This is a genomic window from Xenorhabdus entomophaga (assembly GCF_037996725.1).
Taxonomy (GTDB): Bacteria; Pseudomonadota; Gammaproteobacteria; order Enterobacterales; family Enterobacteriaceae; genus Xenorhabdus; species Xenorhabdus khoisanae.
The window spans coordinates 1-46841 of sequence record NZ_JBBMXH010000025.1 but is presented as its reverse complement, the minus strand read 5'-3'; the positions used below and the strand labels follow the sequence as shown (position 1 = coordinate 46841).

40 protein-coding genes, 2 tRNA genes and 1 pseudogene are annotated in these 46841 nt (G+C 41.8%); 16 read left to right on the top strand and 27 right to left on the bottom strand.

Annotation, left to right across the window (positions count from 1 at the left end; all coding sequences use genetic code 11):
* Positions 1-90 precede the first annotated feature (90 nt).
* Complete coding sequence (locus AAC854_RS07515; protein ID WP_422824062.1) at positions 91-423, bottom strand: hypothetical protein; 333 nt, start codon at positions 421-423, stop codon at positions 91-93.
* A 184-nt stretch (positions 424-607) separates the two neighbouring features.
* Between AAC854_RS07515 and AAC854_RS07510 the strand changes: the two genes are divergently transcribed.
* Both AAC854_RS07510 and AAC854_RS07505 read left to right on the top strand, forming a co-directional pair.
* Positions 608-1087, top strand: coding sequence for a C40 family peptidase (locus AAC854_RS07510; protein WP_340616552.1), 480 nt, complete (start codon positions 608-610; stop codon positions 1085-1087).
* Positions 1088-1162: 75 nt separating this feature from the next.
* On the top strand, positions 1163-2179 hold the full coding sequence (locus tag AAC854_RS07505; RefSeq protein WP_340616551.1) for a lipoate--protein ligase: 1017 nt from the start codon (positions 1163-1165) through the stop codon (positions 2177-2179).
* Between the two features lie 80 nt (positions 2180-2259).
* Here the strand turns inward: AAC854_RS07505 and AAC854_RS07500 are convergent, their stop codons facing one another.
* From AAC854_RS07500 to ppsR, 8 genes are all read right to left on the bottom strand, one after another.
* Entirely contained in the window at positions 2260-2625 is a 366-nt protein-coding gene (locus tag AAC854_RS07500; protein ID WP_340616550.1) for a helix-turn-helix domain-containing protein, read from the bottom strand.
* Positions 2626-2856: 231 nt separating this feature from the next.
* The gene (locus AAC854_RS07495) at positions 2857-3651 is read right to left on the bottom strand and encodes a heme ABC transporter ATP-binding protein (RefSeq protein WP_340616549.1); all 795 of its coding nucleotides are present in this window, start codon (positions 3649-3651) and stop codon (positions 2857-2859) included.
* Positions 3651-4652, bottom strand: coding sequence for a FecCD family ABC transporter permease (locus tag AAC854_RS07490; RefSeq protein ID WP_340616548.1), 1002 nt, complete (start codon positions 4650-4652; stop codon positions 3651-3653). The genes AAC854_RS07495 and AAC854_RS07490 overlap by 1 nt, the downstream gene beginning before the upstream one ends.
* On the bottom strand, positions 4649-5467 hold the full coding sequence (locus AAC854_RS07485; protein WP_099115311.1) for a heme/hemin ABC transporter substrate-binding protein: 819 nt from the start codon (positions 5465-5467) through the stop codon (positions 4649-4651). Before AAC854_RS07485 ends, AAC854_RS07490 begins: the two co-directional genes overlap by 4 nt.
* Positions 5464-6537 carry a hemin-degrading factor gene (locus tag AAC854_RS07480; protein WP_340616547.1) on the bottom strand — a complete coding sequence of 358 codons (1074 nt, stop codon included), beginning with the start codon at positions 6535-6537 and terminating at the stop codon, positions 5464-5466. Before AAC854_RS07480 ends, AAC854_RS07485 begins: the two co-directional genes overlap by 4 nt.
* 74 nt (positions 6538-6611) lie before the next feature.
* Positions 6612-8666, bottom strand: coding sequence for a TonB-dependent hemoglobin/transferrin/lactoferrin family receptor (locus AAC854_RS07475; protein ID WP_340616546.1), 2055 nt, complete (start codon positions 8664-8666; stop codon positions 6612-6614).
* A 476-nt stretch (positions 8667-9142) separates the two neighbouring features.
* On the bottom strand, positions 9143-10189 hold the full coding sequence (locus AAC854_RS07470; protein ID WP_340616545.1) for a 3-deoxy-7-phosphoheptulonate synthase: 1047 nt from the start codon (positions 10187-10189) through the stop codon (positions 9143-9145).
* A gap of 150 nt (positions 10190-10339) precedes the next feature.
* The gene (ppsR, locus tag AAC854_RS07465) at positions 10340-11203 is read right to left on the bottom strand and encodes a posphoenolpyruvate synthetase regulatory kinase/phosphorylase PpsR (RefSeq protein ID WP_340616544.1); all 864 of its coding nucleotides are present in this window, start codon (positions 11201-11203) and stop codon (positions 10340-10342) included.
* Between the two features lie 256 nt (positions 11204-11459).
* On the opposite strand from ppsR, the gene ppsA reads away from it, so the two are divergent.
* On the top strand, positions 11460-13838 hold the full coding sequence (ppsA, locus tag AAC854_RS07460; RefSeq protein WP_340616543.1) for a phosphoenolpyruvate synthase: 2379 nt from the start codon (positions 11460-11462) through the stop codon (positions 13836-13838).
* 469 nt (positions 13839-14307) lie between these two features.
* Here ppsA and ydiK read toward each other — a convergent pair whose 3' ends face one another.
* Positions 14308-15417 carry an AI-2E family transporter YdiK gene (ydiK, locus tag AAC854_RS07455; protein WP_340616542.1) on the bottom strand — a complete coding sequence of 370 codons (1110 nt, stop codon included), beginning with the start codon at positions 15415-15417 and terminating at the stop codon, positions 14308-14310.
* A 215-nt stretch (positions 15418-15632) separates the two neighbouring features.
* Between ydiK and ydiJ the strand changes: the two genes are divergently transcribed.
* The 3 genes from ydiJ to AAC854_RS07440 all read left to right on the top strand — a co-directional run bounded on the left by ydiJ (position 15633) and on the right by AAC854_RS07440 (position 20337).
* On the top strand, positions 15633-18704 hold the full coding sequence (gene ydiJ, locus AAC854_RS07450; RefSeq protein ID WP_340616541.1) for a D-2-hydroxyglutarate dehydrogenase YdiJ: 3072 nt from the start codon (positions 15633-15635) through the stop codon (positions 18702-18704).
* Positions 18701-19114 carry a hotdog fold thioesterase gene (locus AAC854_RS07445; RefSeq protein ID WP_340616540.1) on the top strand — a complete coding sequence of 138 codons (414 nt, stop codon included), beginning with the start codon at positions 18701-18703 and terminating at the stop codon, positions 19112-19114. The genes ydiJ and AAC854_RS07445 overlap by 4 nt, the downstream gene beginning before the upstream one ends.
* A gap of 158 nt (positions 19115-19272) precedes the next feature.
* Positions 19273-20337 carry a L,D-transpeptidase family protein gene (locus AAC854_RS07440; protein ID WP_340616539.1) on the top strand — a complete coding sequence of 355 codons (1065 nt, stop codon included), beginning with the start codon at positions 19273-19275 and terminating at the stop codon, positions 20335-20337.
* Positions 20338-20445: 108 nt separating this feature from the next.
* On the opposite strand, the gene AAC854_RS07435 is transcribed toward AAC854_RS07440, so the two are convergent.
* The 5 genes from AAC854_RS07435 to AAC854_RS07415 form a co-directional block, all read right to left on the bottom strand.
* On the bottom strand, positions 20446-20682 hold the full coding sequence (locus AAC854_RS07435) for a major outer membrane lipoprotein (protein WP_047964342.1): 237 nt from the start codon (positions 20680-20682) through the stop codon (positions 20446-20448).
* 614 nt (positions 20683-21296) lie between these two features.
* Positions 21297-22706 carry a pyruvate kinase PykF gene (gene pykF / locus AAC854_RS07430; RefSeq protein WP_340616538.1) on the bottom strand — a complete coding sequence of 470 codons (1410 nt, stop codon included), beginning with the start codon at positions 22704-22706 and terminating at the stop codon, positions 21297-21299.
* A 494-nt stretch (positions 22707-23200) separates the two neighbouring features.
* Positions 23201-23277: transfer RNA gene (locus AAC854_RS07425), tRNA-Val, on the bottom strand.
* Between the two features lie 33 nt (positions 23278-23310).
* Positions 23311-23387, bottom strand: a tRNA-Val gene (locus AAC854_RS07420).
* Between the two features lie 158 nt (positions 23388-23545).
* Positions 23546-24919 carry an MATE family efflux transporter gene (locus AAC854_RS07415; RefSeq protein WP_340616537.1) on the bottom strand — a complete coding sequence of 458 codons (1374 nt, stop codon included), beginning with the start codon at positions 24917-24919 and terminating at the stop codon, positions 23546-23548.
* 260 nt (positions 24920-25179) lie between these two features.
* On the opposite strand from AAC854_RS07415, the gene AAC854_RS07410 reads away from it, so the two are divergent.
* The gene (locus AAC854_RS07410; RefSeq protein WP_340616536.1) at positions 25180-25824 is read left to right on the top strand and encodes a riboflavin synthase subunit alpha; all 645 of its coding nucleotides are present in this window, start codon (positions 25180-25182) and stop codon (positions 25822-25824) included.
* A 110-nt stretch (positions 25825-25934) separates the two neighbouring features.
* On the opposite strand, the gene cfa is transcribed toward AAC854_RS07410, so the two are convergent.
* The gene (cfa, locus tag AAC854_RS07405; RefSeq protein WP_340616535.1) at positions 25935-27086 is read right to left on the bottom strand and encodes a cyclopropane fatty acyl phospholipid synthase; all 1152 of its coding nucleotides are present in this window, start codon (positions 27084-27086) and stop codon (positions 25935-25937) included.
* A gap of 313 nt (positions 27087-27399) precedes the next feature.
* Complete coding sequence (punC, locus tag AAC854_RS07400) at positions 27400-28581, bottom strand: purine nucleoside transporter PunC (protein ID WP_340616534.1); 1182 nt, start codon at positions 28579-28581, stop codon at positions 27400-27402.
* A gap of 162 nt (positions 28582-28743) precedes the next feature.
* On the opposite strand from punC, the gene punR reads away from it, so the two are divergent.
* Positions 28744-29652 (top strand): DNA-binding transcriptional activator PunR, encoded by a 909-nt coding sequence (gene punR, locus AAC854_RS07395; protein ID WP_340616533.1) that lies wholly within the window; start codon positions 28744-28746, stop codon positions 29650-29652.
* A gap of 3 nt (positions 29653-29655) precedes the next feature.
* Here punR and purR read toward each other — a convergent pair whose 3' ends face one another.
* Positions 29656-30681 carry an HTH-type transcriptional repressor PurR gene (gene purR / locus AAC854_RS07390; protein WP_340616532.1) on the bottom strand — a complete coding sequence of 342 codons (1026 nt, stop codon included), beginning with the start codon at positions 30679-30681 and terminating at the stop codon, positions 29656-29658.
* Positions 30682-31237: 556 nt separating this feature from the next.
* Positions 31238-31816 (bottom strand): superoxide dismutase [Fe], encoded by a 579-nt coding sequence (gene sodB / locus AAC854_RS07385; protein WP_340616531.1) that lies wholly within the window; start codon positions 31814-31816, stop codon positions 31238-31240.
* A gap of 360 nt (positions 31817-32176) precedes the next feature.
* On the opposite strand from sodB, the gene AAC854_RS07380 reads away from it, so the two are divergent.
* Positions 32177-32563 carry a Grx4 family monothiol glutaredoxin gene (locus AAC854_RS07380; protein WP_340616530.1) on the top strand — a complete coding sequence of 129 codons (387 nt, stop codon included), beginning with the start codon at positions 32177-32179 and terminating at the stop codon, positions 32561-32563.
* 89 nt (positions 32564-32652) lie between these two features.
* On the opposite strand, the gene rnt is transcribed toward AAC854_RS07380, so the two are convergent.
* The 6 genes from rnt to AAC854_RS07350 all read right to left on the bottom strand — a co-directional run bounded on the left by rnt (position 32653) and on the right by AAC854_RS07350 (position 37442).
* The gene (gene rnt, locus AAC854_RS07375; protein WP_340616529.1) at positions 32653-33312 is read right to left on the bottom strand and encodes a ribonuclease T; all 660 of its coding nucleotides are present in this window, start codon (positions 33310-33312) and stop codon (positions 32653-32655) included.
* Positions 33313-33544: 232 nt separating this feature from the next.
* Positions 33545-33952 carry a lactoylglutathione lyase gene (gloA, locus tag AAC854_RS07370; protein WP_340616528.1) on the bottom strand — a complete coding sequence of 136 codons (408 nt, stop codon included), beginning with the start codon at positions 33950-33952 and terminating at the stop codon, positions 33545-33547.
* A gap of 368 nt (positions 33953-34320) precedes the next feature.
* Positions 34321-35166: an S-formylglutathione hydrolase gene (gene fghA, locus AAC854_RS07365; RefSeq protein WP_340616527.1), complete on the bottom strand. Its 846-nt coding sequence runs from the start codon at positions 35164-35166 to the stop codon at positions 34321-34323.
* Positions 35167-35277: 111 nt separating this feature from the next.
* Positions 35278-36387 carry an S-(hydroxymethyl)glutathione dehydrogenase/class III alcohol dehydrogenase gene (locus AAC854_RS07360; RefSeq protein WP_340616526.1) on the bottom strand — a complete coding sequence of 370 codons (1110 nt, stop codon included), beginning with the start codon at positions 36385-36387 and terminating at the stop codon, positions 35278-35280.
* 345 nt (positions 36388-36732) lie between these two features.
* On the bottom strand, positions 36733-37128 hold the full coding sequence (locus AAC854_RS07355) for a structural protein (RefSeq protein WP_340616525.1): 396 nt from the start codon (positions 37126-37128) through the stop codon (positions 36733-36735).
* On the bottom strand, positions 37128-37442 hold the full coding sequence (locus AAC854_RS07350) for a phage holin, lambda family (protein ID WP_047964327.1): 315 nt from the start codon (positions 37440-37442) through the stop codon (positions 37128-37130). Before AAC854_RS07350 ends, AAC854_RS07355 begins: the two co-directional genes overlap by 1 nt.
* Before the next feature lie 928 nt (positions 37443-38370).
* Between AAC854_RS07350 and adiA the strand changes: the two genes are divergently transcribed.
* The 5 genes and pseudogenes from adiA (at position 38371) to AAC854_RS07325 (ending at position 43534) form a co-directional block, all read left to right on the top strand.
* A complete protein-coding gene (adiA, locus tag AAC854_RS07345; RefSeq protein WP_340616524.1) occupies positions 38371-40644 on the top strand; it encodes an arginine decarboxylase in 2274 nt (757 codons plus the stop codon).
* Positions 40645-40661: 17 nt separating this feature from the next.
* Positions 40662-41990 (top strand): arginine/agmatine antiporter, encoded by a 1329-nt coding sequence (adiC, locus tag AAC854_RS07340; protein ID WP_340616523.1) that lies wholly within the window; start codon positions 40662-40664, stop codon positions 41988-41990.
* Between the two features lie 181 nt (positions 41991-42171).
* Positions 42172-42408, top strand: a pseudogene (locus AAC854_RS07335) (IS1 family transposase); the annotation flags it as partial.
* 152 nt (positions 42409-42560) lie between these two features.
* Positions 42561-42989 carry a universal stress protein gene (locus AAC854_RS07330; RefSeq protein WP_340616522.1) on the top strand — a complete coding sequence of 143 codons (429 nt, stop codon included), beginning with the start codon at positions 42561-42563 and terminating at the stop codon, positions 42987-42989.
* A gap of 107 nt (positions 42990-43096) precedes the next feature.
* Positions 43097-43534 carry a universal stress protein gene (locus AAC854_RS07325; RefSeq protein WP_047964322.1) on the top strand — a complete coding sequence of 146 codons (438 nt, stop codon included), beginning with the start codon at positions 43097-43099 and terminating at the stop codon, positions 43532-43534.
* A 91-nt stretch (positions 43535-43625) separates the two neighbouring features.
* Here AAC854_RS07325 and AAC854_RS07320 read toward each other — a convergent pair whose 3' ends face one another.
* The gene (locus tag AAC854_RS07320) at positions 43626-43808 is read right to left on the bottom strand and encodes a hypothetical protein (RefSeq protein WP_047964321.1); all 183 of its coding nucleotides are present in this window, start codon (positions 43806-43808) and stop codon (positions 43626-43628) included.
* Positions 43809-44083: 275 nt separating this feature from the next.
* Between AAC854_RS07320 and AAC854_RS07315 the strand changes: the two genes are divergently transcribed.
* Both AAC854_RS07315 and phoH read left to right on the top strand, forming a co-directional pair.
* The gene (locus tag AAC854_RS07315; RefSeq protein WP_340616521.1) at positions 44084-45088 is read left to right on the top strand and encodes an endonuclease; all 1005 of its coding nucleotides are present in this window, start codon (positions 44084-44086) and stop codon (positions 45086-45088) included.
* A gap of 426 nt (positions 45089-45514) precedes the next feature.
* The gene (gene phoH, locus AAC854_RS07310) at positions 45515-46306 is read left to right on the top strand and encodes a phosphate starvation-inducible protein PhoH (RefSeq protein WP_340616520.1); all 792 of its coding nucleotides are present in this window, start codon (positions 45515-45517) and stop codon (positions 46304-46306) included.
* A 121-nt stretch (positions 46307-46427) separates the two neighbouring features.
* Here the strand turns inward: phoH and AAC854_RS07305 are convergent, their stop codons facing one another.
* Complete coding sequence (locus AAC854_RS07305) at positions 46428-46640, bottom strand: DUF7661 family protein (RefSeq protein ID WP_422824063.1); 213 nt, start codon at positions 46638-46640, stop codon at positions 46428-46430.
* Positions 46641-46841: the final 201 nt, after the last annotated feature.

The window sequence follows — 46841 nt, the reverse complement described above, 5'->3', positions numbered from 1 at the left end:
ATTGCGGTGCACCCAGCCAAAGAAATAAGCTTAAAAAAGCGAGTTGGTGTGATGATTATCGGGCAAGAGTTTTCTTTGGGTGAAAATTAATCAGAGTATGCTCGCGCCCTGATTGGAAGCATGACCCAATGTGTTTAATACAGATTTTTTCGTTCTCCCTGTTTTTCCTCCAAAGCTTGGATCATTGATATATCTGGATAGTAAGTCACCAACTGTTAATTCATCTACATCACCATGTGTTGGAATCCCATTTTGTTCAAGTTCTACTACTCTTTTGGCACCCCATGTCTTAGCATGGGAGTGTTTTATAAATGTACGGTTCTCTCGATATATATACTTACCTCCAGACTTAACTCCAACAGTACATCGGTAACGCAAAGTGCCGTCCGCACGGGGGCGTTTTTCTATACTATAGTAAGCCATAATTGATATTCTCCTGCTTAGTCTCTCAATAGTATGGGGATATCATATAAGGTGTTCTTGGGGGTGCTATCAGGGGTGCTGATAATAGAAAAATAGCGTAAAATAACCTTAATTGCACGAAAATAAGCAAAACTGAAAGCATATTAAATTCACTATGATAGTAAGAGATAGCAGGTGTTTGACAATGAAATTGAGATATTTGTTTTTGCTATTTAGCCTATTTCTTGTTGGCTGTACTAATCCTGCTTCCAAATCTACCCCCCCTCCGTTAAGAGTTGCCCTTTCTGATCCGATAATGGTCATAGCCCAGCTAAGAGATCAACTTGAACAATGGCATAGTACGCCATACCGTTACGGTGGTATGGATAGACGTGGTGTTGATTGTTCTGGTTTTGTCTATCGTACTTTTTATGATCGTTTTAATATCCGGCTTCCCCGCACAACGAGTGAACAAACCAGATTAGGCACAAAGATTAGCAAAGATGATTTGATGCCGGGAGACTTGGTCTTTTTCAAGACGGGCAGTGGTGAGAGTGGTTTGCATGTCGGTATTTATGATACTAACAATGAATTTATTCACGCATCTACCAGCAAGGGGGTAATCCGTTCCTCGCTTGATAATGTGTATTGGCGCCGTGTTTTCTGGCAGGCTCGCAGGATGTGATCCCACTTTCATCCCATTTTCCCGGCAACGCTTTATGATATCTTAATGTTCTGTTTTCCTTTGCCGGAGCCAAAAATGTCCACATTACGTTTGTTGCTGTCAGACTCTCACGATCCTTGGTTTAATCTTGCTGTTGAAGAGTGTATTTTTCGACAGATGCCACCAAATCAGCGTGTTCTTTTCTTATGGCGTAATGATAATACTGTCGTAGTTGGGCGTGCACAAAATCCTTGGAAAGAGTGTAATACCCGAAGAATGGAACAAGATGACATTAAACTGGCTCGACGTAGCAGTGGCGGAGGGGCGGTTTTTCACGATTTAGGTAATACGTGCTTCACTTTTATGGCAGGTAAACCTGAATATAACAAAACTGTTTCCACGCAAATCATCCTTGAAGGGCTGAAAAAATCAGGGATTCATGCGACAGCTTCTGGCCGCAATGATCTGGTTTTATTTTCCCCTGAAGGAGAACGTAAAATCTCTGGTTCTGCGTATCGGGAAACTAAAGATCGGGGATTTCATCACGGAACTTTATTGATTAACGCAGATTTGAATCGTCTGGCCGATTACCTTAATCCTGATCCTAAAAAATTACAGGCGAAAGGTATTACGTCGGTTCGTTCCAGAGTAACAAACTTATCTGAATTATTGCCCGATATTACACATGAAAAGATTTGTCAGGGCATTATTGAGGCATTTTTTGACCATTTTGGCGAAACAGTTAAGGCGGAAATTATTTCACCGCAGGTTTTACCTGATTTGCCGGGTTTTAGTGATATTTTTGCTAAGCAGAGTAGTTGGGAATGGAATTTTGGTCAGGCTCCAGCGTTCAGTCATACGTTAGATACACGATTCCGTTGGGGGGGAATTGAGCTGCATGTTGATGTTGAACATGGTGTGATCAGCCGTTGCCAGATGTTTACCGACAGTCTTGAACCTGCACCGTTTGAATTACTGGCTGAAAAGTTAATTGGGGTATTGTACCAGCCAGAGGCAGTTGGACGGATCATTCAGCAAATTAGTGAGTTATATCCTTCTTTGGATACAGAGCTACAGCAATCGTATCACTGGCTCATCAATGAATTGAAATAACCTGAAAATTTAGCAAAGTGTGAAAAAAATGGTCAACTACAGGAAAGTTGACCATAAAGGGTGACACTTATTAAAAATTTTTATTCTTCACAATGTAAAAAAGTCTTTAATTCAGGTAGTTGCCCGTTTTCTCTGAATTTAGCCGGCGTAGTGTTAAAATGTTTTTTAAATATCCGGGTAAATGTAGCCTGAGAACTAAAACCATATTGCAGAGCAATATCAAGAATCGGCAAATTATCTTCATGCAAAGATCTGGCTGCTTCATGAAGACGGCGTCGGCGTACGTATTGGCCTAGTGTACAACCTTTTAATTCCTTAAAAATTCGTTGTAAATGCCATTTTGAATAGCCACTCTTATGAGCAATAGCATCTATCTTTATGCCTTCTGTTTGTTGCAGTTGGCTTTCTAGCCATCTGACTATATCGTTGATAACATTTTCTAACATGTTTACCTCCCACGTGAGTGGGGTTTTTGCTAAAAAGATACCGATATATAAATAATTATTTACGTTATTGCGCGTGCCATTTTAAGAATTTCCTTTTTGTCGTATACGCAAAACGTGCGATTTAGGGTTAAGAACCGTTATATGTTATTTGTTTCTTTTTATCCGAACAATAGATTTGAAACTGTAGCTAATCAGCTAAGATCCGAAAGGTGAAGAGAATAATCACTCTTTTTACTGCCTGAGATAGATTTGTGGTTGATGAGTTTCAGGATGTTGGGTGACACCTAAATCAGCTTGATACCATTGTTTGAGAATATCGTCCCGCAGTACATCGTATGGAGTGCCTGATGCGACTAATTTTCCTTTGTGCAAAAGGATAATTTTGTCAGCATAAAGGGCAGCCAAGTTTAAATCATGCAGCACACAGCAGACAGCAATAGGTTGCTGACGTGTCAGGCGATGAACGAGTCGTAGTGTATGTTGTTGATGATAAAGATCCAGCGCTGAGGTGGGTTCATCCAAAAAGAGACAAGATTCTGTAGGCTCCGGATGCCAAAGTTGGGCTAAAACCCTCGCTAACTGAACCCGCTGTTGTTCTCCACCTGAAAGTTGTTGGTAATTTCTTTTTCTCAGTTCTTCGCACTCAGTTAATGCAATAGCTTCATCAATAGCGATTTTGTTGTGGGCATTTTCATGGGGAACACGACCCATTGCAATGACTTCTTCCACACTAAAAGGAAAAGAAAGGGCGCTATATTGCCGCATTACCGCACGAATACGAGCGAGTTGCTGAGTCGGCCAGCGGGAAATGGGAACGCCTTTTAACAGGCATGTTCCTGAGTTTGGCGGAATATAGCCAGTTAATAATCGTAACAGTGTTGATTTTCCCGCCCCATTTGGGCCAATAATCGCGACAACTTCCCCAGAACGAATGGAAAGTGAAACATCTCTGATTATCTGGTGTTGGCCGACGAAATAATTTAAATTTTTAGCTTCAAGCAAGTTATCTGACACGACCCGTTCCATTATAAACGGCCTCCTGATGACTTAAGGATCAGCCATAAGAAATAGGGAGCACCAATCAAACCCGTTATCAATCCTACTGGCATTTCGGCGGGAGAAACCAATGTCCTGGCTAGTGTATCAGCGGTTAACAAAAGGCATGCTCCGCCCAAAGCTGATATTGGTAGCAACCAAGTATGATCGCCACCAAACCGCATTCTGGCAAGATGTGGAATAACCAAACCGATAAAACCAATGACACCAGACAGTGCAACTGCACATCCGATCAACAACGCACTCAGTAATAATAATTGATATTTAGTACGCTGGACATTGATGCCTAAATAATGTGCTTCTTCATCACCCAATTGAAGCAAATTTAACTTTCGTGACTGGCTGAATGACAGTATACAAACGGGAATAATGAGGGATGCGGCAATTATCAGCGTTGGCCATTGAATTTGGCTTAACGACCCCATCATCCAAATGGAAAACTGGCGCAATTGTTGATCGTTACTGATATAACTTAATACACCAATAAATGCCATGCACAGTGCATTAATTGCGATACCTGCCAGTAGCAGCTTTGATAGGTTACCGTGGCTATATTTATTAAGAGAGAATATCAGGGAGGATACCAATAAGCTGCCGGCAAAAGCCGCAATAATATGGCCGTATAGCGCAATACTGGCTGGTAAAGTGAAAGGCAGGACGATAGCCATTGCTACTGTAAGTGCTGCTCCACTACTGATCCCTAATAACCCGGGATCGGCCAGGGGGTTGCGGAATAACCCCTGCATCACGGCACCAGACACAGCCAATGCACATCCGACAAGAATTGCCAATAGAATACGTGGCAACCGAATATTTAACCAAATTTGCCACTGTGGATCCTCCAAAGAGGATTCCCACAGGGTTTTAAAAGAAAGTGGCAATGCCCCCATGTTGGCTGAGCTGATTGCTAGAAAGAATAACAACAAACCCAGTATTATCAGACCGATACTGGGGGATTGAGAACGACTCATTGCACTTTCTCCGCGGCTTCACGGACTTGTTTCATAACGGCAGGCGTTTGCAGCCCAAATCCAAGCAGACCCATTTCATCAACAACAACGATCTGTTTTTTCTTGCCTGCGGGAGTGAAATTTAATCCGGGAAGTTGCCAAACTTTATCCATACCGCCTAAAGTCTTCAATCCTTCTGTACTGATCAGTAACAAATCTGGCTTGCTGGCGATAACTCCTTCTTGAGACAGAGGGCGGTATCCTTGAATTCCCTGCATTGCATTCTTTGCACCAATCGCACGAATAATCTGATCTGCGGCTGTTTTTTGACCGGCAGACATTGGCATAATGCCACCGTGGCTCATGACAAAAATGACCTTAGTGGGAATATCTGATGTGGCGATATTTGCTAATTGTTGCCGGTATTGGGCAATCAATGCTTCACCGTGTTTTTCCTGATTGACCGCCTTGGCGACGGTCATGATTTTTTCAGGAACGGCTTCTAACGAGGTTTCGCTGGTCACTTTAATAACTTTTACACCGGAATCTTCGACTTGCTTGAGTGCCAGAGAAGGTTGAGCCGATTCACTGGCGATCACCAATGATGGGCGCATAGACAAAATCCCTTCTGAATTCAGCATCCTCATATACCCTACATCGGGTAGAGAGAGTAATGCTTTGGGATTTTGGCTGGTACTGTCCCTTGCGACAACATGCTTTCCTTCGCCAAGTGCAAAAACAATTTCAGACACATCGCCACCAATTGTAACAATGCGCTCAGCAGAGAACACATTGAAGGAGATGGCAAGCATAAATGTTAGAAGCCACTTTTTCATGCTATATAAGTTTCCTGTTCTGGTTGCAGTTTAGGCAGAGCGGCTATTTGTTCACGCCATTTAGCTTGCTCTGGAGTACCTTCGGTGCGTTGACCGTATAACTGTGCGATTTGATTTCCATTGGCATCAAATAACTCGAGGCTGGTGACAAAACCATTATCTGTTGGTTTACGGGTAACCCAGCTTTCAGCAATGGCACTTTCAATCAGGTGCAGAGTGAAATTATGGTTGAAAATATTGAGCCATTTCTGAGAGGAATTTTCTTCCTGATAAGGCATCAAACGCTCCAGTTTGCCGGTAAAAATCTGAACGCAGCCACGGTTTCCGACAAAGACCATGATTTCGTTCTGATCGTTATAGGCAGTTTCAACTATCTGGTTTACTGCTGAATTATCAACACGATATGCCAAATCATCACTGACAGCATTGAAAATTTGCTGGCGGTTCAGATTATGGCGTTTCATCATGATGAAGAATTGATGTACATCAGTCATCGCTCGCCATTCTTCATCTAACTGTGCACGTAATTGCTCAGTGACTTCTGCATGTTCAGGTGCTTTTTCTGGCTGAATCTCCAGCGCCGGATTTTCATTGGACTGATATTTTTCGATCAAAGCATCCCACGCAGCCATATCCGTATTACTGGTGGTATAGACCTTATGCAGTGCGTCACCTTGGCGATCAAAGAATTGAATGCTGTGACGCATACCATTCTTGGCAGGCTCAACCAAAGAGAAAATACTATTCCAGTGTTCGAAGAACAAACGCAGGTCAAGTTCACGTGGGTTGAGGATCAAACCAACGTGTGGGCTGAATTTGGTATTTTCGTAACGGCCAATATGCTCGTGAACAGCGAAATCATTGCGGGTAATTGCCTTGGTTTCGCCAACTGTCGCCAGTTCCTGAAGTAAGGTTGGAGCATCAATATTCAAACGTTTTGCGTCAATACCGACACGGCTCTGCAATAACTCTCCTTCGCTGACATTGAGATAAGCCGCGAGGTCACGTGCATATTTAGCTTTGTTATCTGCTTTGGCTTGTTGGTAACGTTCATAAAGTGATTGATTCACAGTTGCTGACTCCTTAAAAAATGGCGTTAAAAATACATTTCATTTTAAAAATTAATGGCATGGTCTATTACTATTTACCATTGGTAACTGACGAACAGTTTGGCGTTGCGACCCGTTTGTGGTGCACCCAAAGATGAGTAATAAGCTTTATCGAAAGCATTACCCAGTACGACAGAGGTCGTCAGCCCTTTTAATGTTCCATCGCCGTGATAGCTGACATAGAAATCATTGACGGCATAACCTGAATATTGTTGGATTTTCTGCCCTCGTTCGTTTTTATCACCATTTACACCCCTAAGATTGGTATGTTGGGTAAACTTACCGATCCAACCAATGGAGAAACCTGTAGTAGATAATGGAATGTCCAATGTACTGGTCAGGGTATCTGGGCTGAGAGCTTCGATAGATGCGTCCGTTTCTTCGTTCTTACCAGTTGTACGGTTGTAAGCGAGATCCCAAGAGAACCAATCAGAGTCATATGTCATAGAAACATCCCAACCCCAAATTTTAGCCTTTGGAATATTCAATGACGTCGTAAATCTCCTATCAGAGGTAACAATAGAAGATATGTAATCTTTCGCTTTAGTATCAAAATAGCTGGCCTTAAGTTTCAAACCGTCATTGCGGGCTAACAAATCATCAAAACGCAGCCCGAAACCATATTCTTGTGTCTCATTGTTCTCAGGGCGTAAATTTGGATTTGGTTTCCAATAGTTTGTAAATCCTGGGCGTCCCCTCATTGGAGGCATATCAAAATGTTTCGAATCGTTATACATTTCGCCCATACTTGGCGCCCGGAATGCCTGAGAATAGGAAGCAAACATCATCAGCCAATCGGCTGGAGTAACGCTAATGGCGCCTTTTGATGACCATTTGTCAGCACTGATATCGTCATATTTGTTATTTGAAGACTTATAATTGTCATAACGCGTACCCGCAATAAACGAAACAGGCAACTCCCGTAAAGTCATTTCGTCCTGAATCCAGCCGGATGCAAAACGAATATCGGCATTGGGAAAACCTACAACAATATCACTGCTTGGCTTTTGTCTTTGCTTATAGATTTCGCCGCCATAGGTAAATTGATGCGCTGCAAAAGCAGTGTTTGGCAAATGGGAGCGGTTTTCAAGTTTTATACCGTAAGTTGCTTGTTTACGGCCTTCAAAACTTTTGTCTTTATTTTTTGTATTAATATTTACATCGGAATAATAAATATCCGCTCTGGTGTTTAACCAGTTGTAGTCTGATGGATTCAGTTGATAAGTCAGATGTACATCACGTTGTGCTGTGGTGCGGTCTACCTTTTGGTTTCTACTATTATCGTTAGGTTCTTGTGGATTTTTGGGTTCATGTGCTTCATTGCGGTAATAGCGTAAGTCACCGCTGAGCGTCTGGCTGTCAGTTATTTTCCAGGAGCCTTTTGCCAGAATATTACCAATGGTTTCATCATTACGACCTTGCGTGCCATCTCCGTAGCGGATATTACCTACATCGCGGGTACCAAATGCCAATAATCCATCAAGTTGTTCTGTTTTACCGAATGCGGTACCACCAAATCCCAGACTGTGATCCCCTGTGCCTGCGCGGTTAAAAACGCGAAAACCAGTGTTTTTACCTTTTTCCAATAAATCAGCTGCATCTACTGTTTGGTAGGCAATAACACCACCGAGAGCACCACTACCATATAACAGAGCCGATGGGCCACGAACAATTTCGACTTGCTTAATCAGTGCAGGATCAAGGAATACGCCATTAAGATGCCCGGTATCGGTTCCTTGCCGAATGCCGTCCACAAGGGTGAGAACACCCTTCTGAGAGTAACCTCTCATATTGATATCTTGCCCATTGGCGCGTCCGGAGCCAGCAATTTCAATTCCCGGGATTTTGTTCAGTAAATCACTTGCATTGCCTGCAACTTTGTTACTGGCTGAATTACCATTAATGACCGTAACCATCATCGGAGCCTCAAAACTATCACGCTGATTACCCGTGGCGTAAACAGTTAAAGTGTCTTTGGATGATTTGTCCTTTTCAGAAATTGCTGTCGCTGCATTCGCTGAAGATAAACTTGCAAAGATAGCTACGGTTAATGCAGACAATCTTAGGCTGGGCGATTTAATTAGGGTCATGCAGGTCAATCTCCGTGCTTAAATAGTGTTTTATAAATTAAAACGAAAGAGCAACACCTTGCTGATGCTTAAAAGGTGAGCTTGCTAAAAATTTTGCTATGTCAGAATAAATTTGCTGCATTTTGTCGAATACGTTGAGGGAATCTGCTTTTTTTACACATTTTTATGACATACAATTTTGTTGATGGTGATTGGTCATCAATACAATTGTGCTTTACAGAATCGTTGGATAGATCAGGAAGAATCTGCTGTTGCAGGAGGTTAGTGTAGCAATGTTGACGATACGCTAATTTTTCCATAACCAAATTGAACAATAATTATTCTAATATTGAGAATAATTATCGTTTCAATAGAGGTTAACTTCAAGTTATTTTTTTTATACCTATGTTAAATGATCAATTGATTGATTTTTATGGTTTTTTATGGATTTATCTGGCTCCGACAATAACACACAGGAGCCAGAATAGGGAAAGGATTCAGGAACAATTTTCAACAGCATTGGCAAGGATACTGATAAATTGTTCGGTATCCTGCCAGCCAAGGCATGGGTCGGTAATGGATTGTCCGTAGGTCAAAGGTTCTCCCTGAACCACTTTTTGAGTACCTTCCACCAAAAAGCTTTCAGCCATGACGCCGGCAATGGCAGTTGAACCAGCTTGAATCTGTTCTCCCAGATTTTTTGCGACATCTAATTGACGGCGATGGATTTTCTGACAATTAGCGTGGCTGCAATCCACAATCAAGCGTTCGGGTAAGTTAAACTCACGTAATTTATGGCAGGTTGCTGCAATCTCTTCCGCACCGTAATTCGGTTTTTTTCCGCCCCGCATAATAATATGCCCATAGGGATTTCCACTGGTTTGATAAATAGTCATTTGACCATTTTTGTCAGAAGACAGGAACGTATGTCTGGCCCGTGCTGCACGAATGGCATCAATGGCAATAAGTGTATTGCCATCTGTCCCATTTTTAAAACCAACTGGACATGACAGAGCAGAAGCCATTTCTCTGTGGATTTGGCTTTCTGTGGTTCTGGCCCCAATCGCTCCCCAACTAATTAAATCGGAGATGTATTGACCCGTCACCATGTCCAAAAATTCTGTGGCGGTGGGAACACCTAATTCATTGATATCAATTAATAGTTTACGGGCAAGTGAGATCCCTTCATTGACCTGACAGGAACCATCTAGCAGAGGATCTGAAATTAAACCTTTCCAACCAATAACTGTTCTCGGTTTTTCGAAATAGGTTCGCATTACAATTTCCAGACTGTGCTGGTATTTTTCACGCAATGTGCGTAAGCGGGAGGCATAATCAAGAGCTGCATCAACATCATGGATGGAGCAGGGGCCAATGATGACCAGTAAACGTTGATCATCGCCTGTCAGAATGGACTCGATACGTTTTCGTGACGATGTCACGTTTTGCAACGTCTTTTCTGATATAGGGTATCGTTCGGCAAGCACTTTAGGTGTGATAAGGCTGTCAATACGGTGGGTTCTTAACTCATCTGTTTTGTACATATACTTTCTCGAATTTTCCTTCATATTGAGACAGTGTCTGGAATGACAGAGATCACAATAACTCAACTTTCAGCAAATTCAACAGACAATAATGCTATTTGAGCGAGAAAGTGCCGTGAATAAATATTGTGAAACGCGCGGGTATCAGAATCAGAACATACGGCGTTTCAATCCCATACTATCAATAATCTTGGTTGAAATTTCTTCGATGGAATAATTAGTGGTATTCAAATAATTAATCTTGTTTTTACGAAATAGTGCTTCAACTTCAGCAATTTCTACGCGGCATTGGCGTAATGAAGCATAACGGCTATTTTCTCTTCGTTCCTCTCTAATGGCTGCAAGCCTTTCCGGACTGATAGTCAGGCCGAATAATTTATGCTGAAAGGGCTTTAAATCAGGGGGTAATTGTAGGTTATCCATATCATCGGCAGTGAAAGGATAGTTCGCAGCCTGAATACCAAACTGCATGGCAAGATAGAGGCTGGTCGGTGTTTTTCCGCAACGTGATACGCCGAGAATAATCACTTGGGCTTGATCAAGGTTGCGTAATGAAACGCCATCATCATGAGCAAGAGCATAATCAACCGCTGCAATACGAGCATCATATTGACTCAGATTTTTTTTGGATAATCCATGGGTCCGATGTAATTCTGGTTTTGGAGCCATACCTATTTCTTGTTGTAATGGCGCAACCAGTGCCTGGACAATATCCTGACAAAACCCATCGCTGCGGGTAATAATGCTTTTTACTTCATCTGAAATGATGGAATAAAAGACCAATGGCCTGATTTGCGTTTGCTGATATATCGCATTTATTTGATCTCTGATTTCTTCAGCCCGAGTTTTGCTGGTCACGAACGGTAGGGTATAGGAGGTAGTAGCAATCGGAAATTGAGATAAGACGGCATGACCTAATACTTCTGCGGTAATTGCTGTCCCATCGGAAATAAAAAATACGCTGCGTTCCGATTTTTCATTTTCTGCTGTTTGGGGGAGGTAAGTTTCTATCATTGTTTGTTTCTTTTATTGTTAGATTGCTATTGTTAGTTATCAAACTTTATAAAGTTGTTTGGCTGAATCGTTTTTATCAAGGATTATCAATACAACCATGTTTTCCGATTATACCTGTAAAAAAATAATATTGTTGGGTTGATCGATTCACCTTTCCATATATGACAAAACAATGTGCTAGGCTATTTCCTGCTGTGAAGAGCAGCCTTAATTTTTCCGATTTGTACTTCGAGAATGTAAAAAAGGATAGTTGCTAATGTCCAATAGTGGCCTCACCCCAAGCAATGTACTCTGGTATAACCAATTAGGCATGAATGATGTTAATCGGGTCGGTGGTAAAAACGCCTCTCTTGGCGAGATGATTACCAATCTGGCAGAACTTGGCGTATCAGTTCCTAATGGTTTTGCAACGACTGCACAGGCATTTAATGATTTTCTGGAACAAAGTGGTGTGAACCAGCGCATTTATCAATTGCTGGATGAAACCAATGTTGATGATGTTAATCAACTGGCCAAGACTGGCGCACAGATTCGTCAATGGGTGATTGATACGCCATTTACGGCTCAACTTGAAAAAGATATCCGTGATGCTTATCTGCAATTGTCTGAAGGCGAACCTGATGCTTCTTTCGCTGTGCGTTCTTCCGCAACCGCTGAAGATATGCCGGATGCTTCTTTTGCTGGACAGCAAGAAACTTTCTTGAACGTGCAAGGCATTGATGCTGTGATGGTTGCCATCAAACATGTTTTTGCATCACTTTTCAATGATCGTGCTATCTCTTATCGTGTCCATCAGGGATATGATCACCGTGGTGTTGCGCTCTCTGCGGGCGTACAGCGGATGGTACGCTCTGATCTGGCATCATCTGGCGTGATGTTCACAATTGATACAGAATCAGGTTTTGATCAGGTTGTGTTCATTACATCAGCTTATGGTCTCGGTGAAATGGTTGTACAGGGTGCAGTGAATCCTGATGAGTTTTATGTCCACAAACCTACTCTGAAAAATAACCGTCCTGCAATAGTACGCCGTAATCTTGGCTCTAAAAAAATCCGCATGGTTTATGCCGATAGTAAAGAGCATGGAAAACAGGTACGTACGGAAGATGTAGCAGACGAACTAAGCAATCGCTTCTCTTTGTCTGATAGTGAAGTAGAAGCGCTGGCAAGACAGGCACTATTGATTGAAAAACATTATGGACGCCCGATGGATATTGAATGGGCAAAAGATGGGCACAACGGTAAGTTATATATTGTGCAGGCCCGTCCTGAAACTGTTCGTTCAAATCAACAGGTGATGGAACGTTACCAGCTCAATGAACAGGGTAACGTGCTGGTGGAAGGCAGGGCTATTGGTCACCGTATTGGTGTCGGCACTGTTAAGGTTATTCATAATCTTGGTGAAATGGACCGGATTCAAGCGGGGGATGTGCTGGTAACGGACATGACCGATCCAGATTGGGAACCCATTATGAAAAAAGCGGCGGCCATTGTCACCAATCGTGGCGGGCGTACTTGCCATGCTGCCATTATTGCCCGTGAGTTGGGGATACCCGCCGTGGTTGGTTGCGGAGATGCGACCGAACGTCTGAAAGAAGGCCAGCAAGTAACGGTTTCTTGTTCGGAAGGTGATACGGGTTTTGTTTATCAGAATAAATTGGATTTCAGTGTTCAGAGTTCTCAGGTTGATGAACTGCCGGAATTAGATGTTAAGATCATGATGAATGTCGGCAACCCTGATCGTGCATTTGATTTCGCTTGTTTGCCGAATGAAGGGGTTGGTCTGGCGCGTTTGGAATTTATCATCAACCGGATGATTGGCGTACATCCTCGCGCGTTACTTGAATTCTCTCGGCAGTCACCTGAATTGCAAGAGCAGATTAAAGCGTTAATGCTGGGATATGATGATCCAGTTGAATTTTATGTGGGACGATTAACTGAAGGCATTGCAACATTAGCAGCAGCATTTTGGCCGAAACGTGTGATTGTTCGTTTGTCAGATTTCAAATCCAATGAATACGCGAATCTGGTCGGTGGAGATACGTATGAGCCGCACGAAGAAAACCCGATGTTGGGTTTCCGTGGCGCTGGCCGTTATATTTCTGACAACTTCCGCCAATGCTTCGCTCTGGAATGTGAAGCGGTCAAGCGGGTGCGCAATATTATGGGGCTGACTAACGTTGAAGTCATGATCCCATTTGTACGTACAGTGACTCAGGCTGAAGCTGTGGTGGCTGAATTGGCATCTCAAGGTCTGAAGCGTGGTGAAAATGGTTTGAAAATCATTATGATGTGTGAAATTCCATCAAATGCGTTATTGGCAGACAAATTCCTTGAGTATTTTGACGGTTTTTCAATTGGTTCAAATGACATGACTCAGTTGGCCCTGGGGTTAGATCGCGACTCTGGTGTAGTATCTGAATTATTCGATGAGCGTAATGATGCCGTAAAACAATTACTTTCCATGGCAATTCAAGCAGCGAAGCGTCAGGGAAAATATGTCGGTATATGTGGTCAAGGCCCTTCAGATCATGAAGATTTTGCAGCATGGTTAATGCAAGAGGGAATTGACAGTTTATCGCTTAATCCAGATACGGTAGTGAAAACTTGGATTTCTTTGGCTAAAAGTAACTAGCTGAATATAGTTCAGGCCTGAATTTAAAAGCCTGTCAGAATATTCGCAGGCTTTTATATTCTATGCAGCATGATCTTTTTTAGTATTATTGATTAATTAATAGAAGAAAAACTGAAAAAATGCCAAAAAAAAGCCTATCATGGGCTGACAGGCAAAGACTACACACAGCAATATATATTACTTCGTTCATCCCAGCCTATGGCGTTTATAGGCTGAGGTAGCAATTCACTGGGAAACATTTGTTTCGATGTAAAGAATACTAATTTAATAAATGAGTTTATTCATTAAGAATCCTCTTAATAAATAGAGTCTGGAAAAGAAACTTTGAAAAAATAACTTTTCTGTAACAATTTCCCGGTGATTTTTATTTCTTTTGAAAAGTGAATTTATTTTTTGGATATGACTTGGAAGGTATATTCATCGCAATGATAATTGCGTGAGAAAATAATATTCTCACGCAGTTATTTGATTATTTAACGTGCTTCTTGCTGAAATGTTTTTCTGTATCTGCCTTATTACTTTCAGGTTTAGGGACTTCATTCATCCATGCCAACAGGAGGCTGTAAGAAATTGCCAGCACAACAGGGCCAATAAATAACCCGATTACACCCAAAGAAAGTATGCCACCGATTACACCAGTAAGAATTAAAACCATCGGTAAGTCAGCACCAAGGCGAATAAGGAAGGGGCGAAGCACACCATCCATTGTCGTCAGAATCAGGCTCCAGATAACTAAAAGGGTTCCCCATGTTGTTTCTCCTGTCCAATAAAGCCATGCAATAGATGGAATGAGGACGAGCAGAGGCCCAAGCTGGGCAACACAACATACAAACATCAGCACTGTTAAAATCATTGGATAGGGAATGCCGGCAATGGCTAGCCCAATTCCACCCGCGATGGCTTGAACCAATGCTGTGACAACCACACCAAGGGCAACGGCACGAATGGATTGCGCTGCCAGTAATACTACTGCATCACCACGTTTATCTGCCAGCCGGATAGCGAAATGGCGAATACTGAGCATAACCTGTTCACCTTTCCAATACAGTAATACGCTGAACATTACCATCAGTGCCAGATGGAAAAGGAAGCGGCCTGCATTAGCGGCTTGAGTAAAAAACCATGTTGCTGCTTTACCGATATAAGGCGGGATTTTATTGAGAAGCAGGTTACTGCCATCAGCAATGAGAGCTTGCCATTTAAGATATAAATCATCGCCAACAACAGGTATGCGGCTGAGCCACTCCAATTGTGGCAGGTGAAAAGCAGAAGGGGATTTTGCCCATGCAATCAATGGCGCACTGTTTTCCACCAAGCTGCTGACCAGTAATGCGATCGGAATAACGAACAATAAGACTAATAGTAACGTCATTATGGAAACGGCGATCCAGCGCTTTCCCCATAATCGTTGTTGTAGTTTTTCCAACAAGGGCCAAGTTGCGATAACGACCATTCCTGACCAAATGAATCCCAAAATGAAAGGGCTTAAGACCCAAAAACTGGTTGTAATGAGCAATAAAATGAAAAATAGAGCGAATAACAGTTTGGGCAAATCTTGGTATGATTGCGATTTTTCCATGAAATAATTTCTCTTGGCAATTGAAAGTACTGTTGGCAGTAACAATGGTAATTAAATATAACGTTATTTCACTGGTTGCTCAAAATAGATAAATATTGTGATATTGTTAAAAGCCTGCCTCTCAGGCAAGTGTCTGAGTTACGCTACCCTGGATAGTATATAAATAGAACGCAATGTTGATACTAAATGCTAATGAGAAAAGGGGCAACTAGCCAATGATCCCACGTATATCACAAGCCCCCCATGTCAGTGATCTGGCACAGGACTATTTGACTGCATTGAAAGAAGCTGGCTTTACTGGAGACACAACCAGTAGTTACGCCGATAGACTGACTATGGCGACAGATAACAGTATTTACCAATTGTTGCCGCAAGCTGTTGTATTCCCACGCTCCAGTGCCGATGTTGTATTATTGACAAGGATAGCAGGTGAGGAACGTTTTCAAACTCTGACGTTTACCCCACGAGGTGGGGGAACTGGAACGAATGGACAATCACTTAACAATGGTATTGTGGTGGATATGTCCCGGTACATGAACCGTATTCTGGAAATTAATCCAGAACAGGGATGGGTCAAAGTCGAAGCCGGTGTTATCAAAGATCAACTCAATCAATATCTGAAACCATTTGGTTACTTTTTTTCTCCTGAACTCTCAACCAGTAATCGCGCCACTTTGGGCGGCATGATCAATACAGATGCTTCCGGCCAGGGATCGTTGGTTTATGGCAAAACCTCTGATCATGTTCTGGGTGTGCGTGCTGTTTTATTGGGGGGGGGAATGTTTGATACCCGACCTATGAATACGGCATTGGCGGAATCGATTGCTCAGGAAGAGACGCTCATCGGGGGGATTTATAAAACGGTATTGGAGCGTTGTCGTGAGCAAAGGAAGTTAATTCTTGAGAAGTTTCCTAAGCTCAATCGGTTCCTGACAGGATACGATTTACGCCATGTGTTCAGCGATGATATGCAGACGTTTGACCTTACCCGTATTTTGACCGGCTCTGAAGGCACACTGGCCTTTATTACAGAGGCTACGTTGGATATTACGCCGCTGCCAAAAGTCAGGCGGTTGGTGAATGTTAAATATGACTCTTTCGATTCTGCCCTGCGTAATGCTCCTTTTATGGTAGAAGCGAAAGCACTTTCAGTCGAAACTGTTGACTCTAAAGTGCTCAATCTGGCGCGTGAAGATATCATCTGGCATTCAGTGAAAGAATTAATCGCTGATGTGCCTGATAAGGATATGCAGGGGTTGAATATTGTTGAATTCAGTGGTGATGACGAACAGCAAATTGACCAATTGGTTCACGATCTTTGTCTGCGCCTTGATGAGTTGATGGCAAAAAATCAAGCGGGCATCATTGGCTATCAAACGTGTCATGACTTAATGGATATTGAACGCATTTATGCTATGCGGAAAAAATCCGTTGGATTACTTGGTAACAGTAAAGGCGCTGCCAAACCAATTCCATTTGTCGAAGATACTTGTGTTCCACCGCAACACCTTGCTGATTATATTGTCGAGTTTCGTCAGTTGCTGGATAGTCACAAACTGAATTATGGCATGTTTGGACATGTGGACGCAGGCGTTTTGCATGTGCGCCCTGCGCTGGATATGTGTGATCCTCAACAAGAAGTCTTGATGAAGCAGATTTCTGATGAAATTGTTCATTTGACAGCAAAATATGGTGGTTTGTTATGGGGTGAGCATGGTAAAGGATTCCGTGCGGAATACAGCCCGGCTTTTTTTGGCGAAACTTTGTATGATGAATTGCGTCGGATTAAAGCGGCATTTGATCCATTTAATCGCCTGAATCCGGGGAAAATTTGCCCACCAATTGGCATTGATTCCCCAATGATGAAAGTTGATGCCGCCAAGCGAGGAACTTATGACCGTACAATCCCTGTCAATGTGAGAACGGCATTTCGTGGAGCGATGGAATGTAATGGCAATGGCTTGTGCTTCAATTTTGATGTCAAAAGCCCCATGTGCCCTTCAATGAAAATTAGCCAGCATCGCATACACTCTCCCAAAGGGAGGGCAACCCTTGTCAGGGAGTGGTTGCGGCTTTTGACGGAGCAGGGTGTTAAGCCTGATTTATTGGAGCAGGGATTTGACCAGACGCGCCCCAGTTTACGAGAGTTGATTGAAAAAACGCGCCATAGCTGGAAAGCATGGCGAGGAGAATATGATTTTTCACATGAAGTGAAAGAAGCAATGTCAGGTTGTTTAGCCTGTAAGGCTTGTTCAACACAATGCCCGATCAAGATTGATGTCCCTTCGTTCCGTTCGCGTTTTTTGGAACTTTATCACGGTCGTTACCTGCGTCCACTGCGTGATCATATTGTTGCGAATGTTGAGCACAGTACGCCATTGATGGCAAAAGTACCTCAGATGTTTAATTTTTTCCTGAGACAGCCATGGGTGCAGAAAATCAGCCAAAACACTATTGGTATGGTTGATCTACCGCTACTTTCCTATCCGACATTGCAACAACGGCTTGCAGGTCATTATGCCGCCGGGACGACGTTGGAACAATTAGAAATCCTGTCGCCAACTGAACGTGCTCAGCATGTGTTGATTGTTCAGGATCCTTTTACGAGTTATCACGATGCGAAAGTGGTGACTGATTTTGTGCAATTGGTGGAAAAATTGGGATATAAACCTGTATTGCTGCCATTTTCACCGAACGGGAAAGCTCAGCATGTCAAAGGGTTTTTGAACCGGTTTGCCAAAACGGCAGAAAAAACGGCTGATTTTCTTAATCGAGTGGCGCGCCTGAATATTTCTATGGTGGGGGTCGACCCCGCTTTAGTATTGTGTTATCGGGATGAATATCAAGATATTCTTGGTGAGCGACGGGGTAATTTTCAGGTTCAATTAGTTCATGAGTGGCTAATCAATAACCTGCCGGAAAAAATGTCACTAGAGAAGTGTGATAGCTTAATATCCAGCCAGGATTGGTATTTACTGGGGCATTGTACAGAAGTGACGGCATTGCCGAATAGCGGTAAACAATGGGGAGATATTTTCCGTTATTTTGGTCATCAATTGAATAATGTCAGTGTAGGGTGCTGTGGTATGGCAGGTACATACGGACATGAAAAGAAAAATTTGGATAACTCGATTGGTATCTACAAACTTTCATGGGCTCCGGCACTGAAAAATCTCTCTTTAGAGCACTGTCTGAGTACAGGGTATTCATGCCGCAGTCAGGTGAAACGTCTGGAAGGAAAGCAACTTAAACATCCATTACAAGCCTTATTGGAGATAATAACGTGATTTGGAAACGTAATATAGATGTGAATATGCTGAATCAATTTATTGATGAGAGCATGGTAAGACATGTAGGAATCGAGTTTACCCAGATTGGCGATGATTTTATTGAAGGAATAATGCCTGTTGATCAACGGACTAAACAGCCGTTTGGTATTCTGCATGGCGGGGCCTCGGTAGTATTGGCTGAAACACTTGGTTCGTTCGCGGGGTATCTTTGCTCAGAAGGTGAACAGAAAGTGGTAGGGGTAGAAATCAATGCCAACCATCTTAAATCTGTTCGTGAAGGCGTAGTTAAAGGCGTCTGTAAACCTATCCATCTGGGGCGTTCACATCAGGTTTGGCAGATTGATATTTATAATGATAAACAACAGTTGTGTTGTACCTCTCGCCTGACTACAGCGGTTTTGTCTTAGCATTATTATTTCAACCGATGATTGCGTTTTTGTTCCTGTCAGTACTTGGCTGACGGGAACAACCCGATATATTTTTGCCGTGAATGGGATAGAATAGTTTCGCAATGTAGTCTATTAATTAACCAATAACATTCAAGTATCAGTTCAGGGAGCATGTTATGAAACGACTTTTAACTTTTATCAGCATCTTCTTGGTTGCCATGTTATCGTTAGGAGGATTGGTTAATATCGCCTATGCTCTCGAATACCCATTGCCTCCTGCCAATAGTCGTTTGATTGGTAAAAACTCGACTTATGTTGTGCCCGATGATGGGCTTCCACTGGAATCCATTGCAACTAAATACGAAATCGGCTTACTGGCAATGTTGGAAGCTAACCCTGGTGTCGATCCGTATTTACCGAAAGCTGGTACGGAACTCATTATTCCATCACAGATGCTGCTTCCCGATACACCTCGTCAGGGGGTTATCATCAATCTGGCTGAATTGAGGCTCTATTATTTCCCCAGTGGAGCAAACCATGTCATCGTATATCCTATCGGTATCGGCCAGCTTGGGCGTAATACACCAACTATGACGACGTCAGTCAGCCAATTGATCAAACATCCAACATGGACACCAACTGCCAATATCCGCAAGGATTATGCAAGCCGGGGGATCATTTTACCTACGGTGATACCTGCGGGCCCGGATAATCCAATGGGTGATTTTGCTTTACGTTTAGCGGCTGGACGTGGTGAATATCTAATCCACGGTACAAATGCGAATTTTGGTATTGGCATGCGTGTCAGTTCGGGATGTATTCGCTTAAGGCCCGACGATATTGAACATTTGTTCCGCATTATTCCACGGGGAACGCGTGTTCAGATCATTAATGAACCCATTAAATACGCTGTAGAACCGAATGGTAAGCGCTATGTGGAAGTTCACCAGCCACTTTCTAAACAAGAAACAGATGATCCACAGATATTGCCAATCCCGCGTTCTGAAGGATTGATGGAATTCATTGCTGATAGTAAAACAAACGAAATTCTTGTTGATCAAGCTATGATCCGCCGTTCAGGAATGCCGGTAGAGGTGAATATAGGGCAGGTTTCAATGAGTCAAAAAGAGCCGGAAATTTTAGGGCCGATTGAAAATGGTGAAGTAACCATTTCTGATACTAAACCCGCTAAAATCCCTCGATTACGTCAGCCAGGACCAATTTATCAACCTGAAACCTGAATCTTTGCTGATATGGGGAAAAGGGGAGCCATTTTTGTTTAATAAATGGGAACTGGAAAAGAGAAATGGCGTACACTGTATACGCCATTTTTGTTATTTGCTACAAGCTTATTTCTTGTATGAACGAACTTGGTTATTAAGGCGTTGATTCGCTCGAGCTGCTTCGTCTTTGGCTGATTGTACATCAGAACGAATAGAACTAAGGTCATTGCTCAGCTGGTCAACTTTAGAACCGAGAGTTTGAACCTGCGAAGCAAGTTGCTCGACTTTAGTCGCGCTTGAACAACCTGCTAACAGAGTAGAAGCCAGAATTACTGCACCAAGTACAACTTTAGTACGATTCATTACAATACCCTCTAGATTAAGTTAATCTCCAAGTAGCCATCTAAGTATTACACAAACTATTTTAGAAAGAGAATAAATTTTTTCTACGAAGAAAAATTCTACCTTTCTTTATCTCAAAATAAGCCAATAATTTTTGGGCATCGGCAATAAAATGGTAGTCGAATAGATGATTTAACCAGAATCGTCTTAATTGTTGCGTGATGTGCATACCATTTTTACAGTTTTGACATAATAAATGAGAGTACAAATTGTCTATTTGGTTATTTTAATGGTAGAGAAGTAATTGAACTAAATATCAATAAAGTAATGCAACTTATTATGTGAATCCAAGATGCAATTGTATATATACCTGTCGTCTTTCAAGTTGCAGCTTTGTTGGCTGCGCTCATTCACCCCAGTCACATAGTTACCTATGCTCCTGGGGATTCACTCCCTTGCCGTCGCGCTGCATCTTGAAATCTATTAGGTATAGATTGTAAAGTACACCAAGATAATGGTACGCCTTGGAAATATAAAAAGCCCAATTCAGTTTAATACCAATATGGGCTTTAAGTATGATTGATTGTGCTGCCTGAGGCTAGGCAGCACAATGTCCATGATTAAAAAGTACAGTCTTAAAGCATATGAACAGAAGATGTGTTTGTTGTGCCACTTGGTACCAATGCGCCAGATACCATGACAACGATATCGCCTTTATTTGCCATACCACTCGCCAAAGCAGCTTCTTTACCAATGCGGTAGAAATCATCAGTAGAAGCGATTTCTTTTACAATCTGCGTGGAAACACCCTTGACCAATAGTAATTGGCGAGCAGTGATTTCATTGGTGGTTAAAGCAAGAATCTGCGCGTTAGGGAAATATTTGCGAATAGATCTTGCAGACTTACCACCATAGGTTGCTACAACGATTAACGGTGCTTCCAGTTTCTCTGCAATTTCAACAGCACCACGGCTGACTGCCTCAGTAACGCGCAGTTTCTGAATTCTGGTATTTTCAATGCGGCTGTTCATGACGCGATCTGTACGTTCACAGATAGTTGCCATGATGGAAACCGCTTCAACAGGATATTTTCCTTTAGCGCTTTCACCGGAAAGCATGACTGCATCAGTGCCATCTAAAATAGCGTTGGCAACGTCACCTGCTTCAGCACGGGTAGGGCGCGGGTTTTTGATCATGGAATCCAGCATTTGAGTTGCGGTGATGACAACTTTACGAGCTGCATTACATTTTTCGATCATCATCTTTTGAGCGAAGATAACTTCTTCAACTGGGATTTCAACGCCTAAATCACCGCGAGCAACCATGATACCGTCTGAGGCTTCAAGAATTTCATCAAAGTTATTCAAGCCTTCCTGGTTTTCAATTTTAGAAATAATTTGGATATGTTCGCCAGCGTGAGCTTTCAGGTGCTCACGAATTTCCAGAACATCGGAGCGCTTACGGATGAAAGATGCAGCGATGAAATCTACACCTTGCTCACAACCGAATACCAGATCTTGTTTGTCTTTCTCTGCCAATGCAGGCAGGTTGATGGAAACATTCGGCAGGTTAACGCCTTTATTTTCGCCTAGGTCACCATTGTTCAATACTTCACAGATAACCTCAGTTTCAGTGACATTTTTGACTGTCATAGCGATCAAACCGTCATCAACCAATATGGTATTACCTGATACCAAATCTGCCGGCAGCCCCGCATAAGTCACTGCAACGCGGTCTTGATTGCCGATGATGGATTTATCTGTCGTAAAGGTAAAAATCTGGCCTGCGGTGAGAGAGACATCTTTGCCTCCTTCCAGCTTCATGGTACGTATTTCAGGGCCTTTGGTATCCAGTAGGATTGCTGCTTTTTTGCCAGTTTTCGCTGTGACTGCGCGAATATTTTTAATGCGTTGACCATGCTCTTCGTAATCACCGTGAGAAAAATTCAAACGCATTACATTCATGCCAGCATTGAGCAGTTCAGTCAATTTTTCTTCGGATTCTGTTTTTGGCCCGATAGTACAAACAATTTTGGTTTTTTTCATGACAATCTATCTACAGGTTTTAATGGATTAAAAGAGTGAATCGCCAGCCATTGACATTTATGCCAACATCATCTGGAGTTGTAAGTTGCGCAACATAATGGAAAACGGATAGCAGAAAGCGTCAAATGGTTTTTTAGCATGAAGTCAAGCATGTGCAGACATGCGGACTTGGTTCGATTAATCATCTGTAATTTTTTCTGAATTCGGTAAATTAACTAGCTGAAACCATTCAACTCATGACAGGAGCGTATTATAGAGACTAATTTCTGTGAAATGAATCAAAAAAACGGTTCTTGAAAAGATTTATATACGGAAAAGCAGAAATACTCTGGTTCATGTTAAAAAAATCAGTAAGTTGTTGCGCAAATAGGGTGTGGTTGAATTTTTGGCGTTCAGAATAAGTTAGGGAACAATTGGTTCAATTTAGGGAACGAAGAACGACAATAAGCGAATAGATAAAATGGAATTACTTTTGGGGGTAGTGAGATAAGATTTGGTGCGTCCGAGTGGACTCGAACCACCGACCCCCACCATGTCAAGGTGGTGCTCTAACCAACTGAGCTACGGACGCACATAAAACTGTTTTCTATGTCAACCTGATATTTGGTGCGTCCGAGTGGACTCGAACCACCGACCCCCACCATGTCAAGGTGGTGCTCTAACCAACTGAGCTACGGACGCAATCTAAATTACCGTTGCTGACAACGGGGACGAATATTAACGGGCACTGGGCTTTCTGGCAAGGGAAAAAATGCAAATTCTTGTTCAACTGCTCGTATTTACATCTTTTAGTTTGAATTTACAGCTTTTCCCTTGGATTAATAACGTAATATGCTGAATTAACGAGAGGATCGTATCAAAACAGAGTGATCAGATTGTTTTTGTGTCCACAGAATTCGGTAACCCATCATAAACGCTGCTGCCGTCAAGCCGATAATGAAACCGATCCAGAAACCTTGTGGCCCCATCGGTTCAGTAACATAATCAGTCAACGCCAGAACATATCCGCTAGGTAACCCTAACAGCCAGTAAGCAATGAAAGTAATAAAGAAGATCGAACGTGTATCTTTATATCCACGCAATACGCCTGAGCCAATGACCTGAACGGCATCAGAAAGTTGATAAATGGCCGCAAACAGCATCAAGTGGGAGGCCAGAATGACAACTTCAGGATTGTCGTTATACATAAATGCAATTCGTTCGCGGAACAATATCGTGAACGTTGCCGTCATAACAGCAAGAATTAAGCCAACACCAAGACTGGTGTAAGCAGATATTTTCGCACCTTCTGTTGATTTCTGACCAAGGTTATGACCAACCCGAATAGTTGCAGCGATCCCTAATGACAGCGGGAACATAAACATCATAGAGCTGAAATTGAGCGATATCTGGTGTCCGGCAACCGCGACGACGCCAAGCGGGGAAACCAGCAATGAAACAACTGCAAAAAGTGTTACTTCAAAGAACATGGCCAGTGCGATAGGCAAACCGAGCAGTGCAATTCGTTTTTGGGTATGCCATTTAGGGCCTGAAAAATTACTAAATGTTTGAATATCTTTTTGAGCAGGTGAGTGCTTTACATATGCAAGCAACAGAAGGAACATAACCCAGTAGACCGTTGCTGTTGCAACACCACAACCAACACCGCCCAATTCTGGTGCACCAAATTTGCCGTAAATGAAAATATAATTGACGGGGATATTAACCAGTAAGCCAGCAATACCGATTAACATTGCGGGTTTGGTTTTCGACAACCCTTCACATTGGCCGCGCAATACCTGATAAAACAAGTAACCCGGCGCACCCCACATAATGGCATGGATAAAATCTGTAGCTTTTTGCGCCAATACAGGGTCGACGTTATGTTGTGCTTCTATGATAAAGCGACTGTTATACAATACCGCGATAATTAAGATAGAAAGGAAAGCTGCAAGCCAGAATCCTTGTTGGATCTGAGAAGCAACATTTTTTCTGTGGCCAGAGCCATTCATGTGTGCCACGATTGGTGTTAAGGCAAGCAATAGACCTTGACCAAACAGGATAGTTGGCAGCCAAATTGATGTGCCAACGGCAACTGCTGACATCTCAACAGCCCCGGCTTTACCAGCCATGACTGTATCGACAAAACCCATTGCAGTTTGTGAAAATTGGGCGATGATTACGGGAATTCCCAGAGCGAGCAAACTACGCGCTTCATTTAAATACTTCTGCACGTACTACACCTTTTTTTGATTAAAAATTAAGTAGAAAAACAAAGAATATTTCTGCGAGCAAACGATGTTAGTGGAAAATGTATCGCTTATAAGCTTTCCTATTGTATAGGACTCATTTTATTAAGCCAATCATTGCACGATGTTTGTACTCAATAAATTAAACTATATTCAACTAAAACTACACTCAACCAAACTAGTGTTTAAAAGTGATGAGTGGGTTAAACTAACTTTTGCAATGTAAAATGATTAAAGAGGTTCCCATGTTTACAGGTATCGTTCAGGGAAAAGCGCCGATAGTTGTCATTGATGAAAAAATGCACTTTCGGACCCATGTTGTTAAGTTTCCGGCTGAATTATTACCCGGAATTGAAACGGGAGCTTCTGTTTCCCATAACGGCTGTTGTTTAACTGTAACCAAGATCGATGGTGATTTAATTAGCTTTGATTTAATGAAAGAAACCCTGCGCTTGACCAACCTTGGTGAACTTAACGTCGGGGATTTAATCAATCTGGAGAGGGCGGCCAAATTTGGCGATGAAATTGGCGGGCATTTGATGTCTGGTCATGTTATTACGACAGCAGAAATTGCCAAGATCTTCACTTCAGAAAATAATCATGAAGTTTGGTTTCGGATCCACGATAAACAATTGATGAAATATATCCTGCACAAAGGTTTTATTGGCATTGATGGAATTAGTCTGACAATAGGAGACGTTGTGAATAACCGTTTCTGTGTTCACTTGATCCCAGAAACTTTGGAGCGTACGACACTAGGTAAAAAACGCCTTGGTCAAAAGGTCAACATTGAGATTGATCCACAAACTCAAGCGATTGTGGATACCGTTGAACGAGTGATGGCACAGAAAGAACAGGAAAAATTGTTGTCACAACCTGAAGAACAATAAATATTATCAAGTTGTGGTAAATGTTTTTGTGGCGAAGCCCTGAATTGAACATGAAAGCTACAGAAATATAATTTCTGTAGCTTCTCGGACCTGAGCGATGAAGTAAATTTCTATCTGGGTACTCTCAATCCTTTTTCAATACCTTGCGGGCTAAATACGATTTGCCAGAGTTGAATATCCCTCGCACGGAATGCACCTGCACAGGCATTCAAATAATAGCTGAACATCCGTTTGAAACGCGGGCTGTAGTTATGTTCTATTTCGTGCCAGCTTGCAGTAAAGCGCTTATACCATTCCATAAGAGTCAGGTCATAATCTGCGCCAAAATTGTGCCAATCTTCCATGACAAACTTCCTATTAGTCGCTTTGGCTATTTTTGAAATCGATGGTAAGCAACCGTTGGGGAAAATATATTTGGTGATCCACGCATCGGTACCAGATTTATTGATATTAGAACCAATGGTATGGAGAAGAAAAAGACCATCAGGTTTCAGGTTCTGTTTCACTATCTGGAAATAATTGTCATAGTTTTTGGGACCAACGTGCTCAAACATGCCAACAGAAACAATGCGATCAAATTGAAGGTTAAGGTTTCGGTAATCTTCAAGGATAATTTTTACATCTAGATCCTTGCAGCGCTCCTGAGCATATTTTTGTTGCTCAGCTGAAATTGTTACACCAGTAACAGATACTCCATAATTTTCTGCAGCATAGGCAGCTAAACCACCCCATCCACAACCGATATCTAATAAAGTCATGCCCGGAGCTAGTTGTAGTTTCTCACAAATAAGACGGAGTTTATTGGATTGGGCTTCTTCCAGAGTATTGGCATCTTTCCAGTAACCACAGGAATATTGCATATAAGGATCAAGAATTCGGGTAAACAAGTCATTACCTAAATTATAGTGTTCCTTACCGACAATCCAGGCTCGTTTTGGAGATTGTAAATTAAATATACGAGAGATAATTATCTGCAAAATATCTTTAGTATTTTTGGGGATACGACGCTCCAAACCAGCCCGTAATATTTTATGAAAGAAAATATCAAGGCGATCACATTCCCACCAGCCATCCATATAACTTTCACCCAGTCCCAAAGAGCCTTCTTTCAATACTCGCTTATAAAAATCAGGATTTTTAATGCGTATATCGAAGGGGCGTTTGCCATTGATATCAATATCAGCTTCTTGAAGCAATTCATGGGCGATTCTATGCCAGGAATCCGTTATTGTTTTTTTATCTTCAACGAAAGATGAACTCATATACTCTCCAACATTTGTGCGATGGAATTTTGAGGTATCGTTTTGTAGCTGACTTTTATTATGTTCAAGCCATAATGGATTGTTAGAAATAATATAGATATTAAACTAAAAAAATTGCCTATCTACCTTGAAATTTAAGAAGAGCTTCAATGCCCTACAAAACCTCAAATTCCGAGTTTTTAGAATAAAGAATAGGTATGAGTATATGAGTGAAATGGTATTTAAACAATCATCTAAAGGTCACATAATGCTGTAACCTTTAGATAATAATGTTCTTAATTATTATTTTTTTGAGAAATTGTTTAATTTATGTTTAGTGGTTTTCTTCCGCATTTTTCTTTTGGAGCCAATAACCTATTGCCATTGGAACAACAGTAAGAGCCATAACTGTTGTTGTAGACAAGAGAGGATATTTCATAAATACAGACACAAATGAACTCGCAACAAAACAAAGACCCAATTGAAGGGCATTTTGCAATGCAGCAGCTTTACCGCTGTTCTTAGGATAGACCGAAAGAGCTTTTGCCACGGCAATAGGGTAGGAAGCTCCATTCATTGCGGCCATAAAGCAAAAAGGAGCAAGAATAGCCATAAATGAAGGTTCACTTAATATGGAAATCAAATAAATAATGATCATGCTGACAGCATAACCCACCAATAGAAACGGGAATACTGTTTCGCTTTTCACTTTTTCCAGCAAGATACGGCAACCATAACCACCAATCATAAATGCCAGGGTCTGGGGAATATAACTTAGGCCAATATTGGTAGGATCATAACCCATATTACTCAAAATGATAGGTGAGCCAGTCAGCCAGGCAAAAAAACCAGCACTGCAAGAAGCATAAATCAATACGTTTCCACTAAAAACAGGGGATTTTAGTAACGTAAGGAAAGAAACTGTCTTCTTATCCGTGGTTACTTCGACGTTATTGAACTTATTGGTCAGGCAAAGTGTTGGTATTAATAGTAAGAGAGTTACTATCATTAAAACAAAGAAAATGATTCTCCAACCATCATGGATCAATAGCCATGCACCTAATAAAGGTGCGAGGGCAGGAGAAAGGGCAACCAGAGGCATGATCATAGCAAAGACGCGTTTAGCGTGCTCTGTATCATATCTATCGACGACCAGAGCCTGCCAGGAAACCGCAGCAGAACAGACGCCAACTGCTTGAATAAATCTCAGTACCAGCAATTGTGTGGCATCCGTTACCCAGAGCATACCTAAACAGCTAATGGAAAACAGAGATAATCCGATAATAAGAACAGGTTTTCTGCCTAAGCGATCAGATAATTGTCCCCATAAAAGCTGTGCAAAGGCAAAGCCGGCAAGAAAAATGCTGAGACTCGCACTAATGGCGTTTTCTGAGGTACCTAATTCTGCTTTCATTGCATCAAAAGCAGGCAGATACATATCGATAGCCAAATAGCCGAGCATACTCAGGCCGGCGAGATAAAACATGAATGAAGTTGAGTTTTTATTTGTTGCCATAATATTAATAAATGGTGTTAATAAGTGATGTTAATAAATAGTGTTAATAACTTGACGTGGTAATTGATAAGGAGATACCCGACTTATTTTATATGGCATGATTTTTACTTGTGAAACGGTAATATTTGCACCATATTGTGAAAAAAATTGAAAGGAATATATATGTGGTCTGAATACTCTCTGGAAGTTGTTGATGCTGTTGCCAGAACAGGAAGTTTTAGCGCTGCTGCATCAGAGCTTCATCGTGTACCTTCCGCTATCAGCTATACGGTAAAACAACTTGAAGAATGGCTGGCAGTACCTTTATTTGAACGGCGTCATCGTGATGTGGATTTAACTGAGGCTGGAATTATTTTTGTCAAGGAGGCGAGATCAGTTATCAAAAAAATGAAACACACCCGACACCAGTGCCAGCAAGTAGCCAATGGATGGCGGGGACAATTCAGTATTGCGGTTGATCAAGTTGTAAAGCCGGAGCGGACACTTCAGTTGATTTTGGATTTTTACCGCCATTTTCCAGATATTGAATTGTTTATCTATCCTGAAGTTTTTAATGGTGTATGGGATGCTCTTGTAGATGAGAGGGTGGATGTTGCCATTGGGGCGACACGTGCCTCTCCTGTCGGTGAGCGATATAGCTTTAGGGATATGGGATTCATGCCCTGGTTGTGTGTCGCCAGCCCTGAACATGAACTGGCTGAGATATCGGGAAAACTGAACGATGATCAAATCCGTCGTTATTCCAGTTTGTGTCTTGAAGACACTTCTCGCAGCTTACCTAAACGCGATACATGGGCTTTGGATAACCAACGGCGATTGATTGTACCTGATTGGGATGCTGGATTGAGTTGCCTGATGGATGGATTGTGTGTCGGGATGGTGCCCAAGCATCGTGCACTGCCGTTGATCCGTAAAGGAAAGCTGATTGCACTGGAACTTGAACAACCACTGCCTGACAGCCCATGTTGCTTAACATGGTCAGAAGAATGTCATTCACCAGCATTAAGTTGGTTACTTAGTTATCTTGGAGATAGTGAAACACTTAATGCTGAGTGGTTGCAGGAAAATTAACTATTAACGGCGATAATCGATAAAAGGTCCATCCGCCACGGAGCGACGCTCAACGAGACGCGGATGGACTTCAATAGTTTGTGCATCTTCACGCTTATTAATGATCCTATCCAATAGCGTTGAGAAGGCCATTTGCCCCAAACGTTCTTTGGGCTGGTGGATGGTTGTTAATGCCGGTGTAAAATAGCGGGCATTACGAATATTGTCATAACCGATGATAGAAATGTCTTGTGGAACGCGTAATCCCAATTCATCGGCTGCACAAATTGCCCCCATTGCCATAACATCACCACCGCAAAAAACAGCCGTTGGGCGATGCTTTTGGTTCAGGATCTTACACATGGCCTGATAACCGGATTCAGGTTCAAAATCACCTTGTACAATCCACTCGTCCCGAATAGTGATATTGGCTTCTTTCAGTGCTTTGAGAAAACCTTGGTGACGCCCGCCCCCGGTATTTCTTGCCAACGGTCCCGGAATAGATGCAATATCACGATGGCCGCGTTCAATAAGGTAACGACCCGCCAAGTAACCACCATGAAAAGCGTTATCAATAATTGCATCAGTAAAATCCCCTCTGGATTCTCCCCAATCCATAACTACCATGGGAATATTACGATAATCTTCCAACATACCTAAAAGCTGTTCAGGATATTCTGAACACATTACCAGCAAACCATCTACGCGTTTTTGTGCCAACATTGCGAGATAAGCTTTCTGCTTATCAAGATTGTTATGAGAATTACATAAAATCAGCGTGTAACCTTTGCTATAGCAGCTATTTTCAACAGATTCTATGATTTCAGCAAAATAAGGGGCTTCGCTTGATGTTGCCAATAATCCGATGGATTTGGTGTGGTTAACTTTCAAGCTGCGAGCAACGGCGCTGGGAGAATAATTCAGCTCCTTAATTGCAGCCCAAACTGCAGCCTTTGTATCTTCGGCGACGAAGCGGGTTTTATTGATAACATGGGATACAGTTGTGGTCGAAACACCAGCGCGTTTAGCCACATCTTTAATCGTTGCCATGATAAAAAGGACTCCTGACCTTATGGTCTAAATTTATATACCCTTCATTTTTCAGGCTGCCACATAGTTGATTGCTCTAGCTAGTGTCACTTTGCAACCTGAAATCTATTGGATATAGATATTTGTTAAGCGTTTGCCAATATATTTATATATAGAGTGGTCGTTGGCAATAATTTAGCGATGAACCTTGAATTTTGTCTGATCTAGCTCAAAAGTGAAAGTAATAATCGATGTTATAAAGAGTATGGTTCAAGAATTACAGTCTAGTTTTTTAGATAATGCGATAAATAACCATCTAAAACTTATGGTATTGAGATATCTTAATTTTCACGTTGAGGATAGTCTATGGACACAGATCTGAAGTTGGGATTATTGGCTGCCAGCAGTGCATTAATCATGATTGTTTTTCTGGGAAGCCTTTGCCTTATCTGATCGAGTTCGAGAAAAAGAATTGAGGTATAACATCACTTGTTTAAGGGTAGGTGCACCTGTTCATAATGTGGTGAATAGGTGCACTTGCCCTTGTTATTTCAAACTGGGACGAGAATTAATCTTATTAAGCCAGATTTTCTTCAACAAATTTCCAGCTGACTAAGGCCCAGAAGTGCTCCAGGTATTGAGGACGCGCATTGCGGTAATCGATGTAATATGCGTGTTCCCAAACGTCAACTGTCAAAACTGGCTTATCTTCGCCTGTCAGTGGGGTTGCTGCGTTAGAAGTATTAACGATAGCGAGGCTGCCGTCAGTTTTCTTGACCAGCCATGTCCAGCCAGAACCAAAGTTTTTCAGGGCAGCGTCAGTAAATTGCTGTTTGAACTCAGCAAAAGAACCGAAAGCACTGTTGATAGCATCGGCCACTTTTCCGGTTGGTTCACCACCACCATTTGGTGACAGGCTATGCCAGTAGAAAGTATGGTTCCAGATTTGTGCTGCGTTATTGAAAATGCCACCTTCAGATGTTTTGATGATTTCTTCCAGGGATTTTCCGGCAAACTCGGTCTCTTTAATCAGATTATTCAGATTCACAACATAAGCGTTGTGATGTTTGCCGTAATGATATTCCAGAGTTTCTGCAGAAATGTGTGGTTCCAGGGCATCTTTGGCATAAGGTAATGCTGGTAATTCAAAAGACATTGCATGCTCCTTTTTAATATCGGGTTTTTGGCTCTGTAAACCATGACTTAGATACTGAATCATGGGCAGAGCAAATCTAAGCTTATTATCATGTTGCTGTTTTGATAATTATCTTAACAACTTTTTTGCTAAATAACAGAAGAAAAGATGCTACTTAGCTGCGAACTGGCGCAGAACTGAACTATAACATGAACTTAATATGGCTAATTGGGATAAAAATACCTGATGAATACTTGTTGTAAATCATGGCAAAAATTTGCCATGGAAAGTTCGCGGTAGAAAAATCAGAGTAGAAAGTGGTATTCTGAATCAAACTTTTCTGATGCTGATGAATGGCACTTGCAGTTTAAGGAAGCAAAAATGACGACTATGAATACAAATACCAATACCAACACAGTTACTAATACAACAACTGAAGAAACCATTGAAAAAATCAAACGCCAAATTAGTGAGAATCCAATCCTGCTGTACATGAAAGGTTCTCCTAAATTGCCGAGCTGTGGATTCTCTGCACAGGCAATTCAGGCGTTATCTGCCTGCGGCGAGCGTTTTGCTTATGTGGATATTCTGCAAAACCCAGATATTCGTGCTGAATTGCCTAAATATGCGCATTGGCCAACGTTTCCTCAGTTGTGGATTGATGGTGAACTGGTTGGCGGTTGTGACATTCTTGTTGAGATGTACCAGCGCGGTGAGTTACAGGCTTTAATCAAAGAAACTGCTGACAAATACCGTGAACAAGAATAAATAAGTGAATAATTTGTCGGAATGATAAATTATTTCTGTAGCCCCACTCCCATAATAGGAGTGGGGCTTAATGTATCTGAATTAATATATTAAGACTCGCTGTCAGCAGTACCTGCGGAAGGTAATGGCCAGCCACCAAGCCGTTTCCAGCGATTAACGAGCTCACAGAATAGCAGGGCAGTTCGATCGGTATCATAAAGCGCGCTGTGTGCTTGATTACTGTCAAACGGTATTTCCGCAGTGATGCAAGCTTTGGCAAGGATCGTCTGACCAAGAACCAACCCACTGAGGGCCGCAGTATCAAATGTCGCGAATGGATGGAATGGATTGCGCTTTAACCCGGAACGCTCCGCGGCTGCCATAACAAAATTATGATCAAAACTGGCGTTATGGGCGACCATGATTGCACGGTTACAATTAGTGTTTTTCATACCCTTGCGAACCATTTTGAAAATAGCATGCAATGCAGTGTATTCGCTGACTGCTCCTCTCAAGGGATTTGTGGGGTCAATGCCTGTGAATGCCAGAGCAGCAGGATCAAGGTTAGCACCTTCAAAAGGGTCAACATGGAAATGCAGTGCATCAGCGGGCATCAGCCAGCCTTCCTCATCCATTTTTAAAGTGACTGCAGCAATTTCAAGTAAAGCGTCTGTACGCGCATTAAAACCACCAGTTTCGACATCAATGACAACAGGATAGTAGCCGCGAAATCGCCCGCTTAGCATGTTTTGATCGTTTTTATTAGGCATCTGATTTTTAGTTCTTAACTTCAGGATTCTGTTTTTAAATCTGGAATAGGGCGTATTATGACAAAATTTGCTATGTCTTGCAGAAGTAATATTTATCCAATGGAAAGGATCTACTTAATAGATTTCAAAATGCAGAGTGATTATGAAAGAAGGAATCACTGAGAGTATAGTGAACTATGTGGCTGGAGTGAGAGCAGCCAACAAGGCTGCAACTCAAAACTTATCGTGTTAATTAGTTGCCTAATGCACTACTCGCGCTTGTGTTTTCAATAAGTTCGATCTTATAGCCATCGGGATCTTCAACAAAAGCAATAACAGTTGCACCGCCTTTGACAGGCCCTGCTTCGCGGATTACATTCCCGCCAGCGAGCTTAATACGCTCACAGGTTGCCGCAACGTCATCAACACCTAACGCAATGTGTCCAAACGCAGTTCCCATTTCGTAGTTTTCAACTCCCCAATTGTAGGTTAGCTCAATAACTGCGCCTTGGCTCTCATCGGTATAACCAACAAATGCAAGGGAATATTTGTACTCTGGATTTTCACTAGTGCGAAGTAAACGCATGCCCATTACTTGAGTATAGAAATCAATCGAGCGCTGCATGTCACCAACACGGATCATAGTATGGAGTAAACGCATGATTACCTCTTGATATTTATAGTTTTATTTCGAAGCATAGCTTTATCGAAAAACTTTGCTCACTTAATTGGATATGTCTGGTTAACTATAACTAGATTTTAATGCATTATAAATCAAATAATTGCTTGATTGAGGCGTGCTATTGGGATGCCATATTGACAGCACCCGGCGGCTATATTATTCACACCGACTGCTTTCTGACCAGACTGCAAATATGCCACCACCATCACTACAATCTAAGGCGGACTAAGGCAGATTCAGAATAATAAAACCCCCTTATAAGTAGATAACATTAAGGAGGCAGCCATTTAGTTATATGATAAAAAATATATCTGGCCTTATGGATCGCTGAATTACATATTTAAAATTTACTTTTTCCCGACGCACTTTTGCATTGCTTTGGCATGGTAGATAATATGATTCTCAATGAAGCTGGCAATAAAGTAGTAACTGTGATCATACCCTGCATGAAAGTTAATGGTCACTGGATAACGGATTTCATCGCAAACAGCCTGTAGTAATTCAGGGCGTAACTGTTCCTCAAGGAAATCATCATTGAGCCCTTGATCAATCAAGATTGGGAGCTGTTTTTTTGCGTTTTTAATCAATTCTACAGAGTCATATTGTTTCCATTCAGACTCGTTTTCACCAAGATAGTTGGAGAATGCTTTTATACCCCATGGAATTTGACTGGGAGCAACAATAGGTGAAAATGCTGATACGCTGCAATAACGGTCAGGGTTTTTCAGGGCAATTACCATTGCGCCGTGGCCTCCCATAGAATGACCGCTGATTGACCGTATATCCGTCACCTCAAAGTTTGCCTCAATCAGTTCAGGCAGTTCTGAAACAACATAATCGTACATACGATAATGTGAAGACCAGGGTTGTTTTAAGGCATTGAGATAAAACCCGGCACCTTTTCCAAGATCATAAGCAGGGTCATCAGCGACATCGTCACCTCGTGGACTGGTATCTGGAGCAATAATAACCATACCATGCTTCGCCGCGTAACGTTGAGCGCCCGCTTTTGTGATGAAGTTTTGTTCGTTGCAAGTCAATCCAGAAAGCCAGTACAGTACAGGCAATTTTCTTTCTTTAATCTGGGGAGGAAAGAAAACTGAAAAACGCATCTGGCAACCCAAAACCTTTGATTCGTGTTGATAGACATCCTGCCATCCACCAAAACAGGCGTGATGTTCGATTCTTTCCATTACCTTTCTCTCTAAGATTAATCGTTGTGGTAATTCTTTGGTTTTGTCAGATACCGTGTTGTCAGCCAACACGGTTTTCTGTTTATGGTAACTATTTAAAATCAATAAAAATCAGTAGTGAATAACCGTGCGGATCGACTTACCTTCATGCATCAGGTCGAAAGCCTCATTAATGTCTTCCAGAGGCATTGTGTGGGTAACGAAAGGTGCAAGCTCGATTTCACCTTTCATGGCGTCTTCTACTATTCCTGGTAATTGGCTGCGTCCTTTCACCCCACCGAAAGCAGTGCCTTTCCATGTACGTCCCGTAACAAGCTGAAACGGACGAGTAGAAATTTCCTGCCCAGCGCCGGCTACACCAATTATTACGGATTGTCCCCACCCACGGTGTGCACTTTCGAGTGCGGCACGCATTACGTTGATGTTACCAATACATTCGAAAGTATGATCAACACCCCACTTTGTCATATCCAGAATGACTTGTTGAATGGGTTTGTCATAATCATTTGGATTGATGCATTCTGTGGCACCAAACTGTTTGGCCAGTTCGAATTTGGCCGGATTGGTGTCAATGGCAATAATGCGCCCGGCCTTTGCTTGACGAGCACCTTGGATGACGGCAAGTCCAATGCCACCAAGTCCGAAAACGGCGACAGAATCTCCGGGCTGCACTTTGGCTGTGTTATGTACCGCACCGATTCCGGTAGTAACACCACAGCCTAACAGACAAACATGTTCATGATTTGCTGCTGGATTGATTTTTGCCAGTGAGACTTCAGCTACGACAGTATATTCACTGAATGTGGAACATCCCATGTAATGATAGATAGGTTGTCCATTGTAAGAAAAACGTGTGGTGCCATCCGGCATGAGACCTTTACCCTGAGTATCACGCACTGAAATACAAAGGTTAGTTTTACCAGACTGGCAGAATTCACATTCACCACACTCCGCTGTATATAATGGAATAACATGGTCGCCCGGTTTTACACTTGTAACGCCTTTACCCACTTCGACAACGATACCCGCCCCTTCATGGCCCAGAACAACAGGAAATATACCTTCAGGATCACTGCCTGAGAGAGTAAAAGCGTCAGTATGGCAAACACCTGTATGGCTGACTTTTATCATTACTTCACCCGCTTTCGGGGGAGCAACATCAATTTCGATAATTTCGAGTGGTTTGTTTGGTCCAAAGGCAACGGCAGCACGTGATTTCATATTTCCCTCTTTTTTGGTGGTATTTTTTCTGTTAACAACATTATAGGTAATTGCAATATAGATAATTGCAATCTTCCAAAAGATAAGAAGATATTTATCTTCTTTATCAGGAATGTAACGAAGAGTCTATCCCTGTAGTTTTCTGATACTGCTATTTGTTCATTTTCTTGGGTGACGATTGATTTTGTAGTTGTATCACAAAATGAATAACGGGTGATTAGGCAAATTTCATGGGAAATAGAGGATGGGTTTTTTCATCAAAACGATCATTGGAATTAAGCAAAAAAAATTTTTTAGGGAAAATCACCACCAAGGATTTGGTGGTGACTATATGTTGACTGAATTTTATAGCAATTCAAATGCCCGTGTAATAACAGCATCGGAATAGGGTTGCTGACCATTTTCCATCTGAATGATAGCCTTAACCAGTTTGCTCATTGTGTTGACGTTTTCTACATCTATCACAACACTGCTGGGCACGCCGACCATTTTACATACATAGGCGATGTAAGCTTCGGTATTATTTTCATTCGTTGGTGCCCAACGGGAAATAATCTGGCGGATAGTATTCAACCCATATTTGCGATCGTAATTACGCAGAATTTTCAGCATCGCCCGGATACCGTATTCAGGTGCCACAAATTGGCAAAATGATTTATCTGTCTGTATATCGCGTAAACCCTGCCATTTATCACCGTGGCGAATATTACCTGGGTTATGGTTACGGATCCCTCTTGTCATTATTTATCTCCTAAACGTTTATTGATGGCCCGGTTAGCAAATTCTCGTATTTTTTCCACGCCAATAAAGCCGACAGCACCGCCGAGAGCGGGTGAAACACTGCTTGGAATACCAAATAGTTCTAATCCACTGGAAAACCCCCACGACAGCGCTCCGCATAGTAGCGGTTCGACCCAGCGATTTTTCCGCTCCACACCGTCATAAATCAGTCGGCCATAGCAAATCATGATGGCCAAAATAGAGCCTGATATTTGCGGCCATGCGTTCTTCAGACCGTTTAGTAAGTCGGCCCATAAATCAGGATGTTCTTTCATTCTTAGTCCTATAATTTAATGATGGGGGTCACATCAGCAGGCGCTTTTAACCAATTCAATCCAGAAAAAATAAGGTGCAATAATCCTCAATCGGGATTGGTTTTTAGTGCCTGTTTAATGACGCTCCGTACTCTTCCATAGTAACGTCAGTAAAGGGAATCCACATTGTTATGCTATTGTGCTCTGGCTCTTACTAAACCAACGCTATAATTGAGTGAGCGGTATGGGTAGGAGTTGTCTCTTACTATAAGAGCCAGAGTGAATAAGTATCTAAAATGCAAAGTAGGGTTATTTCATTGATATGGAGATGTTCAATGAAATAATTAAAATATAATAAATTTAAAATGAAAATGCTTATCAGGTTGTTTTGTTAATTAACAACTTCACCACCGTTCAACGCCATATCAGTGCTTGTAATGCAAAGCAGTGAGTAACCATATGGGAATATTATCGCGATTATTTTTGCCTTTAGTTTACTGAAGGATCAAAAAGCAGTCATTCAATAGGCTAATTATACAAAAAATAAATAAAAATAATAAAAAACAATCAAAAAACTAATTACGGTTCAATATTAACACAACGGTTGTTAGCTATTTTTCCTGACATTTCAATATTGATAGCTTCATCTTTATATAGAAATGCTAACTTCCATGCTATTACCAAAATTGCACAAATCTAAATAGACACTATATTGAACAGTGTGATTTTAAGCATAAAAATTTATATTTTAGTAAATAGTTAACTAATGTTACTACGTTAATGGAATTTATATTATGGCTCACTCAGTACCGTTAAAAATGCTTTTTATACAGCGTTAGCCGAATGAAAAACATCCAATCCCCTGATTGTGTCAACCATTCTATGGCAACTGCCAATAACACTAAATTTTCTTGTTGGTTCAAGTAGAGTTAGCGTAAGGAAAAATGTCATGAAAGTATTGATAGCAAAAAACGAAGTGGGTACACAATATCATAATCACTATATTGAAAATGCGGTGCAGCGGTTGGCAGATAAATTAACCGAGAGAGAGGTTGATGTTGTTATTTCGGATTCTCTTGAGGATAGCTATACGATAATTTCGGCCAATGAACCATTCGATTGCCTGATGGTAAGTTGTGCACTGATGGATGATGATTTATATCGTAATATACACCAATTATTGAATAAACTGTCTGAACGACAGGAAAATGTCCCGGTTTTTTTATTAAGTGATCGAGAAAAAACGGTATTTTTGCTGAGCCATGAATTGCTGGAACAATTCGCTGAATTTGCTTGGATACTAGAAGATTCGGCAGATTTTATTGCTGGCCGGGCTATTGCGGCAATGCATCGTTATCGCCAACAATTGTTGCCTCCCTTAATGTCAGCGTTAATGAAATACAGCAAAATCTATGAATATTCCTGGGCTGCACCCGGGCATCAGGGTGGCGTTGGATTTAATAAAACGCCTGTTGGTCGTTTTTATCATGATTATTATGGGGAAAATCTCTTCCGTACTGATATGGGCATTGAACGAGCCTCATTGGGATCGTTGCTGGATCACTCAGGTGCATTTGGGGAAAGTGAAAAAAATGCAGCCAGAGTATTTGGTGCAGACCATTCTTACTCGGTTGTAGTCGGAACATCAGGATCTAACCGCACGATTATGCAGGCTTGCATGACCGAGAATGATGTCGTCATTATTGACCGCAATTGCCACAAATCCATTGAACAGGGGTTAATTCTGACAGGTGCGAAACCTGTCTATATGCTGCCAAGCCGTAACCGCTATGGCATCATTGGGCCTATTTACCCGCAAGAAATGCAGGCCAAAACACTCCAGAAAAAGCTGAAACAGAACCCGTTGACTCAGGATATGGCTAAGTTTAAGCCAGTTTATAGCGTAGTCACAAACTGTACGTATGATGGTGTTTGCTATAACGCCAAACATGTACAGGAATTGCTGGATAAAAGTGTTGATAGAATACATTTTGATGAAGCTTGGTATGGCTATGCACGTTTTAATCCGATTTATCATGACCATTACGCCATGCGCGGGGAACCTAAAAGTCATTCAGGGCCGACGGTATTTGCCACTCATTCATCTCATAAGTTGTTGAATGCACTATCACAGGCTTCTTTTATCCATGTGCGTGATGGGCGTAACTCTGTGGACTTTTCGAGATTTAATCAAGCCTACATGATGCACGCGACAACCTCTCCTTTATATGCTATTTGCGCTTCAAACGATATTGCAGTTTCTATGATGGACGGCAATAGCGGTTATTCCCTGACACAAGAGGTGATTGAAGAGGCTGTTGATTTTCGTCAGGCATTGGCACGTTTGCATCGGGAGTTCAGCAAAGAAGGTAGTTGGTTCTTTAAACCGTGGAATCAGGAGAAAGTGACAGATCCTGCCACAGGTAAAAAAATTGCCTTTGAAGATGCTCCCAGAGAATTACTGACAAAAGAGCAAAGTTGCTGGGTAATGCGTCCGGGGGATAGTTGGCACGGGTTTGAAGATTTGCCGAATGACTGGAGTATGCTCGATCCGATTAAAGTCAGTATTCTGGCGCCTGGGATGGGAGATAATGGTAAATTGCAGAAGAAAGGCGTACCTGCGGCCTTGGTAACGGCATGGCTAAGCCAGCACGGCATTGTACCTACCCGTACCACGGATTTCCAAATTATGTTCCTGTTTTCGATGGGGATTACCAAAGGAAAATGGGGGACATTACTCAATACCTTATTATCTTTCAAACACCATTATGATGCGAATACCCCTTTGGATAAGGTCTTGCCGGATTTGGTGCAACAATATCCAGAGGTATATGGTCATTTAGGGTTAAAAGAATTGGGCGATAAGATGTTCGATTATTTGCGGCAGAATAATCCGGGCGAAAAATTGAACCAAGCGTATGCGGGCTTACCTGAAATAGCGATGACGCCTCGAGCCGCTTATCAAGCTATTGTCACCAATAACGTGGAAATGGTAGCACTGGACGATTTACCTCACCGTATCGCAGCGAATTCCATCATCCCTTATCCACCCGGAATTCCAATGTTGCTTTCAGGAGAAAACTTCGGGGCCAAAACTAGCCCGCAAATTGGGTATTTGCATGCACTGCAAAAATGGGATCACGAATTCCCCGGTTTTGAACATGAAACGGAAGGCACGGAAATTATCAACGGCATTTATCACGTTATGTGTATAAAAAAGTGAGTACGGGAAAATAAATTATGGCTACAGTTTCAGAGATGAAAAAAGTCGGATTGATCCCCGTTACGTTGATGGTTGCAGGTAACATTATGGGATCTGGGGTTTTCCTGCTGCCCGCCAGCCTGGCTTCGACAGGAGGGATTGCCATTCTGGGTTGGTTAGTGACTATTATCGGTGCGGTAGGATTATCGATTGTATACGCCAAGATATCTTCACTGGATGATAGCCCCGGTGGTTCTTATGCCTATGCTCGACGGGCCTTTGGGCCTTTTCTGGGCTACCAGACCAACGTTTTGTATTGGCTGGCGTGCTGGATCGGAAATATCGCGATGGTCGTGATCGGGGTAGGTTATCTGAGTTACTTTTTTCCAATCCTGAAAGATCCGATAATCCTGACCATCACTTGTACGGCGATATTGTGGATATTTGTCTTTTTGAACATTATCGGGCCACATGTCATTACCAAAGTACAAGCGGTGGCAACAACGCTGGCGTTGGTTCCGATTGTAGCGACAGCGGTTTTTGGATGGTTCTGGTTCAGCGGTAAGACTTACATGGATGCGTGGAATGTAAGTGGATTAAATACCTTCGGGGCTATTCAAAGCATTTTAAACGTGACGCTGTGGTCTTTTATTGGCGTTGAAAGTGCTTCGGTTGCTGCTGGTGTGGTTAAAAACCCTAAGCGTAACGTACCCATTGCGACCATTGGTGGCGTGTTGATTGCGGCTGTTTGTTATGTTTTGTCCAGTAGTGTGATTATGGGGATGATCCCCAATGCGGCGTTGAAAATTTCATCTTCTCCTTTTGGGGATGCTGCCAGATTAGCATTGGGAGATACCGCAGGGGCAGTCGTTGCCTTTTGTGCAGCGGCAGGATGTTTGGGGTCACTGGGCGGCTGGACATTACTTGCCGGACAGACAGCCAAGGCGGCTGCGGATGATGGGTTGTTTCCTTCAATCTTTGCTAAAGTGAATAAAGCGGGAACACCCGTTGCTGGTTTGCTGATCCTTGGCGTTTTAATGACGGTGTTCCAGCTCAGTAGTATATCCCCGAATGCCGCGAAGGAATTTGGGTTGGTTTCTTCTGTTTCAGTTATTTTTACCCTGATACCTTATTTATATACCTGCGCAGCCTTGTTGCTAATCGGTCATGGGCATCTTGGGCAAGAGAAAATACGATATGTTGTTATTACTTTTATTGCCTTTATTTATTGCATCTGGGCGGTTATGGGAACGGGGGCAAAAGAAGTGATGTGGACATTGGTTGTAATGATGGTAATAACGGCTATGTATACTTTTAACTATAACACTAAACATCCTGTACCTTTCCCCTTGGATAAAAAGGAATAATTCAGGCTTTCAGGATAAAAAGGTGCTGATATTTCAGCACCTTTTTATATTTATGTGCATTAATAAATTATTACGTGGAATGGCCCGGGTGGGGTTCCTTCATTGTTTCGTTCATCAGAGTATTCTGGCCGTAAAACCTTTCAACGTCTTCCTCAACACATTACGTCAATTGCCTGAATGATTATCTCCTTTTAATGTCCGTTTTTACTGTATGGATAATTTTGCAGCGCACAGCATACTTCCTAAAGAAAAACATATTGTTGGAAAGTATTACACCCAACGTATAGAAAGAACCAACCTGACACTTCGTACACATTTAAAAAAACTGAACCGAAAAACGTGGGGTTATTCCAAATCGGAAGAGATGCACGACAAAGTCATAGGGACTTTCATCGAACAGGAATACTACCTTTGCTAAGGGATCTAATTATTGGAGGCGTGACCGCTTTGTTGGCTGCATCTCGAAATCCATTGGGTATAGGTGTTAGATAACTCACAGTAAGTTGCCTGAATTTCAATATAATAAAGAAATCAGAATAACTTGGTATTTCAGTAGATAGGAGCATGCATATGTACAAAACTATTTTAGTACCAGTAGATATTTCAGAAGAAGATCTAACCAACAAGGCCGTTGGTAGCGCGCTTAAGATCGCTAGAGAAACAGGGGCTAAATTACATTTCCTGCATGTATTACCTATTTCATCAGCTATCATTAATGCTTATGCATTAGGCTATATGGAGATTAAGGACAGGGCGACTATCAAGGCAGAGCAAGATTTGGGAAAACTCGTCGATTCCCTTGGATTGCCGAATGATCGCATTGCCTATTCGATTGCATTTGGTTCACCAAGAGATGAAATCACTGCTGCGGCGGATGAAATTGGGGCTGATTTGATCGTCATTGGTTCAAGACGACCCAATATCACTACACACTTATTGGGCTCTAACTCTTCTGGCGTTGTCAGGTATGCGAAAGTATCTGTATTAGTAGTGCGGTAATGATTTCCATTGGAAATGGCGGATTAATGATAGTAATAGGTTTTTGTGACGGCTTGATGGTTGATAACTAATAGCTAGCGGTTATATCCGATTACAGGGGAGTAGATATGTATAACACAATTTTAGTTCCAATTGATATTCCAGAAGATCAATTAACTGACAATGCAATTAAGCATGCAGAATATTTGGCAAAAATATCTAATGCAAAGGTACACCTGTTCCACTCAGTGCCAGATATCTCCAGATTTTCTGTGAGTTATAGCTATCATTATGATTTACTAAGTGCTTTTGCCAAAAAGGCGATTACGAATTCTGAAGAGGAACTGAAAAAAGTCGTAGAAAGAATTGATCTTCCTAAAGATAAAATATCATACTCTGTTGCTTTTGGTTCCCCACGAGACAAAGTGTTGTCTACAGCCCGTGAAATAGGGGCAGACTTGATTATTGTTGGATCAAGGCGACCAGATATTTCAACTCACTTACTGGGTTCAAATGCGTCAGGTATTGTGGGGTATGCTGAAATCTCAGTTTTGGTTGTAAGATAATCGATTTTATTCAGCGAAAAATGCCATGAATCCTCGCCCCTGCACGGGCGGGGATAATAGTGCATCCTGATACAGATACAGAGAATTTTGGTTAATCAGAAAATGAATTCAGGGTAATATCTAACTGATTTTTACCAGCTATAATAACTTGAATCTGTAAATTATTTTCTGAACTGTTAGTCGTAATAACGGTAACTTCTTCATTCCCTGAATATTTCTTTACAACTTCCTGCAACTCTTGTTCAAGCTGTTTGATTTTAGTGCTAATGGTCATTTATCCTAATGAATTTAACTGAGTGCTTTAAGTAATTGATTTAATATTACTCAAATAAACCGAGTTCAATAGTTTAATTAACGTGATATTTTAGTACTTAAAATTCCAATAAAAGAGGCTACTTAGTGCATTAAGTCATATTAATTAATCCAAATAATGGATTAATTCCGTTGCCGTTATCAATAAAATTTCCACGAATTATATTTGTCATTTTATGGTGTTGTCAGGCAGGATAATAGGTGGATGTTATGCACAATAAGTAAATAGGTATTATTTTGAACAATAAAATTGGCCTGTGGGCACGTTATCTTTTGATTTTCGGATTAACCATTTCGTTTAATGTATGGAGCGCTCCAACTAGTTTTGAACAAGCAAAAGTGGAATCAAGAAAGAATGTCTATGATGGGCAAACGAAATCTGGCATAGGGACATTATATTGTGGCTGTGACTGGCAATGGGTCGGCAAGAGTGGTGGTCGTGTTGATTTGGCGTCTTGTAATTACCATGTGAGGTCACAGCAAACAAGGGCAGAACGTATTGAATGGGAACATATGGTGCCGGCATGGGTATTTGGGCACCAGCGCCAATGTTGGCAGAACGGGGGCCGCAAGAACTGTGTTGATACTGATCCGGTATTTCGCATGATGGAGTCAGATATGCATAATTTGGCTCCTTCAATTGGTGAAGTTAATGGCGATCGCAGTAATTTTGCTTATGGGATGGTTGCCAGAAACACGCCTAATATGTATGGCGCCTGTAGCAGTAAAGTGGATTTTCAATCACGTTTGTTTGAACCACGCGACAGAGTGAAAGGAATGGTCGCCAGAGTCTACTTTTATATGCATGACCGCTATAACCTGATGATGTCACGCCAACAACAACAATTGATGATGGCATGGGATCGTCAGTATCCAGTGGAAGCCTGGGAACGTGATCGAGATAACCGAATTGCCCGGATCATGGGGCACCATAACCCATTTGTGACTGGTAGCAAAAAATGGGAATTAGGGCATAAAAACTCAGGCCAAGGACTAGTGGCACAATCTGGTTCGCCAAAACAAAATAAGCTGCATGCGGGGAATAATCAGGCACTCACTCAAAAAACTGCATCAAAAGCGGAGCAGGGAGCCATGATTAAAGGCAATAAAAACAGCCAGATTTATCATTTTTCACATTGCTCTGGTTATAAGACGGTAGCAGATAAAAATGCAATTTATTTCCATTCAGAAGCAGAAGCCAAAAAAGCGGGATACCGTTTGGCAGGTAATTGTAAAAAATAATGGAAAATGTAAGGTCATTATTTTTCTGTAGTTATTGAATGAGCTTTTAACAATAAAAAATCAAGAATGTTTCAGTAAAGTTTAACCTTCACCTTGTCATAAATAAAAAACTGTCATTATACTGACATCATAGTCCGTTAGGTTACACCAAAGAAAGCGGAAAGATGCGAGGAATGCTAATGACAGAGACTGAAACTGCATTCTCGGTTAGGAACCGGCGATTGGGATCGATGTCACTAATAAAAATAGTGGCGATCTTAGCGCCGGTTTTTTTATGGGTCTTAATGAGCTGAAAAGGGAGCTCCTGCCTGTTCGGTATATACCCGATACTTTTCAAATTATAGCGTGAAAGGTGAAGGGCATAACTTAGTTATTCTACGATGATAGAACACCGCAATAGTGAAACTAATGATAAGGTGTATGACTATGGGTAGACAGAAAGCAGTGATCAAATCGCGTCGTGAAGTGAGAAAAATGTTAAAAAAGGACATGCGACAATCACGTTATCGGAATCATGATAATGTCACCTCATTGGTGCAAGTTGAAGGCGTTGAGGCTATTGGAATGGCGCGTGAAAACAGGGACACTTCAGAAATTCTGCCACGCAGTGAAGTTCAGTACCGCTATATGCGGGCGATCAATAATAAGCAATTGATTATTGCTAATGGTGAAGCTGGATGCGGGAAAACATACATTAGTGCAGTAATGGCAGCGGATACCTTAATCAATAAAGAAGTTGATAAAATTATTGTGACACGCCCTGTATTGCAGGCAGAAGAAGATCTTGGTTTTCTCCCCGGAGATATAACAGAGAAATTTGCCCCTTATTTCCGGCCTGTTTATGACGTGTTATTAAAACGCATGGGGGCTTCATTTTTGCAATATTGCTTGCGTCCTGAAATCGGCAAAGTAGAAATTGCGCCTTTTGCCTATATGCGCGGAAGAACATTTGAAAATGCGTTTGTGATCCTTGATGAGGCGCAAAATGTTACAGTCAATCAAATGAAAATGTTCTTAACGAGATTGGGAGAAAACGTAACAGTGGTTGTTAATGGTGATGTTAGTCAATGTGACTTGCCGGAAAACATGACATCTGGATTGGTGGATGCGTTAAAAAGGTTTTTCGATGATGAGTCTGTCAGTGTGATTCATTTTTCCCAACAGGATTGCGTGCGTTCCAGATTATGCCAGAAAGCATTGTTAGCTTATAGCAGATAGACCTGAGTATACACACCGCTGCAAAGAAACCCATCCCCCAGTTAATCCTGTGGCTGGGGGAATCACTTTGACTGTCTATAGCATAGTTTTTCATTTTGTGGGGGATTGTGGAAATTATCATTTATTCGATGCGGCGTACGTCGGGATATTTTTCACTGGCTGCTTCATGAAAGACATCATCAAGCCAGCGCGGGATCTCATCTTCTTCCAAAAAATCGGGAATGATGACATCATTGAATTGTGAATATTTCCGTTCAGGTAGACTCACATTGAACAAAAGCCATCTCTCGTTATGACGTTTGACGCCAATGAGCCTGCCGAATACGTTGTAAATTATTATGTTTTTATTCCTTTTGTATTTAAGAAATTATCTTTTTTATCAGAAAGTTATTTTTCTATCATTTGACTTGGATATACAGAATTAATTAACCCGAATTCTGGATAAGACATTGACGAGAAGCCTGTTCCAGGAGCAAAGTTTTGGTGCACACCAAAAACAGCTCCGAGGGGGAACAGGCTATGGACAAGTTAGTTG

Coding starts and splice junctions, on each gene's coding strand:
- AAC854_RS07515 (WP_422824062.1), bottom strand. CDS start 423: ATGGCTTACTATAGTATAGAAAAACGCCCCCGTGCGGACGGCACTTTG.
- AAC854_RS07510 (WP_340616552.1), top strand. CDS start 608: ATGAAATTGAGATATTTGTTTTTGCTATTTAGCCTATTTCTTGTTGGC.
- AAC854_RS07505 (WP_340616551.1), top strand. CDS start 1,163: ATGTCCACATTACGTTTGTTGCTGTCAGACTCTCACGATCCTTGGTTT.
- AAC854_RS07500 (WP_340616550.1), bottom strand. CDS start 2,625: ATGTTAGAAAATGTTATCAACGATATAGTCAGATGGCTAGAAAGCCAA.
- AAC854_RS07495 (WP_340616549.1), bottom strand. CDS start 3,651: ATGGAACGGGTCGTGTCAGATAACTTGCTTGAAGCTAAAAATTTAAAT.
- AAC854_RS07490 (WP_340616548.1), bottom strand. CDS start 4,652: ATGAGTCGTTCTCAATCCCCCAGTATCGGTCTGATAATACTGGGTTTG.
- AAC854_RS07485 (WP_099115311.1), bottom strand. CDS start 5,467: ATGAAAAAGTGGCTTCTAACATTTATGCTTGCCATCTCCTTCAATGTG.
- AAC854_RS07475 (WP_340616546.1), bottom strand. CDS start 8,666: ATGACCCTAATTAAATCGCCCAGCCTAAGATTGTCTGCATTAACCGTA.
- AAC854_RS07470 (WP_340616545.1), bottom strand. CDS start 10,189: ATGTACAAAACAGATGAGTTAAGAACCCACCGTATTGACAGCCTTATC.
- ppsR (WP_340616544.1), bottom strand. CDS start 11,203: ATGATAGAAACTTACCTCCCCCAAACAGCAGAAAATGAAAAATCGGAA.
- ppsA (WP_340616543.1), top strand. CDS start 11,460: ATGTCCAATAGTGGCCTCACCCCAAGCAATGTACTCTGGTATAACCAA.
- ydiK (WP_340616542.1), bottom strand. CDS start 15,417: ATGGAAAAATCGCAATCATACCAAGATTTGCCCAAACTGTTATTCGCT.
- ydiJ (WP_340616541.1), top strand. CDS start 15,633: ATGATCCCACGTATATCACAAGCCCCCCATGTCAGTGATCTGGCACAG.
- AAC854_RS07440 (WP_340616539.1), top strand. CDS start 19,273: ATGAAACGACTTTTAACTTTTATCAGCATCTTCTTGGTTGCCATGTTA.
- AAC854_RS07435 (WP_047964342.1), bottom strand. CDS start 20,682: ATGAATCGTACTAAAGTTGTACTTGGTGCAGTAATTCTGGCTTCTACT.
- pykF (WP_340616538.1), bottom strand. CDS start 22,706: ATGAAAAAAACCAAAATTGTTTGTACTATCGGGCCAAAAACAGAATCC.
- AAC854_RS07410 (WP_340616536.1), top strand. CDS start 25,180: ATGTTTACAGGTATCGTTCAGGGAAAAGCGCCGATAGTTGTCATTGAT.
- cfa (WP_340616535.1), bottom strand. CDS start 27,086: ATGAGTTCATCTTTCGTTGAAGATAAAAAAACAATAACGGATTCCTGG.
- punC (WP_340616534.1), bottom strand. CDS start 28,581: ATGGCAACAAATAAAAACTCAACTTCATTCATGTTTTATCTCGCCGGC.
- punR (WP_340616533.1), top strand. CDS start 28,744: ATGTGGTCTGAATACTCTCTGGAAGTTGTTGATGCTGTTGCCAGAACA.
- purR (WP_340616532.1), bottom strand. CDS start 30,681: ATGGCAACGATTAAAGATGTGGCTAAACGCGCTGGTGTTTCGACCACA.
- sodB (WP_340616531.1), bottom strand. CDS start 31,816: ATGTCTTTTGAATTACCAGCATTACCTTATGCCAAAGATGCCCTGGAA.
- AAC854_RS07380 (WP_340616530.1), top strand. CDS start 32,177: ATGACGACTATGAATACAAATACCAATACCAACACAGTTACTAATACA.
- rnt (WP_340616529.1), bottom strand. CDS start 33,312: ATGCCTAATAAAAACGATCAAAACATGCTAAGCGGGCGATTTCGCGGC.
- gloA (WP_340616528.1), bottom strand. CDS start 33,952: ATGCGTTTACTCCATACTATGATCCGTGTTGGTGACATGCAGCGCTCG.
- fghA (WP_340616527.1), bottom strand. CDS start 35,166: ATGGAAAGAATCGAACATCACGCCTGTTTTGGTGGATGGCAGGATGTC.
- AAC854_RS07360 (WP_340616526.1), bottom strand. CDS start 36,387: ATGAAATCACGTGCTGCCGTTGCCTTTGGACCAAACAAACCACTCGAA.
- AAC854_RS07355 (WP_340616525.1), bottom strand. CDS start 37,128: ATGACAAGAGGGATCCGTAACCATAACCCAGGTAATATTCGCCACGGT.
- AAC854_RS07350 (WP_047964327.1), bottom strand. CDS start 37,442: ATGAAAGAACATCCTGATTTATGGGCCGACTTACTAAACGGTCTGAAG.
- adiA (WP_340616524.1), top strand. CDS start 38,371: ATGAAAGTATTGATAGCAAAAAACGAAGTGGGTACACAATATCATAAT.
- adiC (WP_340616523.1), top strand. CDS start 40,662: ATGGCTACAGTTTCAGAGATGAAAAAAGTCGGATTGATCCCCGTTACG.
- AAC854_RS07330 (WP_340616522.1), top strand. CDS start 42,561: ATGTACAAAACTATTTTAGTACCAGTAGATATTTCAGAAGAAGATCTA.
- AAC854_RS07325 (WP_047964322.1), top strand. CDS start 43,097: ATGTATAACACAATTTTAGTTCCAATTGATATTCCAGAAGATCAATTA.
- AAC854_RS07320 (WP_047964321.1), bottom strand. CDS start 43,808: ATGACCATTAGCACTAAAATCAAACAGCTTGAACAAGAGTTGCAGGAA.
- phoH (WP_340616520.1), top strand. CDS start 45,515: ATGGGTAGACAGAAAGCAGTGATCAAATCGCGTCGTGAAGTGAGAAAA.